The 57,671-nt window shown below is 34.9% G+C and carries 37 protein-coding genes (2 of these 37 running past the window's edge); 30 read left to right on the top strand and 7 right to left on the bottom strand.

Annotated features, from left to right (window positions below; genetic code table 11):
- Both LNP04_RS12410 and fabF read left to right on the top strand, forming a co-directional pair.
- Positions 1 to 359 carry the 3' portion of a PaaI family thioesterase gene (locus tag LNP04_RS12410; RefSeq protein WP_229983276.1) on the top strand. It extends 67 nt beyond the left edge of the window, so only the last 359 of its 426 coding nucleotides appear in the window; the start codon falls outside the window, past its left edge; it ends in the stop codon at positions 357 to 359.
- Positions 360 to 504: 145 nt separating this feature from the next.
- On the top strand, positions 505 to 1,746 hold the full coding sequence (gene fabF / locus LNP04_RS12405) for a beta-ketoacyl-ACP synthase II (protein ID WP_229983275.1): 1,242 nt from the start codon (positions 505 to 507) through the stop codon (positions 1,744 to 1,746).
- A gap of 63 nt (positions 1,747 to 1,809) precedes the next feature.
- Here fabF and LNP04_RS12400 read toward each other — a convergent pair whose 3' ends face one another.
- Together LNP04_RS12400 and msrB are read right to left on the bottom strand one after the other, a co-directional pair.
- Positions 1,810 to 2,568, bottom strand: coding sequence for a murein L,D-transpeptidase catalytic domain family protein (locus LNP04_RS12400; protein WP_229983274.1), 759 nt, complete (start codon positions 2,566 to 2,568; stop codon positions 1,810 to 1,812).
- A gap of 127 nt (positions 2,569 to 2,695) precedes the next feature.
- Positions 2,696 to 3,181: a peptide-methionine (R)-S-oxide reductase MsrB gene (msrB, locus tag LNP04_RS12395; protein ID WP_229986301.1), complete on the bottom strand. Its 486-nt coding sequence runs from the start codon at positions 3,179 to 3,181 to the stop codon at positions 2,696 to 2,698.
- A gap of 146 nt (positions 3,182 to 3,327) precedes the next feature.
- On the opposite strand from msrB, the gene LNP04_RS12390 reads away from it, so the two are divergent.
- Positions 3,328 to 4,572, top strand: a complete 1,245-nt coding sequence (locus LNP04_RS12390) for a DUF445 domain-containing protein (RefSeq protein ID WP_229983273.1) — start codon at positions 3,328 to 3,330, stop codon at positions 4,570 to 4,572.
- A gap of 70 nt (positions 4,573 to 4,642) precedes the next feature.
- On the opposite strand, the gene LNP04_RS12385 is transcribed toward LNP04_RS12390, so the two are convergent.
- Complete coding sequence (locus LNP04_RS12385) at positions 4,643 to 5,680, bottom strand: quinone-dependent dihydroorotate dehydrogenase (protein ID WP_229983272.1); 1,038 nt, start codon at positions 5,678 to 5,680, stop codon at positions 4,643 to 4,645.
- Positions 5,681 to 6,248: 568 nt separating this feature from the next.
- Here LNP04_RS12385 and LNP04_RS12380 point away from each other — a divergent pair.
- Entirely contained in the window at positions 6,249 to 7,226 is a 978-nt protein-coding gene (locus tag LNP04_RS12380; RefSeq protein ID WP_229983271.1) for an IS110 family transposase, read from the top strand.
- A 26-nt stretch (positions 7,227 to 7,252) separates the two neighbouring features.
- On the opposite strand, the gene LNP04_RS12375 is transcribed toward LNP04_RS12380, so the two are convergent.
- Together LNP04_RS12375 and LNP04_RS12370 are read right to left on the bottom strand one after the other, a co-directional pair.
- Positions 7,253 to 7,948, bottom strand: a complete 696-nt coding sequence (locus LNP04_RS12375; RefSeq protein WP_229983270.1) for a pseudouridine synthase — start codon at positions 7,946 to 7,948, stop codon at positions 7,253 to 7,255.
- 36 nt (positions 7,949 to 7,984) lie between these two features.
- The gene (locus LNP04_RS12370) at positions 7,985 to 8,179 is read right to left on the bottom strand and encodes a DUF4177 domain-containing protein (RefSeq protein ID WP_229983269.1); all 195 of its coding nucleotides are present in this window, start codon (positions 8,177 to 8,179) and stop codon (positions 7,985 to 7,987) included.
- Positions 8,180 to 8,432: 253 nt separating this feature from the next.
- Between LNP04_RS12370 and LNP04_RS12365 the strand changes: the two genes are divergently transcribed.
- The 3 genes from LNP04_RS12365 to LNP04_RS12355 all read left to right on the top strand — a co-directional run bounded on the left by LNP04_RS12365 (position 8,433) and on the right by LNP04_RS12355 (position 12,824).
- Positions 8,433 to 9,974 carry a glycine--tRNA ligase gene (locus LNP04_RS12365; RefSeq protein WP_229983268.1) on the top strand — a complete coding sequence of 514 codons (1,542 nt, stop codon included), beginning with the start codon at positions 8,433 to 8,435 and terminating at the stop codon, positions 9,972 to 9,974.
- Positions 9,975 to 10,076: 102 nt separating this feature from the next.
- Positions 10,077 to 11,207: a serine hydrolase gene (locus tag LNP04_RS12360; RefSeq protein WP_229983267.1), complete on the top strand. Its 1,131-nt coding sequence runs from the start codon at positions 10,077 to 10,079 to the stop codon at positions 11,205 to 11,207.
- Between the two features lie 87 nt (positions 11,208 to 11,294).
- Positions 11,295 to 12,824, top strand: a complete 1,530-nt coding sequence (locus LNP04_RS12355) for a hypothetical protein (protein WP_229983266.1) — start codon at positions 11,295 to 11,297, stop codon at positions 12,822 to 12,824.
- A gap of 19 nt (positions 12,825 to 12,843) precedes the next feature.
- Here the strand turns inward: LNP04_RS12355 and LNP04_RS12350 are convergent, their stop codons facing one another.
- Entirely contained in the window at positions 12,844 to 14,145 is a 1,302-nt protein-coding gene (locus LNP04_RS12350) for a M48 family metalloprotease (protein ID WP_229983265.1), read from the bottom strand.
- Between the two features lie 94 nt (positions 14,146 to 14,239).
- Between LNP04_RS12350 and LNP04_RS12345 the strand changes: the two genes are divergently transcribed.
- Positions 14,240 to 15,373 (top strand): serine hydrolase, encoded by a 1,134-nt coding sequence (locus LNP04_RS12345; RefSeq protein ID WP_229983264.1) that lies wholly within the window; start codon positions 14,240 to 14,242, stop codon positions 15,371 to 15,373.
- A gap of 188 nt (positions 15,374 to 15,561) precedes the next feature.
- Complete coding sequence (locus LNP04_RS12340; RefSeq protein ID WP_229983263.1) at positions 15,562 to 16,176, top strand: YdeI family protein; 615 nt, start codon at positions 15,562 to 15,564, stop codon at positions 16,174 to 16,176.
- A 73-nt stretch (positions 16,177 to 16,249) separates the two neighbouring features.
- On the opposite strand, the gene LNP04_RS12335 is transcribed toward LNP04_RS12340, so the two are convergent.
- A complete protein-coding gene (locus LNP04_RS12335; RefSeq protein WP_229983262.1) occupies positions 16,250 to 17,524 on the bottom strand; it encodes a Y-family DNA polymerase in 1,275 nt (424 codons plus the stop codon).
- A gap of 267 nt (positions 17,525 to 17,791) precedes the next feature.
- On the opposite strand from LNP04_RS12335, the gene LNP04_RS12330 reads away from it, so the two are divergent.
- The 21 genes from LNP04_RS12330 to LNP04_RS12230 all read left to right on the top strand — a co-directional run.
- The gene (locus LNP04_RS12330) at positions 17,792 to 18,298 is read left to right on the top strand and encodes a M15 family metallopeptidase (protein ID WP_229983261.1); all 507 of its coding nucleotides are present in this window, start codon (positions 17,792 to 17,794) and stop codon (positions 18,296 to 18,298) included.
- Positions 18,299 to 18,378: 80 nt separating this feature from the next.
- Positions 18,379 to 19,416: a patatin-like phospholipase family protein gene (locus LNP04_RS12325; RefSeq protein WP_229983260.1), complete on the top strand. Its 1,038-nt coding sequence runs from the start codon at positions 18,379 to 18,381 to the stop codon at positions 19,414 to 19,416.
- 231 nt (positions 19,417 to 19,647) lie between these two features.
- Complete coding sequence (locus LNP04_RS12320; protein ID WP_229983259.1) at positions 19,648 to 19,818, top strand: hypothetical protein; 171 nt, start codon at positions 19,648 to 19,650, stop codon at positions 19,816 to 19,818.
- A 528-nt stretch (positions 19,819 to 20,346) separates the two neighbouring features.
- Positions 20,347 to 21,801, top strand: a complete 1,455-nt coding sequence (locus LNP04_RS12315) for a hypothetical protein (protein WP_229983258.1) — start codon at positions 20,347 to 20,349, stop codon at positions 21,799 to 21,801.
- Between the two features lie 400 nt (positions 21,802 to 22,201).
- Positions 22,202 to 24,406, top strand: coding sequence for a hypothetical protein (locus tag LNP04_RS12310; protein WP_229983257.1), 2,205 nt, complete (start codon positions 22,202 to 22,204; stop codon positions 24,404 to 24,406).
- Positions 24,381 to 27,434, top strand: coding sequence for a hypothetical protein (locus LNP04_RS12305; protein WP_229983256.1), 3,054 nt, complete (start codon positions 24,381 to 24,383; stop codon positions 27,432 to 27,434). Before LNP04_RS12310 ends, LNP04_RS12305 begins: the two co-directional genes overlap by 26 nt.
- A gap of 4 nt (positions 27,435 to 27,438) precedes the next feature.
- A complete protein-coding gene (locus tag LNP04_RS12300; protein WP_229983255.1) occupies positions 27,439 to 28,089 on the top strand; it encodes a hypothetical protein in 651 nt (216 codons plus the stop codon).
- Positions 28,090 to 28,235: 146 nt separating this feature from the next.
- Positions 28,236 to 35,093, top strand: a complete 6,858-nt coding sequence (locus tag LNP04_RS12295) for a hypothetical protein (protein ID WP_229983254.1) — start codon at positions 28,236 to 28,238, stop codon at positions 35,091 to 35,093.
- Between the two features lie 15 nt (positions 35,094 to 35,108).
- Positions 35,109 to 41,336 (top strand): hypothetical protein, encoded by a 6,228-nt coding sequence (locus LNP04_RS12290; protein WP_229983253.1) that lies wholly within the window; start codon positions 35,109 to 35,111, stop codon positions 41,334 to 41,336.
- Positions 41,337 to 41,355: 19 nt separating this feature from the next.
- Entirely contained in the window at positions 41,356 to 42,912 is a 1,557-nt protein-coding gene (locus LNP04_RS12285) for a hypothetical protein (protein WP_229983252.1), read from the top strand.
- Positions 42,912 to 43,619: a hypothetical protein gene (locus tag LNP04_RS12280; RefSeq protein WP_229983251.1), complete on the top strand. Its 708-nt coding sequence runs from the start codon at positions 42,912 to 42,914 to the stop codon at positions 43,617 to 43,619. The genes LNP04_RS12285 and LNP04_RS12280 overlap by 1 nt, the downstream gene beginning before the upstream one ends.
- 680 nt (positions 43,620 to 44,299) lie before the next feature.
- Positions 44,300 to 45,958, top strand: a complete 1,659-nt coding sequence (locus tag LNP04_RS12275) for a hypothetical protein (RefSeq protein WP_229983250.1) — start codon at positions 44,300 to 44,302, stop codon at positions 45,956 to 45,958.
- Positions 45,959 to 46,163: 205 nt separating this feature from the next.
- Complete coding sequence (locus tag LNP04_RS12270; RefSeq protein WP_229983249.1) at positions 46,164 to 50,237, top strand: hypothetical protein; 4,074 nt, start codon at positions 46,164 to 46,166, stop codon at positions 50,235 to 50,237.
- A gap of 132 nt (positions 50,238 to 50,369) precedes the next feature.
- The gene (locus LNP04_RS12265) at positions 50,370 to 52,109 is read left to right on the top strand and encodes a hypothetical protein (RefSeq protein ID WP_229983248.1); all 1,740 of its coding nucleotides are present in this window, start codon (positions 50,370 to 50,372) and stop codon (positions 52,107 to 52,109) included.
- Positions 52,094 to 52,789: a hypothetical protein gene (locus LNP04_RS12260; RefSeq protein WP_229983247.1), complete on the top strand. Its 696-nt coding sequence runs from the start codon at positions 52,094 to 52,096 to the stop codon at positions 52,787 to 52,789. The genes LNP04_RS12265 and LNP04_RS12260 overlap by 16 nt, the downstream gene beginning before the upstream one ends.
- A gap of 3 nt (positions 52,790 to 52,792) precedes the next feature.
- Complete coding sequence (locus LNP04_RS12255) at positions 52,793 to 53,020, top strand: hypothetical protein (protein ID WP_229983246.1); 228 nt, start codon at positions 52,793 to 52,795, stop codon at positions 53,018 to 53,020.
- A gap of 355 nt (positions 53,021 to 53,375) precedes the next feature.
- The gene (locus LNP04_RS12250) at positions 53,376 to 54,578 is read left to right on the top strand and encodes an IS256 family transposase (RefSeq protein WP_229982814.1); all 1,203 of its coding nucleotides are present in this window, start codon (positions 53,376 to 53,378) and stop codon (positions 54,576 to 54,578) included.
- Positions 54,579 to 55,256: 678 nt separating this feature from the next.
- Positions 55,257 to 56,177, top strand: coding sequence for a YafY family protein (locus LNP04_RS12245; protein WP_229983245.1), 921 nt, complete (start codon positions 55,257 to 55,259; stop codon positions 56,175 to 56,177).
- Positions 56,178 to 56,294: 117 nt separating this feature from the next.
- Entirely contained in the window at positions 56,295 to 56,837 is a 543-nt protein-coding gene (locus LNP04_RS12240) for an energy transducer TonB (protein WP_229983244.1), read from the top strand.
- 55 nt (positions 56,838 to 56,892) lie between these two features.
- Positions 56,893 to 57,441, top strand: a complete 549-nt coding sequence (locus LNP04_RS12235) for a hypothetical protein (protein WP_229983243.1) — start codon at positions 56,893 to 56,895, stop codon at positions 57,439 to 57,441.
- Between the two features lie 53 nt (positions 57,442 to 57,494).
- Positions 57,495 to 57,671, top strand: the 5' portion of a protein-coding gene (locus LNP04_RS12230) for a nucleoside deaminase (RefSeq protein WP_229983242.1). Its footprint extends 255 nt past the window's final position; the window shows 177 of its 432 coding nt (coding positions 1–177); it begins with the start codon at positions 57,495 to 57,497; the stop codon falls past the right edge of the window.

Raw genomic sequence — 57,671 nt, 5'->3', positions numbered from 1 at the left:
TGCGTTGGCTAAATCCTATAGTGATTTCTGCAGAAGAAGGAAAAATAGAATTTCAATATACGGTAAGACCAGAATGGCTGAATCCTATGGGAAATATGCATGGTGGAGTAACTGCAGCAATCATGGATGATATTATTGGCGCCACAATGTTTTCGTTGAATGAAAAAAACTTTATCGTGACGGTAAATAATGCCATTGATTATTTTTCTACAGCGAAAGAAAATGATGAGATCGTTGCGGTATCATCAATTATTAAAAACGGAAAGCAGTTTGTAAATGCGCAGTGCGAAATTTGGAATGCAGACAAAACGCGCATGATTGCAAGAGGAACTTCTAATTTATTTAAAATCAATAATTAAACATAAAATCGTCAAAATATTTAGGCACAGTTTTGATGCTATTATTTGACCTTTAAAAAGAATACAATTTATTTATGAAGTCGGCACGAGTTTTAGGACCGAAAACTACTTCATAATTATTAAAAAACAACAGTAAAATCTACATATGAAAAGAGTTGTCATTACAGGATTGGGTGCAGTAACACCTTTGGGAAACAATGTCGAAGATTTTTGGCAAAACAGCATCAACGGAAAAAGTGGTGCAGATTTAATCAAACATTTTGATACAGAAAAATTCAAGGTACATTTTGCCTGTGAAGTGAAAAATTTTGACCCAAAAGTTCATCTTACTCATAATGAAATCAAAAGAAGTGACCTTTTTACTCAATATGCCATGTATTCATCTGCAGAAGCGATTCAGGATTCAGGTTTAGATTTTGAAAAGATGGATCCATTCGATACAGGAGTGATCTGGGGAACCGGACAAGGCGGAATGTGGACCTTCGAACACGAAGTAATGGAATATGCAAAAGGAGGAGAAAACCCACGTTTCAATCCTTTTTTCGTTCCTAAATTCATTGCAAACATGGCATCGGGAATGATTTCTATGAAGTTTGGTCTTCAGGGAATCAATTATACTACCGTTTCTGCGTGTGCCACCGGAAATACCGCAATTATGGATGCTTTCAACTATATCAGATTAGGAAAAGCTAAAGTAATCATTAGTGGTGGTTCTGAAGCGGCGATTACTCCAGCCTCAGTGGGTGGATTTTCTACGATGAAAGCCATGTCTACACAAAATGATGATTTCGCTACCGCAAGCCGACCGTATGATGCTGACAGAGATGGTTTTGTAATGGGTGAAGGTGCAGGTTCTTTGGTTCTTGAAGAGTACGAACACGCAAAAGCACGTGGCGCAAAAATATACGCTGAATTGGTTGGTGCAGCAATGACTGCCGATGCATATCATATGACAGCACCTCATCCTGAAGGAGCAGGAGCTATAAAAGCAATGCAACTAGCATTGGAAGAAGCAGGAGTGAATGCCGAAGACATCAATTATATCAATCCGCATGCAACCTCTACTCCACTTGGAGATTTGATTGAATTAAATGCAATTACTAAAGTTTTTAAAGGTAGTACCAATTTAGACATCAGTGCAACCAAATCGATGACCGGTCATTTATTGGGTGCTGCTGGAGCTGCCGAAGCTATTCTTTCTATTAAAGCAATTCAAAATGGGATCATCCCGCCAACGATTAATATGCACAATATTGATGAGAGAATTCCGAGAGATATCAATATCGTCTTTAATGAAGCGAAAGAAAAAGAAATCAATTATGCTTTGAGTAACGCCTTTGGTTTTGGTGGCCACAATGCAACTTTGATTTTTAAAAAATTTAAATAAAATTTAAAATAAAATAAAATAAACATAAAAAAGGCTGTTCAATAAAGAAACAGCCTTTTTTTGTTATGCTTTCAACCACTCCGAAGAGGAAAGATAATTTTCATCAGGATAATAAATGAAAAGACAATTTTTTCCTTTGATGGTATTGATGATTGGCTCCGTCAGACTTCTTGGAATTGCCGGGCAACCCCAACTTCTTCCGATTCTTTTGTGAGCAGCTGCGAATTCTTCACTTACATAATCTGCTCCGTGCATCACAACAGCCCTTTTATATGCTGCGTCATTAAAGCCTCTGTCCATTCCTAAAAGTTTTAGAGAATATCCGTTATCACCATTGTAGGTAGATTCTGTGATATAAAATCCCATGCTGCTTTGCAGTGAACTTTCTGTATTTGAAAAATTAGTTGCAAATTCTTCACCTGTATTCTTTCCGTGAGCTACCAATGAATTGAAAAGTACTTTTCTTTGTTCAGTATCAATTACCCAAAGTCTTTTGACATTTGAAGATAATGAGAAATCACAAATGGTTAAAAGATGAGCTTCTTCACTCAGTTTTCCGGCTTTTTTAAGATTTTCAAAACCTAGTAGTGCTTTTGCAAAAACATCAAACTGAAGTTTATTGGTATTTTCGAAGGAGATAGATTGATAAAGTTCTTCAGAAGAACTCACTTTGTTTGTATTTTTTAGAGATTTTGACTCAATTATAGTTTCGATTTTGTTTGTGCTTTTAGTAATTCTATCATTATCTGTCTTTTTTGGAGCTAGATAAAACGAGGTAGAAATCAAGTACACAATGCCTAATACGCTATAAAATCCTTTCATTAAATATTATGTTAATTAAAATTCGTCGGACAAAATTATATAAACATAACAAGATAACAGTTAAAAACCGTGAAAGTTTAACTGAATTTAAGAAAGTTTAACGTAATGATTACCTGATACTAAGCTCTTATTTTTGAGAATCAGGAACAAATTCTAAGCTTACAGAATTCATGCAATAACGAGTTCCCGTAGGAGCCGGGCCATCGTTGAAAACGTGACCTAGATGAGAATCGCAACGTTTGCAAACTACTTCGATTCTTTCCATCCCATGAGAAGAATCTCTGTTGTAAGACGTGCCTTCTTTATCAGCTTCAAAAAAACTTGGCCAACCACAACTTGATGAAAATTTAGAATCAGAGCGGAATAAATGATTTCCGCAAACTGCACAGTAATATTCTCCTAACTCGTCAAATTCATTGTATTTTCCGGTGAAAGGTCTTTCTGTAGCGGCTTCTCTTGCGATGGCATACAAATCCGGCAAAAGAATTTTCTTCCATTCGTCGTTCGAAACATGCAGTTTTGTACGGTCAGTTCTTGAGTAATATGGATTGTTTTTTGCTTTAGTATTTTCCATAGGAGTAATTTTGACGGGTTTTTGAGTCTGCGAACACATCTGCAGAAAGGTTAATAACAATATGGGAATCAAAAATTTCATGATTGATTTTAAAAACTTCAAGATCAATGCAAATTTTAATCCGCAATAATCTTCAATTTGATTTTATTCTGTTTTCCAATTCCAAATTTACTAAATTTGAGACTATGAATGATGAACTGAAAAGAAAACAACTCAATAAATACAAGGCTTTTGCCACAGGACTTTTTGTTTTGATGGCCGTCATCTTTGTGGTGACCACCATTCTTCAAAAAACTCACGACTCCCATTGGATTGGCTATGTTCGTGCTTTTTCTGAGGCCGCTATGGTCGGAGCTTTGGCAGATTGGTTTGCAGTAACCGCACTTTTCCGCTATCCCCTTGGGATTCCGATTCCACATACGAATCTTATTGAAAACAGTAAAGAAAAACTTGGTGATAATTTGGGAAGCTTTGTAGTGTCTAATTTCCTATCGCCTCAAACGATTCGCCCTTACATTCAGAAAATTAAAATATCCAACTTTGTTGGTGAATGGCTGACAAAAGAAAGAAATCAGGAGGCTTTAATTAAAAATCTTTCAGACATTATTTTAGATATCCTCAATAAACTCGATGATTCTGAAGTGAGCCATTTTATCAGCAAAAAAGTGAGCGAAATGACGGATGATATTCAGTTAAATAAAATTTTAGGCAACGGAATTATCTACCTTTTAGATAAAAATGACCATCAGAAAATAGTAACCAATCTTTCAAAACAAATCAAAGAATATTTGATAGAGAATGACGCAATGATTCAGGAAAGAGTAAAAAAAGGAAGTTATTCTTTTATTCCGTCGTTTGTAGATAATAAAATTGCGCAGAAAATTGCGAGCGGACTTTCAGACTTCTTCCGAGAAGTAGAAGAAGATACCAATCACGAAATCAGATCTTTAATCACAAAAAAAATCTACGACTTTTCTATTGATTTAAAAGAAGACCCGAAATGGATTGATGAGTTTAAAACCATCAAAAATGACTTTCTGAAGACCGATAAACTAGATGAATATTCAAATGACATCTGGCTTTCCATTAAAAAAACATTGGGTACAGAACTTCAGGAAGAAGATTCTTCATTAAAAAAATACATCACAAAAAACCTCAACGAGTTTTCTGAAAACCTGAAAACCGACGAAAATCTTCAAAATAAAATTGACAATTGGGTACGAGTGACGGCCTACAAATACATCCTTAAAAACACCCATCAAGCCGGAAATCTCATCAGTTCAACCGTTGGAAACTGGCAAGGGAAAGAGTTGAGCGAAAAGCTTGAATTAGAGGTAGGTAAAGACTTACAATTTATCCGTGTGAATGGAACTTTAGTTGGAGGATTGGTTGGTTTGATTATTTATACGATCTCACATTTTTTTCTTTAAATCTAAAATTTCAAGCATAAAAAAGCAAAGCCTTGATGACTTTGCTTTTTCAATATATTTTAATTAAAATTTATCTCGAAATTCTACTCGCTCTCGTTAAAAGTTCCTGATTAATATCATTGATAAGTTGTGGACCTTCATAAATAAATCCGGTGTACAACTGAACCAAAGTTGCACCTGCATTTAGCTTTTCAATCGCATCTTTTGCAGAATGAATTCCGCCAACTCCGATGATCGGGAAAGCTCTGTTGCTTTTATCTGAAAGATATTTGATCATTTTTGTACTGCGCTCACGAATAGGTTTTCCGCTTAAACCACCGTTTCCGATTTCTGCTAAAACTTCGGGTGAAGTTTTCAAACCTTCTCTGTTCACGGATGTATTTGAAACCACAATTCCATCGATTTTTGTATCGGCAATCAGTTCGATAATCTCATCAAGCTGTTGGTTGTTTAAATCCGGAGCAATTTTTAAAAGAATTGGTTTTTGAGTGGGCTTAGTCTGATTGATTTTTTTAACGGCAGTTATCAGCTCTCTAAGATATTCAACATCTTCCAGTTTTGCGTGGCTACCAACGTTGGGACAGCTTACATTCAAAACAAAATAATCTACATAAGGATGAAGACCTTCGAAACAATCAAGATAATCCTGTGTATAATTTTCCGGCGTTGTATTGGTATTTTTTCCAATGTTTCCACCGATGATAATCTTGCCTTTGTTGCCTTTCAGCTTTTCAATCGCAGCTTTTAATCCGTCATTGTTGAAACCCATTCTATTGATGATTCCTCCATCTTCGATCAGACGAAATAATCTTTTCTTAGGATTTCCAGTCTGTGCTTTTGGAGTTACCGTTCCGATTTCCACAAATCCGAATCCTAAATCGCCTAATTCGTTGAATAAAACCGCATTTTTATCGAAACCTGCCGCTAAACCAACTGGATTTTTAAATTTCAGTCCGAAAACTTCTCTTTCCAGACGTTTGTCTTCAATTGGTTTTGGTAGAAATAATTTGGTTAAGAATCCGAAATTTTTAAGCATCGAAAAAGTAAAGTGGTGAACTTCTTCGGGATCAAATTTGAAAAGAAAAGGGCGAATGAGCGATTTGTACATTGAAAAAAAGTTTTACAAAAATAATCATTTTCAAATTAATGAATTATTGATGTGTGATAATTTATGTAAATGTTGGTCATTGGTTTTTTTAAACACAAATGATACTAATTTTTCAATAATAATCACAAATAATAGAATGTAAAATCTGTTTAATTCGCTAAAATCCACTATAGCTTTTTAACGCAAATATTTATCCTAAATGTAGAATTTTAAGGAGCAAAGATAAATCAGCAATTTGACTTAATCATGATTACTTTTTAATTTCGTCAGTTCGAGTAGCGTAGCAAAGCGGAGTGTATAGAGAACTTCGTCCAAAGTTCTCTATACATTTTTCTTCATTTCATTACGAAAAACACTCCTTTAGATTTGTAAAAAGAAAATTGATACTTTTATTAAGAAGAGACAAGTGTTTAAGTAAACTAATAATCACTCCGAGCAAAACTCATAGTTCGATTAAGACTTAAACACTTTCTTATCAAAAAACTCAGATAGAAATTCGGGATTGGAGCCCATTATTAAGGAGTTGAGATGATGATAAGTTTCTCTTTCAATTAATCAAAACAAATTTATGGAAAAAGTTTTTATTGGAATTGACATTAGTAAACTAACTCTGGATGTTTTCGTTAAGGGAGGTTCTAAAACACAGCATTATCAAATTGAGAATAATTCGAAAGCTATCAAAAAGTTTTTCAAAAGTTTCTCCAATACTGCAGATACCGTTGTAGGAATGGAAAATACAGGAAGGTATAATTTTGAACTTTACGAAGTTCTAAGTAATATGGACCTTTTAGTTTTTGTTATAAATCCACTTCATTTAAAGAAAAGCATCGGTTTTTTAAGGGGTAAGAATGATAAACTCGACAGTCAGAGAATTTGTATTTTTTTGGAGAAAAACCACATGGATTTAGAGCCTTGGATTGCTAAATCTTCAGAGATTCAAAAGATAAGTTTACTCAATGCAGAACGTAGACACAGAGTAAAAATAAAAGCAGGTTTATTAAGACAGATGAAAGATTTAAGCTTTCTTAAAAATCATACAGATAAGGAAATTATAAAACTTAATAAACAATTGATTTTACTTTTAGACAAGCAGATTAAAACAGTTGAGAAAAAGATGGTAGAGATTATTGAATCGAATGTAGAATTGAAGGATCAATATAAAAGAATACAGACTGTCCCAGGTGTTGGAAAAGTATTGGCTACTATGCTAATTGTTAAAACTAATGGATTTACAGAGATTCAATCGGCAAGAAAGATGGCTTGTTATTCAGGGGTAGTTCCGTTTGATCATCGCTCAGGTTCATCAATCTATTACAAACCTCGAGTCTCTACGATGGCTGATAAGGAATTAAAAAAGATTTTACATTTAGCTGCGTTGAGCTCCATAAGATTGAAAAATGATCTCGCTTCATATTTTCAAAGAAAGGTTTTAGAGGGAAAGAATAAAATGTCTGTCTTAAATGCAATTAGAAATAAAATCATACACAGAGTTTATGCTCTGATAAAAAATAATTCTGTGTATAAAAATAATTTGCTTATGTCATAGAAATCGAACTGACGTTTTTTTTTCAACTAGAAATACGCACTTAAATCAAGTTTCAAAATATCTCCTACTCTTTTGAACTCATCATCTATAGTAGCGCTGACCGTAATTCTTTCGTTAGAAATAGGATGATTAAAAATCAATTGATAGGCGTGAAGCGTCATTTTGGAGATACCAAATGTTTGAAGCCACAATTTATTTTGTTTATTGCAACCATGTTTGCGACAGCCCAAAATGGGATGCAAAATATGTTTAAAATGTTTTCTCAACTGATGAAATCTTCCTGTTTTAGGAATTGCTTCTACCAAACAATATCTCGAAGTCTGATGCTTTAAAAAAGGTAAATCTATTTCCGAAGTCTGTAGACGATGATAATAAGTAACCGCATTTTGTTTCACTTCATTTTCATTCACTAAATCATAATCGATTGTTTCTTCTTCCTTCGTCCAGCCCCTTAGAATGGCGATGTATTTTTTTTCAACCTTTTTTTCCTCAAACTGAGTACTCATCATTCTCAGCGTATCTTTATCTAAAGTAAATAACAAAACGCCCGAAGTTTTTCGGTCAAGTCGATGCACTGGATACACTTTTTGCCCAATTTGCTTTCTCAGTTCCTGAATAGCATACGTATCTGCTTCTCCGGAATAGAAAGATTTGTGAACCAATAATCCGCTTGGTTTGTTGATTGCAATAAGATTTTCGTCTCGATAAAGAATTTCTAACATGAGGCAAAAGTAGGAAAACTATACTACAAGACCGAACTATTGTTCGCGCTTAAAAGTGTAGTGAAAGATATAGGTTCCCATGTATTCTCTGCTTTCCACACTTACCAATTCCCAACCTTCATTACCATATTGGTTTAATGTTTTATCTATTTCATTCGGATCATATTCTACAGTCCAAAAACTTACTTTAGGCTTTACCACAATCGTTTTATATTCAAATCTTTTCTTCATAACACATATTTTATTTACAATATATAATAAATTTTAAACATATACTTTCCTTTATGTCTGACTTAATTTTTTAAACGCACTTTTGTCAATAGCCCTGATTGCAGCGGCATCCTTTTGTGATGAGGAACGAAGAGCAAAAGATATAGCGAAAAGCAGGTTTCCGGCTCCTAATAATTTCAGAATTAAAAACTTGCGTTATCCCGCTTCCAACTTGCCACATTTTCACTATTTTTGCAGTCAAGACGAAAAATTTATGGCAAAGCAAGAAGATGTTTTCAAGAAAGTGATTTCTCACGCTAAAGAATATGGGTTTATTTTCCCTTCCAGTGAGATCTATGATGGTTTATCAGCTGTTTATGACTATGGACAGAACGGTGCAGAACTGAAAAATAATATCAAACAATACTGGTGGAAAGCGATGGTACAGCTAAACGAAAATATTGTGGGTATTGATTCGGCGATTCTGATGCACCCGACTACTTGGAAAGCTTCTGGCCACGTTGATGCTTTTAATGATCCTTTGATTGACAATAAAGATTCTAAAAAACGTTTCAGAGCAGATGTTTTGGTGGAAGACTATTGTGCAAAAATTGAAGATAAAGAGAACAAGGAAATTGAGAAAGCTGCCAAAAGATTTGGTGATTCTTTCGATAAAGATCAGTTTGTGGCAACGAATCCAAAAATTCTGGAATACAGAGCAAAAAGAGAAGCTATTCTTTCAAGATTGGCAAAATCTTTAGAAAATGAAGACCTTGCTGATGTAAAAGCTTTGATTGAAGAGTTGGAAATTGCTGATCCTGATACAGGCTCAAGAAACTGGACGGAAGTAAGACAATTTAACTTAATGTTCGGAACTAAATTGGGTGCTTCTGCAGATTCTGCGATGGATCTTTATTTGAGACCGGAAACTGCTCAGGGAATTTTCGTTAACTTCTTAAACGTTCAGAAAACTTCTCGTCACAGACTTCCGTTTGGTATTGCACAAATTGGAAAAGCATTTAGAAATGAGATTGTTGCGAGACAGTTTATCTTCAGAATGCGTGAATTTGAACAGATGGAAATGCAGTTTTTCGTTGCTCCGGGAACAGAACTTGAATTCTACGAACAATGGAAGCAAAAACGTCTGAACTGGCATTTAGCTCTTGGTTTAGGAAATGAGAATTACAGATTCCACGATCATGAGAAATTGGCACATTATGCGAATGCTGCGGCGGATATTGAGTTTAATTTCCCTTTCGGATTTAAAGAATTGGAAGGTATTCACTCGAGAACTGATTTCGATTTGAAAGCTCACGAAGAATTCTCCGGAAGAAAACTTCAGTTCTTCGATCCGGAAAGAAATGAAAACTACGTTCCTTATGTTGTGGAAACTTCTGTAGGTTTAGACAGATTATTCCTATCCATTTTCTCTCATTGTTTAAGAGACGAAGTACTAGAAGACGGCTCAGAAAGAACAGTTTTATCTTTACCTCCGGCTTTAGCACCAATTAAAGCAGCAATTCTTCCGTTAATGAAGAAAGACGGCTTAGCAGAATATGCGGAAAATATCTTCAACGATTTAAAATACGACTTCAACTTATTCTATGAAGAAAAAGATGCAATCGGAAAACGTTACAGAAGACAAGATGCGATTGGTACACCTTATTGTATTACAGTAGATCATGATTCACTTACAGATCATACCGTAACCATCAGAGACAGAGACACGATGCAACAGGAAAGAGTTCCGGTTTCTGAGTTGAGACGAATCATCGACGAGAAAACAAATTTCAGAAATTTACTTTCTAAAATATAAAACTTTTTAAATTAAATATTTAAATCCCGACACTTTAAGTTCGGGATTTTTTTATTTTTGTTGAATTGCCAAAAATAAAAAGCTCAAAATATTCCATTGCTCATGAAAAAATTATTATCTGCTGTTGTCGCAGGAACCTCAGCAATAGCTGCCGTAATTTATCTTTCAGGGTATGGATATATTTTTAAAGCGATCGGGATCAATTTGAAAAAAGGTCCCATAACTCCTTCTATTGATGATGAGGAAAAATTCCCTTCTCATCCCGTTCCGAATGTACACCCAAAATCATGGGAAAAAGATGAAAAATACAATACTAAAATACTTTCTGAAAACGTTTTAAAAAACCTAAAAAAAACACGTGCTTCATCATTAATCATAATCCATGACAGCAAACTTGTACATGAGCAATATTGGAAAGACCACAACTCATCTTCATTGATGAATTCTTTTTCAATAGCCAAGGGAATTCTTTCAATTTTGGTCGGCTGTGCTATTGATGATGGCTACCTGCAATCTGAAGATCAGCTTATCTCTTCCATATTTCCGCAGTATAAAAACAGCCGCTATGGGCAATTTCTGACCATTCGCCATCTTATGACAATGCAAGCCGGGTTAGATTGGGAAGAAGAATATCGCCATCCCTTTGCACCCAACTCTAAACAGTATTTTGTTGATGATCTTGCAGAACAAGCTTTCAAAATAGACTTGAAAGAAATGCCCGGAGAAAAATATGAATATCAAAGTGTTGCTCCACAACTTTTAGGTCTTGCTCTGAGAAAAGTAATTGGCAAGCAACTCTCAACCTATCTCTCCGAAAAGCTCTGGAAGCCTCTTAATATGGAATTTCCTGCTAAGTGGAGTACCGATGAAAAAGGAATGGAAAAGACTTTCTGCTGCATTCATGCAACTCCGAGAGATTTTGCAAAAATAGGGCAGCTTATCTTGCAGAATGGTAATTGGGAAGGAAAGCAACTGATCAGTAAAGAATATTGCGAAAAACTGCTTACTCCTACAAAAGCTAATGATGCATTTTGTTTTACCATATGGGCAGATGACGACAACAAGATCAAACATAGATTTTTTTATGGGTTTTTGGGTCAGTTTATCATTATGATTCCGGAAAAGAAAATGGTGATCGTGAAAACAGGTTTTTATAACCGACTTGAGGTTGATGAAAAACTAAGACCTCTTCAGGTAAAACTTCTTGTTGATGAGTTTACTAAAATGGTATAATTCATTTATTTTTAAGAAAACAAAAGCTTTCCTGTTTTTATTTAAAGATAATTCGGGTAATTTTCTATTTTTGTGAAAAGTTCATTAATGAAGAAAATTTATTTACTCCTTTTTGGTCTGGTACAAGCATTTGCCTATTCCCAAACACAGGATTTAGCCTCATTAGCTTCGGGAGAATACATCGGAATGAATGCTTTATTTGACGATAAAGATAATCTCTACGGCTACATCTCATTATATTCTTATGGTAAATCCGGAGAAAAAACCAAAAAATTTGAATATGTAATTCTTGATAAAAACCTCAACCCTGTTGCCAACAAGGAGTTTGAAGGTGATATCACTGCGGCATCTTATTTAGGGTATGTTGATTTTAAAGGTCAGATCATTCTGCGACCTTCACAGCTGGATTATTCACAAATAAAACTGCGTGATATTTTCACGCCCGTTTCGATGGTGATTGATCCTAAAACCAATACCATTAAAAGAAAAGTCTATTACGATTATCAAAACGGAGCTTTTAAAGAAATCAACCAGCCCAAAAACTGGAAAGAACAGAGAAAAGAAAACCGTGAAGAGAAAAAAGAAAAAGGCTATAACTATGTTTCTGCCGTTGGCGAAATTAAAGAAGGCGGATTGATTGCCATTGAATATAATGACTATGGAAAGTACGTCAACAACAATGCGATCATAAAATTTGATGATGATAAAAAAGAAATCTGGAGATATCAATACAATACCAACGGAGACAAAAAAGTATTCTCAGACCTGAGCATTCTGGATAAAGATGAAAAACATCTGTACGGAATTTTACGTAAGGTAAATGGAGATGACAAAACCTTTACACTTCTGGTACTTGACATGAAAACCGGAAAAGAATTATCAAACAACCCAATAACAGGACTTTCTCCCGAAACAATATACAATATTGATGTTTTCAATTCCGGAGGGATGAGGATTGATAATGACAAGACATTTGATGATAAAATAATTTTTACGGGCAGAAATTATTCCTCAACGATGAATCCTTTTGGATATGCAAGGCTGATGATTAACAAGTCAGATTTTAGTACAGATACAAAAGCCATCAACTACAAACCTGATTTCCTTAAATATATTCCCGGCATCAATGTTCATGGATATGTAGAAGCCGGTTACAGTTTGCAGACAAAAGACATGTACTTTATGAGTGATGGCAGCGTAGGCATTTTGGCAGAAAAATATAAGCCTTCTACAGATTATACCGCTTCTAAAACAACAGATCTGGTGTATGTTTCTACCGATAAAGATTTTAAAATAAAAGAACTGAAAGTTTTCGAAAAGGAAAAAACAAAATGGGCCAATAACGATTATCTTTTTTCTCAATATCTGAATAATGGCAAAGATGTCGTTTTCTTTTACAGAGACTATCAGAAAGACCAAGTCACCAAAGAAAAAAAATGGAATCTCTTTATAAACACTGTGATCGACGGTACATTTAAACAGGAAATTATTCCTATTTCTGAGAAAGACAATTACATCGTCACTCCTTATGTGGGAAAAGAAGGATATATTCTTTTGAGAGAGTTTAACGAAAAAGAAAAATTCAACAAAATACGTCTAGAAAGGCTGAATTATTAATGAAAAACTCCTGATTTGATCAGGAGTTTTTGTTTTGATAGTAATCGGAAATATTTTTTATTTCGTCCAAGCTCAGGTTCCACATAAAGTTGAGAAACTGTTGATAGCTTTCGCTCTGATTTTTCGGGTCTACCCGATCGAGATATCGATTTAGATTGTAATTTTTCCTTCCTTCATAGATTTTGGCAAAACATTTTCCCAGCCATTTTTCATAATATTTTTCTTCTTCCGCATCCTGCAAAAACTGCAGACTGGTGTAAATTCCCAATCCATAATCTTCTGCATGATAGAAATTGGGTAAGATTTCCATTCTTGCAATTTTTCCCAATGAAGTAAATGATTCGGATGCTTTTTCAGAAGATGAAGATGTTTTGAGCTCCGGAAATATCTTCTTAAGTTTTTCAATCCTTAGAGTAACTTCCGGGTGAGAAGCCAATGAATCTTTATCTAATTTTTCTTTAAAATGATTATAATTATAAAGTGAAAAATCTTCTTTCTTCAGCCATTTATCCTGAAAAGCCTGTTTAGGAAAATTAAAATATTTCTTATAGGTTTCAATTTTTAATTCTCTTGGTGAGATGGTATCAAAATCCTGAAGCCTTTTTAAAGCATTCACAAATTCTCCTTTTATAAAATCGCTGTTCTTAAAAACTGCATACCCTAAAGAATCTGCCTGCATTTCATCTTTTCTTTTCTCAACACCTTTTTTATACATTCTGCTTTTTAGAATATCAAAGGCTTTCTGATTTTTATTTCCGGCAGTCGCTTTTATATTTTGAACCGTAATCTTATCCTGCCGATCATCATTAATAAAGCTCATAAATGTTCTCAGAGAATGTTCCTCTATTTTATGTCCCAGCTCATGCGAAATTACGGAAGCGACCTGATCATCGTTATTGAGCCAGTTAAAAAGCCCCATATTTATCACAAAAGTTCCGTCTGCCATACAGTATGCGTTGGGCGTATTGTCTTTTGCAATAAGGATCTGAAGTTCTTTGGGAATCTGATGATTATTTTTCCTCAAACGCTCAATCAGAGACTTTACTTTTGAGTCAAATACTGATGTGAAAATGAAATCTTTTTCTTTCACTTTCTTTTCAAAATCTTTCTCAAATTCTTTATAAATCTTAGAGAGCTCATTTCCTGTTTTTCCGGAATATTTAAGCTTAAGATTTTTAATCAACAACTCATTATTTGCCGAAAATATTTTCAGGAATTCTTTTCTTTGAACATAATCTGCGGTATCAAGAGGTCTGTACGTCTGTGCGATACAGATTGCAGAAAACATAACCAGCAAAAAAACAGTCAATTTTTTGATCATATATTTTATCAATTAACACAAAAATAATTCATTTCAGAGTACATTTATTACTTTCTCTTCAAATTTATTTTAAATTTGTTACAGATCGTTTATTATGACAATTTTATTTTATTTCATCGTTTTTATTCTTGCTTTGGCGGCATTAATATATCTTTTAGGATACGCTTACCTTTTCAGCGGAATTTCTAAAACCTATCTTCGTGGGAAATCGAGTGCGAACATTGATGACGGGAAATTTTTTACGAAAAATATCATTCAAACCACAAATCCTGTTCTTTGGGATGAGCATCCTGATTACAACAAAAAAGAATTACCGAAAAACATAGTTGATGATTTGATTCATTCAAATACCGCTTCATTTTTAGTCATAAAAGATGGAAAATTACTGCACGAACAATATTGGAACGGATATCATGAACTTTCGAAAACGAATTCATTTTCTATGGCAAAAGCAGTTACCGTAATGCTTTACGGCAAGGCTTTAGAAGAGGGAAAAATTAAAAATATCGATCAGAATTTTTCCGAATTCTATGATGAGTTTAAATTGAAACCTTTTGGTAAAGATTTAAATTTAAAACATCTTGCCCAAATGGAATCTGGCTTAATTTGGGATGAAAATTACAAAAACCCTTTTCTGCCGAATGCCAGAGCGTATTATGGAAGAAGTCTCATCAAAGCTACATTTTCAAGAAAATTTAAAGAGAAACCAGGCGAAAGATTCGAATACCAAAGCGGTTCTACACAGCTTCTAGGGTTTGCAGTAAAAAAAGCAATTAACCAATCCTTATCAAGTTATTTATCGGAAAAATTCTGGATTCCTTTGGGAATGGAACAGAATGCCGATTGGAGTGTCGACGAAAGCGGAATGGAAAAAACCTACTGCTGTATTCATTCAAATTCGAGAGACTTTGCAAAACTCGGACAGTTGTTTATAAATGACGGAAAAGTAGGTGCCAATCAGATTCTGAATTTAGATTTCATTGAACAAATGAGAACTCCCACCAAAAAATCTGATGAAATTTACGGAATGGGTTTTTGGATTAATAACGATAATCCTATAAAACATTATTATTTCCTTGGACTTCAGGGACAATACATTATTATGATTCCGGAACATAAAATGGTCATCGTAAGAACAGGAAGCTATAATAATTTGCCTAAAACAGATCGGGGAAGACCGGATCAGGTGAAGTTTTTGGTGAATGAAACGGTAAAGCATTTTGCTTAAAGGTTGAAGCTAAGATTGAGGTTGAAAATATTTTTTTAACCATTAAGATTAATTAAATTGCTAAGGGAGATATTAAGGAAATATCTAAAGATAATTAAGCACATCGTTAAATTCAGATTTGTCTGAACCTTAAAAAAGCTTAAGAACCAAAAGACCTTCCTATTTAAATTTTATTTTTAAATTGAATTATGCAAAAGTACAATCCTTTAGTAGATGAATATATTGAGAAATCTCAAGATTTTGCAAAACCGATTCTACATTATATTCGTGAGATTGTGCATGAGTTTTGTCCAGATTTGGAAGAAGCTATCAAATGGAAGTTTCCGACATTTATGTATAAGGATAAAATTCTCTGCTCAATGGTTTCTTTTAAGCAGTATTGTAGCATGGGATTTTGGCTGCACGATGAAATGCAGACGATAAAAAATCTTGAAACGGATGTGGAAAAAACAAATATGTTCAGTCTCGGCAAGATTACCAAACTCGAAGATCTTCCTTCAAAACCCCAGCTTAAGAAAATTATTCTCGAAGCGATGGAACTGACCGACATGGGTGTGAAACTGAAAAAAGCACCACCTTCAAGCACAGTAATTGAAGTTCCCGAATATTTTAAAAATGCTTTAAACCAAAATAAAAAAGCGCTTGAAGTTTTTGAAAAAGCTTCTCCATCATTTAGAAAAGAATACATTAACTGGATTGTTGACGCCAAAACAGAAACCACCAGAAATAAAAGAACGGAACAAGCTCTGGAGTGGATTGCCGAAGGAAAAGGGCGGAATTGGAAATATGAAAAAAAGAAGTGATTTGGCTGGAAGTCAGATGATGGAAGCTGGATGTTTACAAGACTGAAGACAATTTTAATTGTAAACTAAACTCTTAGTGGAATCTGAAATTTGCTTCAGGAAGCGTATTATTTTTTAGAAAAGCCTCATATTCCGGTGATATTTGTGCACGTCCCCAAGTATTTTTTCCGCTCATACTTCCCAAACGAACTTTATCTTTTCCGTACTTTTTATTCATTGCATCCATCGCTTTCATCACAGGTAAATGTTGATTTTGAGTATCTTCTTCAAACAAATTAATCAATCTTTGATCTTCGGGCACAAAATCATTGACAATAACTCCGGCTTTTTTATAATGAAATCCTTCCTCAAAAATAGATTCAAATAATTCATTCACTACCCTACCAATAAGGATTGATGAATTGGTGGGATTAGGAAGAATCTGAGTTCTTGCATTTCTATATTCCGGTAAATCTTTTCTGAAACGATTGGTCTGCACGAAAACCGTAATCATTTTGCAGCAGGTATTTTGTTTTCTTAATCTTTCTGAACAATACATTCCAAAAGTTTCTACTCTTTCGCGCACGTCTTCTTTCTTAGTCAGCATTTGCATGAAACTTCTTGTAACGGCAATCGATTTTTTAGGTGAAGGAACATCTAATTCCAGCTGACGGATTCCTTTCAACTCATTAATCATTCTTACGCCATGAATTCCCATAACTTTTCGAACCCACATCTCGGGTTTTTGAAGTAAATCCCAGGCTTTATAAACACCGTTGTCATTCATTTTGGCGCTAAGTTTTCGACCTATTCCCCAAACATCGCCGATGTCGAGCCATTTTAAAGCTTTTTCAATTTTTTCGGGAGTGTCTAAAATATAAACGCCCTCATTGAACTTTTCGGGAAAATCTTTTACAATTCTGTTGGCAACTTTACATAAGGTTTTTGTGGGAGCAATGCCAATACTTACAGGAATATTGACTTCATTTTTAATTCTTTCACGAATTTCAAGACAATAATCATAAACACTAATATATTTAAAGCCTGTGAGGTTTAAAAATAACTCATCGATGCTGTAAGTTTCGTATTCTAAAACGTAAGAACTCGCAAGTTGAATCACTTGCTGGCTTTTAAAATTATACAATTCAAATTTTGCAGAGAAGCTTTTTACATCATGTTTTTTAAAAAGTTCTTTATACTTAAATGCTGGAGCCGCCATCGGAATTCCCAAATCTTTCGCTTCTTTACTTCGAGACACAACACATCCATCGTTGTTGGAAAGTACAACAACAGGTTTGTTTTCAAGTTCCGGATCGAGCGTTCTCTCACAGGAAACAAAGAAATTATTGCAATCTACTAAGGCGTACATGATATTAAAAATGACTGTTTGAAAGTACAAAGCTATAACTTTTAAAACAGAATACTATGTTTAATTAAACTTTTAACACCATAATTATTTAGCTAAAAATCAACCAGTTAAATACTTTAAAACACGTCATGTTTTGTCGCATTAATGTATTAATCAGTGTTTACAGAAAGTTTATTTTTTTATTCAAAATAACATTTTTTTCATTCTCAACACGTCAAGTTTTGACGTATTACATATCTACATTTGCTTTCCAAAGAAATTAAAATTATGGATAAAGTAACCTTACAAAGAATTGAAAAATTACATCCTTTTGTGAGAGAGGAGGTAAAACAAATTATTAAAGAATGTGATGAAGCTCTCACGGGAAAAGCAAAAATCAGAATCACTCAGGGACTGCGAAGTTTCGAGGAACAGGAAAGATTATATGCCATCGGAAGAATTACTTCAGGAAAGAAAGTAACCAACGCAAAAGCCGGGCAAAGCATTCATAATTATGGTTTAGCAGTGGATATGTGTTTAATTATTGACGGAAAAACAGCAAGCTGGGACACCGCAAAAGATTGGGACAATGATCAAGTTGCCGATTGGTATGAGTGTGTGAAAATTTTCGCAAAACACGGCTGGGATTGGGGTGGAAACTGGAAAACCTTCAAAGATCTTCCCCATTTTGAAAAGAAGAATATTTTAACTAAAAAAGGATTGGTGAAAACGAGCTGGAGAATGCTTTTGAAGATGAAAATGGATAAAGATGGATATGTGATATTTGAAAAATAATTTAACATAATTAATTTAACACGTCAAGTTCTGTCGCACTTCGCTTCTACCTTTGCTTTACCAAATAACAATAGGAAAAAATGAAAAAAACAACCATTTTATCTTTGGACGGTGGGGGAATAAGAGGCATTATTACCTGTATTATTTTACGCTATATAGAAGAGCAGTTACAGCATCACCATAAACCGGGTGCGAAGCTTGGAGATTATTTTGATCTGGTTGCCGGAAGCAGCACCGGAGCATTGATTGCTTCTATTATCCTCTGTCCTGATGAACACCGAAAAGCAAAATATTCGATCCAAAAAGGGTTAGAATTATATGCTGAAAAAGGTGGCGACATATTTCAGGTTTCTTTTTGGGAGAAGCTGGTTAATCCTTTCGGATTGCTCAATGAAAAAATCTCCCAGGAAGCCCTTGAGAAAAACCTGAATGATTTTTTTGGGAAACTCGAATTAAAAGAATTAATAAAACCTTGTTTAATCACAAGCTACGATATAGAAAACAGAAGAGCCAAATTATTTAATTCGTGTAAAGCCAACTTAAGTACAGATAATTTTTATGTAAAGGATGTTTGCAGAGCAACTTCAGCTGCACCTACCTATTTCAGTCCGGTTCAGATTAAGTCGATGTATGGGCAGATTTTCAGTTTAATTGATGGCGGAATGTTTGCCAACAACCCTGCACTTTGTGCCTATGCAGAAGCAAGGAGAACTCCTTTTGCCGAAGTTTTTAAAAACCATCAGAAAGCAAATCACCCTACCGTAAATGATATGATTATTGTGTCAATCGGCACCGGATTGGAATCTAAAAGCTATTCGTTCAGGAAAATGGAGAAAGCGGGAAAAATTGGTTGGGTAACTCCTATCATTGATATTTTGATGTCTGCCAATGCTGAGACTGTAGATTATCAGCTTTGCCAGATGTTTCAGACTTTGGGACAGCGAAATCAGAAAAATTATTACCGAATCAATCCGTCTTTAAAAAATGCATCTCCTGCGATGGATAATGTATCGAGATCAAATATTGAAAACCTGATACAGGCCGGACTAAGCTACATCGATGATAACAGAGAAACTTTAAATCAAATTGTACAAAAATTAATCAGAAACAAAATATAAGCTTTTTTACTTATATCTGGTCAATATAATCTAATTAGATTATATTTCAAATATTTAAATTTATTAAAACACACGTCATGTTTTGTCGCTTCTACCTAATAATTTTGAAGTAGAGATAAAGACAAAAAACAAAATCCCAAACTTTAAAAAACTTTTTTGAATTCAACATTTTCACATGATGAACAACCAGAAGTATGTTCCAATTTTAACCCATATTTAAAAACAAAAAACATGGAAACACCAAATCACAACACCTATACTATCTTTGATGAAGACCTTTACACCATCAACTGGAGCGATATTGAAAACACAGAAATAGACTACGACAACTATCTCGACGAGATTGAAAATTTCTTCAGAGAAGACTTTGAAAATGATATTCTGGAAGAAGATATCTTTTAAGCCCGTTGTACATTTTGAATTATTGTCTTGCCAAAATAAGTGGAACGGCTTTGTATAGCTTGATTTCGGTATTTTTTTACACTTCTTTGTATAACCTTGCGTTTTTTTATCGCTAGGAAAGACAAAGTTTTTATAATAAATGTTATTTTTTAAGATAAACAATGGCATTTCATTTAGCAAAGAAATACAAAGGCTTTAATTATCAGCTGCTTGACGGTATCTGCAAAATGCACAATGGGTATCTTTTAATTTATTTTTTACACGCTCAATTCTTACGCTGTCCATGAATGGAAACGTTTCACTAAAGTAACATCATCAGTAAAATTATTTCTGATAGAACAAAGAAGAGACTATCTCAAAAAAAGACAGTCTCTTTTTATTAATTCTATTGCATTAAACATTTTAACTTTCAAATTATTTTTCAATCTTAATAATCAGGAATTTATTATTTATAATCAATGAATATTTTAATATTATAAAGATAAATTCATAATTTTCGCACATTAATTATTTAGATTAAAATATATTATGAGATTACTTTTATTATTTTGCTTTATGCTTTCAGGTTTTGTTTTTTCTCAGAAAATTCAGCTTAAAAAAGATAAAATTCTTTACAACGAAAAAGAAGTTGCGATCATAAAATCTCCCTACAGAGATCATTATGAGTTTTACAATTTAAACAATCAGAAAGCTTTTGATCTTGATTTAAAAGGCGTTGCTTTAGCCGGAAAAGAATTTTTATACTATCTGGATATGAAATCTGCGGACGGAAAAACGACTCAGATTCCTTACGAAGTTTTGATCACTTCTTTTAAACCCGATCGTATCATTGCTCATCAATTGGCGGTAAAATATAATTTCTTTAATGAAAAAGGTCTGAACACAGCAGAGATTGAACAGTTTTTTAACGTTCAGAGAGAAAATTTAGCCGATAAATATCTTCAGGCAAAAGCCAACAGCATCGCCGGTGAAAACGATAGACAAAGCAGCCTGAGCAATATAAGATCTCTTTATAATCCAAGGATTGGCTCAAAAGGTGAAATTTTGATCAATAATGGAAATTATCCTGCAAAGATCATTGGATATTCTACTGCTTTTAATTGCGGTTTTGGAAGTGGAAGTCCTTGTCTTGAAGTGAGTGATCTTGACGGAATAAAAGTGGCAAGAATGTATGAAAGCAAACAAGGAATCAAAACGTATCTGGTTAAAACTTTTGACAATCATGAATTTACATTTGTAGCAACCAGACCTTATGCTCCTTCAGATTATGCTTTTGTGAATGAATTGATTGCCAATCTTTTCATAGAAGGTTACACACTCGAGCATCAGGCTTACTATAAAAACCAGGAGCTTCAGCATGCAAAAGTGAAAGATGCAATCGACAGAAGTATCAATCTCTATGACGTTCAAGGATATGTCGTAGAAAAATCCGGTAAAAAGACAGAAGGATTGATCACGATCTGGTTTGAAAAGCTAGATACCGAAAGAACAGGACAGAAATTACCCACCGACGGAGCAGATTTGTTTGGTCAAAGAGTGAGTCTCAAAACCAATTTACCGGGAGGAAGCGTGAGAACCAAAACATATAATGCCGACTCGGGAATATATTTTTGTGTGTCTTACAACGGAGGTGAAGATTGCTATTATGGCTTGGATGTAAAAGGCGAACTGATGAAAAAGCTTCAGAACTATGGAGACCTTCATGGTAATAATTCTTATTTCTACAGACTAATAGCCAAGGAAAATAAAATCATGCTTCTACAGGATCCTGTAGAGCTTCAAAAATATGTCGTGAAAACAGATATCCAGCAAAAAGGCCAGATGCTCGATAATCGATCCAGTGAAAAACTGTCTCTGAAACTGGCAGATTACCTTAAAGACTGTAAAACTCTTTCTGAAACGTTGAAGAAAGAAAGTTTAGACCTGAAAAATGAAGAAAACCTGATTCATATTATTTCTGAATACAGTACCTGTAAGAAATAATTTCTATCATTTTTTCATCTCAGGCTCGGGGATCAAATTTTTCAAATTTGATCCCCGAGCCTTTTTATTTCATTAAAGAATCTTTTTAAACTTTTTTAAAAGAAATAATAATGCGTCAAGTTTTGACGTCGGCCGCCGATACCTTTGTTTCAGAAATAACAACAGAATAAAAGCAACACACTATGTAAAAACAAGAACGTAAACGAAACTTATAGTTTAAATAAAAAAAGTCTAATAAATATTTACAAATCAACTGAGCTTGATTAAATATTAAAAAAAACAAAACTTAACAACATGAAATAAATACAATAATTATTATGAATTCTAATCACAGAATTTTTACACGAACAAGCTTTTTAAAAAGCTTATTAAAATTTTATATCACAAAAAATAACACCAAATGCCACAAAACACTATACAGAGCTCCACGCCTACTTCTTCTGATGGCAATGGCCTGAATGTAAGACCGGATCTTTTACCGGAATCTTATCTCTTTATTGAGAAAAAAGCTTTTACACAGGCACAGACTGATAAATTTGGTATGACAGGAGATACTACATTCAGGACAACCTCCCGAATTAGCTATACCGGTAAAATATTCACCATCTGTCAGGGACAGGTACTCATTCAGCCCAATTCGGATGATCCGACTAAAGTCAATCTTATTTTAAAGCCTTTCACGCAGCCTATTAAGGGACTTGCCATTAAATATTTTATTTACCGTGGGCTTAAAGCATCAGACTTTTTTGGTACTAACCAAACGATTAATCCTATTTCAAATGCTACAGGTTTTGTAAAACATATCAGGGATGATTTTCAGAAATTGTATAATATGCTGAACCTTACAGAACCTACACTGACAGCACAATACATTGGGTATCCGGGAACAGGGCCATATGAACAAGCTACAAACTTGCTTATCGATGATTTCTTCTTTAAAATCTCACAGGAAGATGCAGGAAGTGCTCCTGCGGATCAGAAAGCTTTCGAACTGCCAATGATTCCGAGAGGAACTCATCTGGGAACGATAGATCCAAATAACTCCTTCGGTATTGACATCGTTCTCAATGAAGGAGATTACACGATTGAAAATGATCCGAATCCGTTTAAACTGGACTTAAATTTTGCTCGTTTAAACAATCACATTTTAAATTCAACTTCGGGAGCCAATGCTTTTGAAAACAAACTGATCAGGGAATCTGCTACACAATTCATCGATATTGCTGCTTTCTACGGACTTCACACGCACGGAAAAGGAAAACTTCATGCAAGCAATAACGGACAGGACACCGTACTGCAGACCAATGATGAGATTTACAGCGCTATTGAAGGATTTGCTACTGCCAAAACGACTTATCTGTACATTCTGGGAAGCAGGCAGCGTTCTTATAATTTCTACAATAATCATCCTATTGGGACAACCACCAATGATTATAAAAAGGGAACCACAACTGCCAACCTTGTTGCAGGAAAATTTTCGGAATACTGGCCTTTGCAGGAATTTACGGATACCCCTTCTTTAGCTATTCAGCTTACGACAGATAGCAATGATGCAGCAGCATTATATGTAAAACAGGGGATTTTGAATGTAAATACTGCTAACGAAGATTACTTCATCCGAGGAGAGAATCTTTTGCAACAAGCAGATGCCAACAACACTGTCGATACCGAACTTACAAAACCCATTGTTTTTGATGTAAAGAAAACAAGCACTGGAACCAATATAGGGTCTTTTGTGCAGTTGATTTACGAGGGAAAAGCTCTTGAAATTACGAATGTAGTTCCGCCTTTAAGCTCAGGAGAATCATTATTTCTAAAGGATATTGATGATGTGTTTGGATTGATTAACGTAACACCTCATATTCAGCCTAAAAGCACAAATGAATTGAGGTATGTAATTGATCAGAATCTATTGTTGATTGATTTTGAGAATAAGACAGGAGGAAAAGACATTGCGACCGTTACGACAAAGAGAGTTGAGGATCAGATCATGAAAAATGATACTGAAAGTGTAAAAAGAGTGACCCATGAAACTTTGTTGAATAATATTAGACAAAGCGTTGGAGGTTTCTTTGAAAGCAGAAGTGCTTATCAAGATAATAGTAATAGTGGTTTCATCAATTATGATAATGAAAGAAACAATTTTTATCAACCTGAAAAACCATATTATTTTAAAACTATTTCCCTTACTAATATTTTAAATGAAACAATAACCGCTTTAACATTAGATAATGAGAAAGGAACAATAGCTAGTAAGAAAATACTCGGAATAACTGAAGAAGAAAATTTACAAATCCTTAATATTATTGATCAATACAACCTTAACAACCCTAAGTTTTATTTAAATGAGGAGATGTCAAACGGAAGTAATATTAAAGTTGCTCCGGAAAAAATATCTTATAAAATGTATTCATTATCGGTAATAGGTGAAAATATTACTGGAGAAATAAAAATAGTCATTCCATCTCAAAAAATATACATAATAACTATTGATGATTTGGTTTTCACCAGCAATGATTATGCTAAATGGAATCCCAGAATCTTTAATACTCAAAAATTAACTCCAAGTTTCTTTATCAATGAAAGCAGCGATTTTATACGGTAATTATGATGGCAAAGGAAATGCCCTTGTAATAAGAACAAACAATTTAGTTGATCCTTTGTATACTATTGGAGGATACTTAATAGGTTTTACAAAAAATCATATAGCATATTATCATTTTGTTAAATCTGATTTTAAAAATGATGATAAAAATAGTATTGATGCAGGCTATTATTCTGTTGATGATTGGCTGAGATATTGGGCAGATCAGATAAAAATTGAAGAAGTTAGAAAGTTTGAAAATGTGTTATTTGAACATGTAATGAATGGGGATCTTATTGTTATCCAAAAACATAAGATAGCACAGAATATGATCAACTATAATATTAATGAAGAATATGAATATGTCTGGAATTCTAATCAACATTTATTACCATTTACAGAAAAGATTTATATTCCTGCAGGCATAACTGCTGTACCACTTACATATAATCCACAACAGAATGCGACTAATTTTTTCAACAATACCAAACATTTAATTAATCAAGTATCTGGAGATAAAAAAGATGAATTATCAAAAGCTTTAGTATATTCGGCATATTGTATACACCATATAAATAATTCTATACTTACACTATTTGCAGAACCCGCGTATCTTGATCTTATTACTGAACAAAAAAATTTTTGGTCAAATCCTTTTACAGACACATCGGGTCTAAATGAGGATGAAATAATAAATCTCGTGCATAATTTTTATGTTGAAGTTCTTAATTTTTATAGCACAGGTTTTAGAAGTAAGAAAAAAATTGAATCTGCTTCACAAAATAAAAAGTTTTTCTATTTAACATTATTTATGGGCGTAAAAGCCCTCACATCATTAACATCAAAATTGAAACTTGAAATTCTCAAATCAGCAACAAATGAAATGAGCGAATATTTCGAAAGAGAAGCAGTAGAAAATTTAATTGTCAGAATAGCATGTTCTTTTGATGTAAATTCACTTAATAAAATTGATGAATTCTTAGAAGGATTAATAAAACAAGAAAACTTAATCAACAAAGAACAGGTAACATTATATCAGTATATTTATGATAGAATGAGCACTAGCTGGAATATGAAAAAAGGTATTATTCAGATAACCAATTGGATTGCGAAAACCAGTTTTCAACCAGTAAATACAAAAAGTGCATTTGTACAAGCACTCTACTCCTTATGGCAGTTTAGTAAATTCAACCCCTATAATGAAGATGGGGAATTAAAAACCGGTGTACTTTATATAAAATCTTTAGAACCCAATAAAAATAAACCCTCTACAGATGCCTTTTTCGTTGAAGATTCTTCTGTACCAGCACCCAATGTATTATATAATTATAGTTATGAAACAGCATATCAAGTTTCTATAGGAGTACATTCAGGTTGGCCTTACGCATATGCTGGCGATACAGAACATTTCTATAAAATTAAATATCCATCTGCAGCTCCAATTTCAATCCCTTATGAGTCAGAAAAGAGAATAGGAATATTTTTTGACAACTTTACTTTTGAATTCAATGGAACTAAAATACAAGCTACTCAAAATAAATTACCTTGGATTGACACTGATTCATATTTTTCTAAATATTCTGAAACAAGTCAACTGTATGGAACTTATGATATTTTTCAGCCTGTAAGTTTAATTAATAACAATATTGATTCTGCCGTTCCATTACTGACAATATATGGTGATAAAGTAAAAATAGGAAATGGAAATTTAACCATAAATTCTTTTGTCCCTGTTTTTGTTTTAAAAATGATTGATGATTTAGGAGATAAAAGTGATGCAGAAACTGTTTTAGGCTATGCTGTAGATGGTGTTCTTACTTTGTCAGGAGTTGGTAATCTAACTAAACTAAGACATCTTAAGTGGGCAGCATTAGGAATGCAAGAAACTGCACTAGTTTCAAAGACTGGGCTAAGGATTGTTCTTGGAGGAGTTGAATTTACAAGTGGAGTTTTAGGTTTTTTTGCAAATTTTGTTGAGTGCAGTCCTAATGATGATTTCTGCAAAAATGTTAAGAACTTTATCATGCTATTACAGTTGGCAACTTTATCTGTTTCTGCTGTTGATACAGTAAGTACGTTAGCTTTAAAAGCATCAGCAAGAAGAATTGCTAAAGCTGCTGGAGGTAATGATGCTATTACAATTAGACAAAATGTAGAAAATCGGCTTAGACAACTAAATCCTAGTGCAGATAACGCATCAATTCAACAAGCTGCATCAAGCATTTATTTATTTAGTGGAGTGGCACTAAGCCCCAAAGTAATCAAAGCTATATTAAAAAAAATCAGTAATGCCTTTAAAGGCAAAAGTTGGGGAATGGATGTAACTTATACAGATGCATTTCTAACAGACTATATTAAGCTCTGTAAGCAGGAGCTTGGGCTTACCGAAGATATTATCACAGATTTAGTTTATGTCGCCAATAGAAAAGAGCCTGCAAATAAATTTATAACTACTGACCAATTAATTTTACAGACGAAATTTTATGTCAATGAAGTGTTAAAAAGAGGATTTTCTGCAGGATTTAGTAATCTGAATGATTATAAACAATTTTGTAATACATTTAGAAACAAATTGAAACAAAATTTCTCTGAAATGCCCAAAAACTTATCTCATTATTTTGATGATGCTGAGTTTGTCGTCCAAGGATCTGGCACAAGAACATGGAAAATTGGTGATCCGGAACCACCCGCAGGACTTATAAAACCTACTAAGCAACCAGAAGATATTGATATTGGTGTAGTTCTACAACCTTGGCAATATGATGCTTTTCAACAAGAATTAATTAAATCCATTAATCAAATGATTGATACTGGTACTATCAATAAAAAACAAGGAGCTCTAATTGTTGATAGAATTAGATTCAGTAATGATAAGATTATGTATCGAAAGATTTTTGATGAACTTGAAATAAATAATAAAAACTTTTTAGAAGAACTAAGAGAAAGTTGCAAGGACTTCACTAATTTTGATGCAGAGGGTATAAATTTTGCGATCATAAAAAAATATGACCAAGCTGACCTTAAGCCAGCAATCGATTTTAAATATTAATATTATGAAACTATATAAAAACAGTAAAGGCAATTTAGTTACTGAGCAGCAAATTAATATAATGGATAGTTATAGCATAGAAACTATTGAGGACATTTCTGGAAAACTTAAAATAATAGAACATTACAGAGGTTTTAGTGGAGAGCCATTTAAATATTTTGAATATTTTCTTAGCCCGAATGAAAATAAGAATGATATCATTCAATATTATCAAAATCAATCTTTATCTTCAGGAATTATTATCTATTTAAATAAACAAACTTCTTTTGATTTTGAGATGTGGGATTGGGAAGATTACTCAAAAACAGGAACATTAATATCAAAGGGCAAGATTGTTTATGACAGTCAAAAGAGAGAAATTTTTTACTGCGTTATTGACCAGCAAACTAATGAAATTGCTTACAATCCAAAACCAAGAAAACATTATTATGGTAATTCTAATGATCCTAATAATTTAAAATTAGATTTTAAATATGAACTTGATTCTCAAACAAATCAAATTAAAGTGTCTATTGATGATGATAATGAAACATCCGGTGTAATACATACTATGAAACAAGATTATTTTATTGAAGTTTTTGGTCAAAATTTTTGGGATTCTCATTCATATTATCATTCATTATTACCATTACTTCCCATATCATCAGTCATTTAGCAGTAGGAGTAAAATATAATTTCTAATTAATAATGTTAGCAATTTAAGTTTATTCGATTAAAAAATTAAGTAGTCATTACTTAATATAGCTTTTGTTTGATTAAAAAAACAAAGCTTTACCACCCTCTAAACACAAAATAATTTTCATGCCAAATCAAACACCGGTAACACATAGGTATTACCCGAGGTTATCCTCTGTGGTTACACCAGACCAGATTCCAGACATTCTGGGATTTATAAAAGACGGAGTCGTTGGGCTCCTCGACAAGATCTATTACAAAGATTTGCAGTACAGTAAAGGCCCGAAAGGAGATTCGGCTTTCTATAGTTTATCTCTCGTATCAAAAAGATTAGACATCGAAATTCCGGGAACGGGTATTTCTTTGGTTCTCAATCCGGATATGACAGGAAACGATTCTCAGATCTCCTCCTTTCCGATTACAATCGAATATCAATGGAAAATCCTGGCGTATCTGCGCCAGTTCAGTTTAGGAAACTTTTCCTTTGAACCTCTGCAAATCTTTGAAGTCGCACTTCGAGTGCTGAATATTACGGAAGAACAGGCTATTGCACATATGGTCAATACTTTCGTAGAACCTGATAATCAGGACATCACCCCGCTGATGCAGTTTGTGCAGGAACTGAATACTGATCAGAATTTAGGATTAAATATTCCTACCGATGCAACAACGGTAACCGATGTCGTAAAAGACATCTATGCAAAAGCAGGCAAATATGCTTCTTTAGCAGCTTTTGCAACTTTTTTATTATCAACTGACATCCAGGAAACAGGGAAGAAAGTAAAAGAATTTTTCCAATCACTGATTCCTCAGGATATTGATGAATTCATCAAAGAAGTCATCATTCCAAAATTTAAGGCAACCTTAATGCTTTCGGCAGCAATCGAGTTCCCGAGAAACATTTTAACTCCGGCGTATCCTCGTGATCATGCCAATGCTTTAGACCCGATCCCCGAAAACACACAGGGATTCCGTGATAAGGTTTTACTGGAATTTGGAGAAGTTCTTTTCTATGCCGATACCGAAAGAGGCTTCGGATATAATATGGACTTAGCTTTAAGCACCAGTACTCCCGCACTGATCGGAAACACAGGCTTTGCAATCGACATTCATAATATGAAAATCGATTTAAGCAAGAAAGAAAATATCGCTGAAGCCGATGCCGACGGAAGACCAAAGGAGTTCATGGGAGTGTATATGGAATACACTGAGATTTTCCTGCCGAAAAAATGGTTTAAAAAACAGCAGACTGGGCAGACCATCGGAATTTCTGCCAATCATTTGCTGATCGGAACCGGCGGATTATCCGGAAATATTGCCATCCGTCCTACTTACAGCACTGTAGCAAACGCGACGACCGGCGGTACTGATGTAGTCGATTATTTCGGAGATTTCTTTGATCTGGATTACAGCAATCTACAGGTAAAATCTATGGACGGAACTACTGTTCAGCCAATTGCTGGGAAAACCCAGTTGCTAAGCTATATCAATGGCTTGGGTTCTCCGTCACAATTAAAATTTGTTTATCCGTTCGGGTTGACCACTAAAGATGGTGAACAGAGAACATTTAAAAAAGAAGACGAATATTACCAATTTATCAGCAGCTTAAATATTGAAGAACTTGCTGATATCGAAAAGCGTACTCTGTGGTTCGACTTAGGAAAAGATCCTGAGAAAGCATGGAAGCTTGGGTTTAGCCATTTCGATATTGATTTCCACCAGGGGCAGGTCGTACATTCTTCGCTACGTGCAGGATTAAAAATCAAGAAATTTAAAGGTGAAGACAGTGGAGATCTTCTCATCGATGTTGTCGGAGAATGGGAAAGTAAGGAAAACTTTAAGCTTTCTGCAGCATTTCATCCAAGTCTTACAATGAACCTTTTTGATATTCTTAATTTCAAATTACAGAGTATCGAGATCGGAAAAAAAGAAGACAACTTCTATATTGAAGCTGACACGAAAATTACTTTCCCTAAAGACTCTTTCGGCGCAGAACTATTAGGAGAAGAAGGAATCGACCTACCGGCAATTCGTTATTACGCTAACGGAAAATTCGAGATTGCAGGAGGAAATTCAGTCATCCCGATTAATATCAACCTTAATATCGGTCCGGTTACGATGGGCGTTACGGCTATTCACATGGGTACCATCCAGAGATTGAAGGATGGGGTCATGAGAAGCTATAACTATATCGGATTCGATGGAGGGATCAATGTCAATCCTTTAGGACTTGACGTAAGAGGTAACGGTGTAAAATATTACTACACCAATGATAATGATGAATTTGACGGAGATGGAGACGACTATTTCCATATCTCAACTTTAGAAGTTGATTTAGTTATTCCTGGATCGGCAAGCCCGGAATCCGCAATGGCTATTATCAATGGTTCATTAACGATTCCTGAACCGGGAGTTTCTACAGAATATAGAGGTAAAGTAGCGATCCAGTTGCCAAAAATGAAAATTTATGGTTCAGCAGAGATGGCATTCGATCCGAAATATCCGGGATTCTTTATTGATGCTCAGGTAGAATTTCCTTTCGTGATTCCGCTGGGGTCATTCGGGATCTTTGGATTTCGAGGGCTTTTAGGATATCGCTACGTGGCACACAAGAGTGCTATTGACATGGATACGGATGACAGCTGGTACGATTATTATGTCTATCCGGAACGTGGAATCCGTTTACCTAAATTTATAGGTCCACAGCATACGCAACAGTATGATTTCCCATTCTCGATCGGTGCAGGAGCTTCCTTAGCAACATTAGACGGCCGTTTGGCTTCGCTTCGTGCGATGGTTTTATTATCCGTACCAAGTATGTTTGCGATTGATGCCGGTTTAACGATTATCAGTGAAAGATTGGGCTTAACGGAAGACGACCCTAGAGTTCCGCCATTCTATGCCTTTGTGATTGTAGGAGATAACTCTCTGGAAATCGGAGCGGGAGGTAACTTCCAGCTCAACAGAACCAATGGTTCATTCATCGATATCAAAGCTGAGGTTCAGATGGGATTCTTCTTCAAGAACCAAAAACCATGGTACGTCAACTTCGGAACCAAAGACAAACCGATTACCGCTGCGCTGTTTAAAGATTCAATGAATATTAAAGCTCAGGCTTATCTGATGATTGCCGCAAAAGGTATAGAAGCCGGCGCAAGAATTGACTTTAACCTGAATTTAATTATCCTGAAAGTATGGGCAGCCATAGAAGTGGGTGGTAAAGTAAGTTTTGAACGGCCACAGACAGGAGGATACATTTACGTAGAAGGCGGCGCAGAGCTCAATTTATTTATTGTAAAAGTTTCACTATTCATTTCTATCTATTTCAGGGTTGAACTTGTAAAACCTTTCCTCATCTTGGCTGAATTCAAGCTTGAATTAAAGGTAAAACTGTTTATCATTAAGCTTACCCTAAAAGTACACTTAACCATCAAATGGGAGAAAGAGAAAGAAACAGATACATCGCCAATTGCACCAATCACTTATCAATCTGATTCGCCAGCTATCGATTATCCAAAAGAAAGCCGTGTTGAAGATGCCGTGAAAGGGGTTAATATGTTGACAAACGAAGAATTTATGCTTAAAAATCTTCCGATGAATACGATACCTTCTCCAATCAGTGTAAAAAATAATATTGAAGTTCCTATTATTCCTTTAGATACTTATTTAGATATCAAAATTGAAAAAGGAATGATTCCGACGGCTCAATCTGATAAAAAAATCGGAGGACATACGACCGGAGCCAACGGATTCTTAGACCTTGTACCACCAGAAAAAGTACAGCCGGGAGGTCACGTGATCCGTCAGGTAAAACATAAATACTCTGTTGAAGATGTGATCATCAATATTATGGATGACAGTGGTAATTGGAAAGAATACAACCCTTACAGAGCTGTTCTAAGTGATGCGCAGGCTTCAAATATTTCCGGAATTGATGATTTTAAAATTGGGTTCTGGCAAAAAACCAACGAAAAGTATGATACGATAAGGATTTTAGGAACAACTCCTTTCTCATTCCTTGATGGAGGTCAGCCGGGATGGTTTATTCCTGAACAGTACGGTATCACAGCTTCTACCCTATTCTGTACAAATTATACAGAAGAATGGCATTACTCTAATGTGTTGGATAAAGCAGTCGGTACAGTCTATTACCAGCCTACGATGTATCCGAATGAATTCATCAACGGCGCTTATTACAACCTGCTAGGAAATGTGACAAGCAATGATTACATGAGTGTGTCTAATGCATCGAATCCTCACGGATATCCAAAATCATTAAAGATTACCAACGGGAACACAATGGTTGTGATTTTACCTGAAACTTCAGGAAGGGTAAATCTAACACTTTCAACGTTGGCTAGCGATGTAACGATTAAATATTACAAAGATGTTTATTCAAATTCTATGTATCAGACCTATGATTTGATTACGGAAGTTACAAAAACTAAAAATGAGCTTGCAGCCGGAGAAATCACATATGTAGCTTCAGACTACAACAATCAGTTTGTAAGTAAAATTGAAATTATTCCGCATCACCCGAATCAGGCTCAGATCGATGCTATTAACGCTCAGATCGATCAAATTTGGGCAAATGCCATCGCACAGACGACAGGAGAAGTTTCACAAGTAGTGCTTTCGCCTTCGGAACTGGCTTTACACGACAGTTTATTGTCACAACTGGATGGATTAAAGAGCCAAAGCTGTACAACATCACAATGTAATGAGCTTGATTTTGATGTTCTTCATACAGTAGATCATTATAATGGAGTAATGGGATCGGGAATCGTAGATTTCAACCACTCGCAAGTCGTCAATAATTGGGCTGAGTATGAACTGACCTACCTTCAGGTGACAGGGAATACACCACCGCCATTTATAGACTTTAATCTTCATTCTGTTATCTTCTTGTATTTACCGGATAATATTTTCAGTCCGTTTGTGAAGCACAATACACTGATTACAAAGGTTTCAGAAACATTATCCGGAATTGACATCTGCTACTCAAATGAGTATCCTAAGGAACCAATGAATAAAGCAGTTGTCATTAAAGTCAATAAAACAACGAATAAACCATTAAACTTAAAGTTCACTCCGGAATGCGGATGCGATTCATCTCTGCCACCTTGCCACAAAGACGATCTGTTATGCCAGTTTTTGAGTAACATTATGTATGATCTGAACAATTGTCTTTCAGCTAGCCCTACAGGTACATTGCATGACAACTGGAAGTGTTTTGAGATTTTGATTGATCAGTTAGTAGATTTTGATAAGCAAAATCCACAATATGAATTGATGAACGGCCACGCCTACATTAAGGAGTATGTGAAAAAACTTCAAGAACTGCATGCTAACGATGGTACTTTGTATGAAGCATTACAAATCGTTCAGATCATTTTTGAGATCATATACGAGCTTGGAGATTGCGGTTGCAATGGTGATGACACTATCACCAACTGCTTTACCCTTCTTCAGCAGGTACGCTGGATTACTGCTAATGATTATGAATATCAGCAGACAATTCCGAGTTTTGATGCCGTACAGCAGGATACCCAGAATATGATTGCAGCTATCAACAAGGTTGTTCAGCCGGTTTGGAGACCAAACAGCGTTTACTGTCTGAATCTTAAGTTAAAAGACGAGGTAAATGACAGTACTCCTACAGTTTATGATTATTACTATGCATTTAAAACAGCAGGACCTATCGGACATTTTGAGAAAAGAAGGGAAGATTATATAGATTATAGAAGAGATCAGGATGGGGAAATTATTCAGCCGCCAAAGAAGAAAAATCCGGAGGAATATCCTATCACATCATTGAAATCTTATATTGATATGAAGAGATCTTATCCTAATGCCAATGGAGATCTTTTGATGGCAAAACCAATTTTCTACGGTAATCAACAATGTAAAATCAAGCTCTTCTTTACGAAGCCATACGTTTACAACATGCTGAAAGCCTGGGAAGCCGTTCCTGGAAGCAATCTTAAAAAAATTGACGGAGCCATGAATATCGTTATCAAAGATCCTGTGACGGATATCATCGTCCCATATCCTTTACCAATAGACTGGACAGAACATGAAACGGTTCCAGGACAATTAGATATCAGTTGGGATGACGATAACGCACCCGCTTTACCTTTAGGAATGCAGCAGATGATCAATTTTGTGAATCAGGCCAATCAGAGCTCAGGATCTATGCAATGTACTATTCATTTGGGAGATCCAATTGCACCAAAAGCTTACAGCTATTCAGTAGATCTCACCAATTTAAAACCTGAAAAACTGTATACTGCAATAGTCTACAATGCCTTCGATGAAAATGAAGATGGTACACTTGCTCCACAGACAGCGGGTAGAACCATTATTTATGAAGAGAATCAGAAAGTTCATGAGTTTGTATTCAAAACTTCGAGATACATCAACTTCGAGGAACAGGTGAACAGTTATCAATTAAAAGAATACGATGACAACAATGTATTGATCAATCAGAAAGATGCAATGTATCAAGTAAATGTAAACCTTAAGCAACAGCAAATTGATGATGCATACACATTAGTTTCAAAAGGTACGGAAAATAACTTCCTGAAAAGCTTGGTAAATACTTATTCCGAAGTCTTTGACAGAGCTTTTGAAGGAGTATTGGGAATCCAACCATTAAATCCGCCTACCAATACAGAATTTGTAAAAATTGTAAACAATAATCAGGATGTAATTGCATTGCTTGTAAGAAATCCGGAACCATTCAATGATCCTAAGACTCCTTTATCTGAAATGGATGAATGCTTCAAAATCTTAAGCGGATCAGGAAATGTAAATGATGACTTTGATGTTCTTTATTCAAAAGATTATTCCCAAATGTTGGTGATGCACAAAAGCAAGAGAATAGCCAATAAAAACATCAGATTCAGATTCATGTACAAAAACTGGGACGGATCAGCTTACACAGAAGAATCTACAGTTACAACAAGCGAAATACAACTTTAAACAACCAAATCTAAAATGAGTTTTTTTAAATATCATAATTATAACAATTCAGAAGCTATTATTAATAATTCTTGTAAAAGCTCTGTAAATGAAAGCATCATCCATGTCGGTAATCAAAATGGTTCCGGATTGGTGAATGTGGTGGACGAATACGGAAATCAGGTGTGGAGCAAGATCTATACAACAGATGCCAATGTTGAGTTCAGAAAAGTAATGAGTTTTCAGGAAGGTTATATCATTTTAGGAGTAGAAAACGGGGAATCCCCGTTTCTGCTTCGAATGACAGAATCCGGAAGCGTTCTTTGGCATAAAAGTTTTCACGATATCTCCGTGAAAGAAAATATTTTCTTAGCGAATTTCTATGATCAGTACTTTCATTTTGCATTTCACAATGCCAGATTAAATGAAAGTGGCGTTATGTTCATCTCAGAAAAAGGTGAGCTTATGTTTCAGCATATTATTTTGAACAGCCAGGGAAAAAGAGATTTAAAAATCACAGGTCTGGCGACTTATGGAGAAATGATTTATTTATCAGGAGTAGAAATCGTTAAAGATAGCGAACAAGGAGTCTTCATCACCACTCAGGTGGGATTCGGATCGATAGAAGCCAAGTTTACCTCCTGGTATGACGGCACACCTGTTGTTTTAGACGGAGTTTATTGCCGGGATGCGGACGGAACTATATTGATTTCGGGAGTGGCTAATGATTTTCCTTGTTTTTTAAAACCTCAAGAGGGTTATGGAGTTTATTATCAGCAATTTAGAGGAAAAAACACTCGTTACGCTCTGGGAGATGATTATTTCTATGCTTACACTGATAAAAATGAGATTGTACATTCAGACTATAATTATACGCATGAATGGGTAAAAAGAATTAATATAGAACAACTTACAATTGATCAAGTTTCAAATAATTCTCCTGTATTTCATGGGCTTCATGAGTCTACCAACCATTCCGGTTTTGTTTCTGCTGATTTTAATACTTGTAAAACAGTTCCAGAGGAGTTCTTCAGACCTATTTTTATTGAATTCCAATCAAACCAAGTGAATTATGGTTATGAAGGTCAGGATTTTGACTATCACCAGCATGTATTTGATATTAATGATTTGCCTTATGAGCTTTCAGATGTATGTGAAGTAGGAAATGTGATCGATTTTAATGATTTTTCAGGACTTCAGACCCCAAATTTCTATCTGCAGGCTGCAGGATCAAAAGGTGAAGACAGTACAAAAGGGATTCATCTGAGATGGAGTTTAGGTGGTAAGTTGGGTGAAAACCATTTGCCGAAAGGTAATTTGGCTACAACCAATGTTAACTATAACAAACCAAACGACTTTGTAAAAATTTACAGAGCACCGTATACAAAATCTATATTCAATCTTAACTTCAGCGAACCACCACAACTAGTTGATGATTCTCAGAAACTTTGGGTGTATAAATTTAATAATGACCAAAGGATTTTCTACGTTTATTTCAAAAACAAAAACGTTTACAACCATGTAAGACAACATGTTAACCCTCTTACAGAACCGTTAAAATTTATTGAAAGTTATGGTAACGAAATTATCGAAGTGCTATGTAAGACAGACCTGTTTTTTGCATCAGAAGTTAGAATTGAAAACGTAGATTCTCAGTCTGTTTTAGATCTGGAAGGGCTTTCTGTAAGTGATGTAAACAGTGCTTCACAGCAATCTCTTACGTATAGAAAACAAAAATATGGCTATGATGTTGTTCAAAATCATTTCACTGCCGAAAACGGAAAAACAATACGGTTCAGAGCCGGAAACTCTTTTGTTTCATCTATTGATTTTGAATTTTATTCAGATTTCATTATCGCAAGAAACGAAGAGCAGGCTTGGAAGCACATCGGAAATTTTGCATTAACAACCGATACAGAAACTTCTCATAAACGACTTGATCCTCTTCCTGAAACCAATCCGGTACATGGTAAATGGCTAAGATATAACGACAACGCTTATGTCAACACAGAAAATTATAAAACAAAATGGGAACATCCTTCTACAGGACCGTTAGATAAAGATATTCAAACTGTTGTAACAAACTATCTTTCGTTGAGTGATGCACAGCCAAATCCTAAAGCATACGAAACCATTAATTTTAATTTCGCTCCCACCGATTCAGACCCATTTGTAAATATATCTACAGATCCTGTTCAGGATGGTGCGACGCAGATTTCTAATTTAGATATTCTAAATATTGCCTCATTAGACTATCACGTTGCAAGAATGTTGGGATTAGGACATCTTGATATTAAAAATGACGCTTTCGATCAGGAATTTATTTATATCGCAGAATATTTCACGAATAAGAACCTGGATATGAATACTTCTGATAAATCATATCAACTGTTGTCGATGTCACTTCCGGTTTCTACTGAAATTGAAAGACTGAGCTTACCCGTTGATCTGATGAAGCTGACAAAAGGTAGGGAACCAGCAAGCCAGAATTCTTCAAATCTATACAATAGTGAAGGATATTCGCATGATGGGAAATACCGTTACATCAGTCTTTATAATTATCAGGTACCTGAAAATGAGCTCAACCCTTCGTTTTTCTCAACCTCAATGCCGTATGATGCATCACAGTTTACCACACCCGTCTATGCAGGTCTGGAACACAGATTGGTAGAACCGGGACAAACTGATAATTATACCTGGAAAAAGCCTGAGCTTTGTCATGACACCCAGTATTTTAATCTCGATTCTACTGTCGGTACGCAGGTAGAAAAGCAGGAAACCTTGCCGATTCAGATTCCGGATACGTATGCTCCTCTTTATATGCACAAGCAGGATAAAACGGGAACTTATTTCTACAAAGGATATGGAATCAACTGGTTCTCAAGAGCGCAACACGGCCAGAGCGAGCTGTCTATTGTAACCGAAATTAAACCTTTCAATAAATTGCTGCCTCCTTCAGGAGCTACGGCTTTTAATATTCAGAAAGAATTTCCACTGACGTTTACGACTCAAGACGAGCAGGGACGCTTGAACGCCATTGCAGATACCGACAAAACATTGGCCCGACTTACATTCGACTATCATATTTATCAGGATCAGGTGGGATATTCCATTCCTTTTGATTCGGTGATTTCTAATACTGAATACATTACTGATCCGAATTCTCTTTTCCCTGATAATAAGGAAGTGTTTGCAGACGAGGTAGAAATTTTCTATAGAAACTATACCCCAAAAATCATTTCGGCAAGAGCGTATGATGTGATTCAGCACCCTACCAATCAGCTATTGGCTATTATTAAAACCAAAGATCTGCCATTGGTAAGTACAGGAGCCAATCCGAATCCGAATGCCAACCCGAATACAAACCCTAACCCAAATCCAAATCAGCAAAATTCAGGCACGTCGACGGTATTGTACTCAGAATTTCCTGCAGGAACTACGGCAAGTGATTTTATCGGAGGTATATTCCTGATGAATTCTGACAGCTACATCATTCATGAAATCGTTGAAGAATCTTTGGGTCTTACATTTACGGTATTTAAAAAAGCTGCAAGTGACGCAATAATTGCAGGTACAACACCTTTGATTAACCAATCCAGCTTAACACTTCCTGTGATTGATCCAGGAACAGAAGGTTTATTCAATGTGACCGAAAATATGCAAAATACACCGACTTGGGGAGTAAAAAATCCTAATTCACTAAAAGTACAGATTGGAAGCAGTGATTGGACAGTCAACAGAGAGATCATCAATATGCCGCAATCAAGCGGAGTTCCGCAAAGATATCTGGAAAAAAGCCGAGGAATCTGGAAAAATACTCTTGTAGAGAAGTTTTATGAGAAAATTGAGAAATATCAAAACAGTCAGGGAACTGTCATTGATTTTCCAGATAATTATCCTAAAGTACACCAAGGAGTTTACAAAATAACATTCCGAGGCTTCAAAATGGCACAGCATCCACAGTTTTCTAACAATTCACATTCTGTAGAATGGTTTAATGGGATTGTGAGGCTTTTCACAGTAGGAAATTATAATGGTGGAAACCCGATTGATTCAAGATCTATTTTTAAGGTAGTACGAACCGAAAATATAGGAAGTACGACGGATGATTTGGTAGTATATTTCTATGACGAAAATTTCACCATCCGTGAAGACGTAAACTTTGAACCTATTCTAGATACCGGAACAGGATTATTTCCTGCAAGCCTTACAGACCCATATATTTCTCTTCTAAAAACTAAGGTAAATTATTATCCTTCTTACAAAGTGTATCTGCATAAAAATGAACCAAGTGGCTTTACTGAGGACGTCGTTTTACCACCTGTAGGAGAAGATGTAAGATATTCTATCTTCGGATTCAAGAGTGTGGACAATAATAATTTTGATCCGCAGGGAAATAAATATAAGTCTAAATTTAGTGTTCCGACTGTGATGTTTGCTCAGAGAATCATCAAACCGGAACAGCCTAAAAAGCCTACAGGATCGAAATATGCAACAAGACCTGATAAATTCGGTAAATCGACCTATAGCATTTTAACTGAATACATTCATAAACCTTATTCTGTACAGTTTTTCAGAGCGAATAACAGTTTGCTTTTGGCATCGCTATATGAACCTGAAACTATTTTGGAAATTAAGGCTGCCCTTAATGAACTAGGAGGAAATGAAGAAGAATACTTCAATGACCGATGGATGAACTTCGTAGATTTTGAATTTATTTTAAATTCACCAGAATTTCTTGGCTTTCCGTTAACATCAGATACACCGTATGCATTACCACTTCCGGACAGCGCACATTTATTCAGTGTTATCAATGAATTTATTGAAGAGCATAATACCTATTATGAGCTTTCACCTAGTAATCTAAATTACAGTCAACCATTGACTATTGCTGATAGAGGAAATATTAAATTCAATGAGCTTGTAATCAAAGCTGTCCCAAATGTTTCCGGTTCTTTAAACTTCGGAAGTTTTGTCAAAGAAAGATTATCAAATTGCTTCTTACCGCTTACGGAAGTTCCGGTGATCTACCAGCACATTAAGCCTCTAAACGTTTCAACGGTTACGGGACACCGACCTAAAAACAAAAAGCAAAACATCAGAGATACAAATGGTTATTTGTTACCTCCTACACACGCAGATTTTGATATGGCTCCGATGGCTGCAATATACAGTCAGACTCCTCACACAACATTGTTTACGGATTTTACCCTTGACGGAGCTTCAGACAACTTCTATTTCTATGGAGTAAGAGAACTTGGAAACCAGATGCAGATGGGAGAATTCAGTGAGTTCGCAGGGCCAATTAAACTGGTCAATACTCATCCGGCAGAACCACCAAAGATCATGAGCCTTTTACCTGTGGTAGATAACGCAACATTGGGAATTACTGCTAAAGTGAAGGTGGAAGTCAATCCTTATCCTGAAGTACAGCAGGTTACCAAAGTTTCGCTTTACAGAGCGACCAATAAATTGGATGCTGATTCCATTTTAAGTATGAATCATGTTAAAACTGTTGATATTTCCGATGTACAAACAGATGAAGGAAACGGAACCTGGGTTTTATATGACGAGTTTGAAGATCTGGAAGACAAACCTTATGGCGACCTCCTCTTCTATCGAATCGTTGTTACCAGAAAAGTAGAATATTCTACGACTGATTATGATGTATCACCTCCTGCGACAAAAGTAGTTGTAGAAGAAGCTCCGTCGATGCCTTCAAAGGTTGTGGTAAGTACACTGATAGAAAACTATAATCCGCCAACTCCTGAACTAAAATATCACTCTGAGCCGGTAGCTGTAGATTCGGATACTATCAATTGGGTGATCTTATCTTGGGATCAGGTTTGTTATAAAGGGAAATACCAATTGTACAAATTAAGCAACCAAGGAAACTGGAAGGAAATTGCAAAAATCAACACAGACCCTAAAGACGTTTCTAAAGCGCATTTGTCTCTGCTTGAAACCAATTCAACAAGCAACACCGAGGAATGGGTGGTACAGGAAACATTTGATTTGACAGCTAATAAATTCTACTTACCGTTGGAAAAAATGAATCTGGATCCGATGCAGATTAAAGATGCTGATGGAAATATATTATACCATCATTTCAAGCTCGTTTCCCAAAATACATCCAATATGTATAGCACACAGGAAAAAATTCTTACCATTTATAAAGAAGAAACCTGGTCAGACATCGGAGGTATCTCATCAGACGGAATTGATGGAATGATCACTCAGGGAACATTTATCATCAGACCTTAACTATTTTAAATTTAAAATCATGGCAAAAAGAACAAAATCAGAACTAAAGAATTATTTCGAGGCCGGAAAAAGGCCTACAGAAAGTCAGTTTGAAGATTTTATTGACAGCTACGCACATTTAGACGATACCAGAATCCGTGAATTACATAATTCAGAATATACTGTTAATTTACAGTTTCCTGCCGACTATCAGGTTGGAGATTATGTGGAATTTGTAGGATTTTATCCTGAAATGTCCTTAGCAAGCGGTTTTTATGAAATTTCAGTAGCATACACCAGAGGCAATATTGCCTCTGCTGCTACCCATATCGCCTCGGTTTCACACGCAAACTCTAATATTTGGCGAGAATGTGGCAGAATTAATACAAACAATTACGTAGGTTATGCTAATGGAGATTGTTTTACAATTGATGCTCATGGTTCCTTATACAGATTCCGCATAAGGGCAACAAGAGTACTTGGAGATCCTTCTAGTAATATGTCTGTTGTAATCAAGGTAAGATCCATTAATAAAAATTTATCGTGGAATGAAATGGACAACAGAGGAAATGACAGTTCCACTATTCCGCTTCAGCCAATGACAGATCAATGGGAAATCTTAACCGGAAGTGCTTTTTCAACCGCACCAGCTAAAGTTGCTTTAAAAGCCGACATGAATGGGAATGTAGGAATTGGAACACGAACACCAGAAGTACAATTGCATGTTTTTAAACAGAATTCGAGCAATCAAAACCTTGTGACCGCCAAATTTGTAAGTAATGGAGAAACAGGAGGAAGTAATATTATCCGTCTTTCATATCATAACAGCGTAAATCTCGAATTGAATTCAGGATATAGTTCAAATGGTTTCAGATATGGAAGTCATTTTGACTTTAATATTCAAAATGATAATTATGGTAATATAGGTCATGGAGCTATCAATTTCATCACGAGCAACAAAATCCAGATGAGCATAAAACCTAATGGAAATGTTGGAGTTGGCACCTCTAATCCAAGTCAAAAATTATCTATAGTAGGAAATCAGGGTTTAAATGAAGGTGCTCCGACAAACGGACAAAACTCAAGTGCTTTATTACGAGTACAATCAAATGGCACAGGCAATGGAGAAGTAATGGATTTTGGAATGAATGTGCAGCCATCATACGGATGGATTCAGCCACAAGATTTGAACAACTCTAATGCATTTTATAATCTGTTACTTAATCCTAAAGGAGGAAACGTAGGAATCGGAACCCAAAATCCCGACCATAAACTGACTGTGAAAGGAAAGATTCATGCCGAAGATGTTATCGTTGATATGAACGTTCCGGCAGATTATGTTTTTCAGAAATACTACGACAATCATTCGTCGATCAGAGAAGATTATTCGATGATGAATTTGAATGAGCTTGAAGCATTTATCAAAGAAAACAAACACTTACCAGAAATTCCTTCAGGAGAAAAAATGACTCAAGATGGAGTAACATTGGGAGATTTCCAGATGAAATTACTTCAGAAAATAGAAGAGCTCACCCTATATGCAATTTCCCAAAATAAAGAAATTGAGCAATTAAAATCACAAATAAATAAACAGTAATGCCAAAAAGATTAATCACAGAATTAAAAGAATACTTCAAAGCCGGAAAAAGACCTACACAAAGCCAGTTTGCAGACTTTTTAGAAAGTTATGCGCATCTCGACGGTCCTCAGCTTGCCAGAATCACTGATAACATCAATACAGAAAACGGCTACCTAAGATTGAGAGGGATGGATAATGCTGTTGTTGCACAAATCTCTCTTCAGGATATCCGAAACAATATGGGGATTCCCAATAGTTTGGTGCAGAGCGTCAATGGGCAAACCGGAAACGTTACATTAGATCTTGAAGGGCCTACCGATGTAGGAAGTACAAGGGAAGGGATTGCCAAATATTTCACAGCAAATCATAGTGCAACAGATATTTTTCACATCAAACTTCCTTACAGAGTCACAACAGACCGTGCAATGTATCATATCAAGGCTTCAGGGTATGCGTATGGGGCTGCTGATATCATTGATGTCACCTGGGTAGGATATTGTTATGCAGAAATATCAAATATTACTAATAATAAAACAGGAATTTTAAACTCTACAGCGATTACAGCGGGACAATATGTCGGCTCAGACTCTCACGTTTATCTCTGGTTTAAATTACCCAGTATCTATTTTTCAAGCTTTAAGTTAGATTCTATGCGCGTTGGCAACGGAGGTCTTATCACAAGTAGTGATGTACAGATCCTAGTGAGCAGCCAAACTCAGTTATAATAAATTCTTTTTAAACAAAAGAGGCTGTCTTTCCGGACAGCCTCTTTCTTTTTCCTGAACACTAAATCAAATACAAAGCTCCTCGTTTCCATAAGTTTTTTGTACAATATTTTATTTTTAAACCAGTTAAAAAAATTATTATCAATTATAAATACGTCAAGTTTTGACGCTTTTGTCTGCTATATTTGAAACATAAAGAGAGAAAAAGATTAAAAAATAACCTCATCAATAAAAACACAATCTTATGGAAAACCCAATAACAATTCTGAAAAAACGCAAAACTTGATCACGAAAATCACCTCTCTGACATTGCAAATTTCTTCAGGGAAGGTTTTTGAAAATGACATTTTAGAAAAAGGTATCTTTTAAAATCTTTTTTTAATACGTCAAGCTCTGTCATGTCCTGTTCCTACCTTTAGAGTATCATAAAAACACAGAAAACTATCATTTAAATTTTCGTAAAAGCCTTTGAATTCACCATTCACAAAATGTTGGACAGCTAAAAGTATGTTCAAAAACCAAACAGTAAAAACACAATATCATGAACTTCCCTATTAGAGTCTAAGGTGGATATCTTTCGCCAGAAACCACCCTAAAAAACAAGGCTGAAAAACCTGAAGTGAGCTCTAATAAAAAGAGGCTTCAAAATTTTAATCTTAAAAATCTTAACAAAATAAAATATGGAAAAAAAGGAAAAATTTGATTCTGATTTTAATAAAAAAGACATCACCACATCCACATGGTTTTGGAATTACATGGAAGATTATTGGCATAACAACCGGGAATTTCCTGAAAGTGTAGAAAACCACCTCAACAGAAAAGCTGATTTGGTCAATGGAAAAGTACCTTCATCGCAACTTCCCAGTTATCTACCACTTACAGGAGGTATTATCACTGGAAATACGTTTATAAAGCCAAGATTAGCCATACAAAGAACAACCGACAACTCTGATTTTATTTCTATTAACGCAGGCACTAACAAAGCAGTGGTGAAAAACCCCGACAATCCTTTGGAAGAAAATGTTTTCATAGGATGGCTTAAATCTAGTGATATACCGACAATAGGAAATGCCCCCTATTGCCAATTAAGTCAGAGTACTGCAAGAATGGCACTAAGGACAGGTATTGAAACGAGGCCAGATTGCACACTAACAGTTTATGGTAGAGGATATATTGACAATATTGTAACTAATACCAATGGAACATCTCAAGATTGGAAACAAGCTTATAATTGGGGAAACCATGATTCAGCAGGATATTTAAAAGCTAGAGGAGCACATCAAGATGCTTATGCAGCAAATGTAGATTACCCAATCTCTATAACTGATTATGCAGGTGGGTCAGGGTTCCATAGCACTTATGGGAATTCATTACATATTAAGGGAATTAACACTTGGCATTCAAGATTGGATATTCCCACAGATGGTGATAGAATAGAATTGTGGCAGGGGATTAATACTACCACAATGAGCAAAAGAGGATATTTACCCGTTATTGAAGATGGTCAAATTGTAGCAACTCAGAATTGGGTTTCAAATAATTTCGCAAACCAAACTTTATCAGTTAGTAACGAGAGTAATGGTGGTCAACAATTAACATTATCAAACGGTAACTCTGTACAAATAACAAATAATTTTGTTGCATGTAGAGACGGTTCACGGAACCCTAATGATATCAAACCTAACGAAAACGGACAAAGAGTTAGATATGACTTTGCAAATGCAAATACTGTGGGGGGTGCCGGTAATTATGCCGGTGTAATGACATATTCACCTTATGATGGAACAACTGCATCAACTGGTGACTCTTCCTACCAATTAGCTTTTGCAAACCAAACAGGTATTAACGGTTCTGGCTTACCAATGCTCAAAATAAGAAAGGGCATTGATGATACGTGGTCAAACACATGGTATAAGATTTGGAGTGAAGGTGATTTTTCAAAAACCGACATTGATAATTGGAACAATTTAGCAAACACTGCTACAACCCAATCATGGGTAGAGTCACAGGATTATGCAACTCATTCATTTGTCGAAGAAAGCCTGAACAAAATAGCGTCAGAGCATATAGATCCCGATTATTCGATATCTGCTAGAAGTAATATTAATACAATTATCCTTACAGATCAATTTCCTGTACAATTTCTGGAGCTTGAAAGTGAATTGATACCAGGAAAACAGATGACAATAATCAATACAGCTCCTTTTGATATAGAAGTTCATAAAGATGGCAACGCTGTTGACATAGTACGTTCTGAAGAAACAAACGAGTATTATATTACCCATCAACAGAGATTGGTCAAAAAAGGATTTTATCGCAATGCTAAGATTTTAAGCTAATCTAATTCTAAGTTTACCTGGCAAGTTTTGCCGCAACTTAATTCTAATATTTTAATTCAAGATTTTCATCAACACTTCACTGATTAACAATCAGAGTGGATATTCTGTAGCCTAAAACCACCCTAAAAAACAAAGCTATACTAAAGAAAACTCTACTAAAAAGAGCTTTCTAAATTTTAATCTTAAAAACCAAAACAATTTTAAAATGTCAACAAATTTAAACACAAACAACTCTTCGCAGACGCTATTCAGATTTGCGGCAATGAGAAACCCGGAATTATCTAATCCGGAAAATTTAGAAAGAAGATTCGCCTTCAGAAAAGAAACCCAAAAAGGAGTTTTTGATGAGCATCTTCCAACAGATAAAACATTACAGGCTATTAGCAGAAGAATTGATGAGCAACAGCTTATTTCAATCTACTCAGAAGATGATTTAAAGTTAAATAGCACCGATTTTTATGATCTTGCAGTATGGGTAGCGAGAAATAAATCCACTATCTTAAAATCTGAATTTGATGCCAAAATCAATGCTTATAAAGCTTCAAACACCACTCCTTACATTGCAGATATAAAACTTATCTGGGATAACTTAATTTATCAGGTTGTTACCCAAAAAGATTTTTATGCAAAAGAAACACTCATGCAGTTTCTTCACCTCAATCATATTCTTGAAAATTATGATGGAACTGAAGAATGTTTTGAAGATTTAAAAAAAGCAAAAGTAGTTCTCCCAAAAGAATTATTTAAAGTTTCTCAAACCGATTTTAATAGCACAGGTTCTTCAATAGCCCAGAGGACTACTTACGATAATAAATCGATGAAATTTGCGGAAGCAACTCTTAACCTGAAAGAAAATCAGGATTTAAAAGACTCTCTTTCAAAATTAGAAAAAACTTTTAAAAAGCAATATGATGAAGCTTACAAAGAAGCATATAACGAATATCAGCAAACTGTAAAACCACTTTTAAGGAGTTCACAAAGAGAATCATCTGAAGCTGACAGAAAAAAACAAATTTTAGAAAACAGAATCAATTATCTCACTCAGCTTAGCGTAGCTGACCCTGAAAAGTTTTATGCCAATAGTGAACTGGATATGGAGCTTCACCGCATCAAGGAAGAAATCATGCAGATTACCACTCCTGAAGTAGAAATTCCTGAATTTGATTTCAGATTTGAAACACCGGAAATCAATATTGAGACAATTAACGGAAGCCTCAATGTAAATGAACAAAATACTTTGCTCAGATTATTGGGTGCATCTAGCCTTGAGGAAGCATTATCAGATATTTCTTCATTTGATGAACTGAACCAAAATATTACTCAAAACACTCAGTCTCTGCAACAAACCGTTTTAAACAATACGGTTCTTAATCAACAGGTTTCTACAAATGTTGGAGGCGTCGTTATTCCTGTGAATAATAATTCTTCTACTAGCTATATTCCTTACAGCGTCAAAACCTATGCTCGCAGTGCAACCGAATGGAGTTTACTTTTATCTTTAGACAGCAATCTGCAAATAGTATCTGCAAACTACAATATAGAATTAAACGGTGCAAATCTCTCATCAACAAGCTTATCCCCGTTAGGTGGAGGTTCTTATTTATTGTTTGACTCGCCTAAGATTCCTACATCCGAAACTTACAGAGTGGAACTATTTATTTTAAAAGGAGAAATAAAACTAAGTGATGGCAATATTTACAATATAAATGTCACATTAGAGATAGACCCGAATGATTTGGATAGAATGACTAAACAATATCATTTCAGAGGTGCTAATGGATGTATGCCTGTAGACCCACCAAAACCAGGAACACCGGAGAATCCGGGAACACCCGAAACGCCAATACAAAACCCTGAAACATCTTCTTTCATCCCTTCAGGATTTGGCATGAAAAACATAGGGATTGCAGATTATCTAAAAGTAGAACAAAGTACCTATTGCTATGTAGAAGGAGATGTTGCCCACATCGAAAACATCATGGCCCGCGAATATAAAGAGCGTTCTACAAGAAGATTAAAAAGAAGCGAGTCTCAAACTACAAAATCTTCAGAATCTGAAAAGGAAAAACTGACCGATACCACTTCTACCGAAAGACATGAGATGCAGAGTGAGATTTCTAAAATCTTACAGGAATCTAAAGATTTTGCAGCCAATGCTGGAGTCACAGCAAGTTGGGATATTACTGGTGGTGGACAGATAGGAATGAGTGCCAATGCTAGTTATGCCACTCATAACTCTAAGGAAGAAAGTAACCGACAAGCAGTTACAGAAGCCAAAGATATTACAGCAAGAGCTTTAGACAGAATTGTAACCAAAGTAAAAGAAGAACGTATTGACAAAGTTTTAGAAGAATACGAAGAAAACAACAAGCATGGTTTCGATAATACCAAAGGAAGCAATCATGTCGTAGGAGTTTACAGATGGGTAGATAAGGTGGTAAAAAACCAAATCTACAATTACGGTAAACGCATGATGTTTGAGTTCATGATTCCTGAGCCTGCTAAGCTACATACTTTAGGAGTAAAAATGATTGACAGTTCTCAGCAATTGGTAAAACCTATTGACCCAAGAAGTCTTGATGCAGCTCACATGCAAATGAAAGATTTTACAGCACTAAATAATGATGTCACATTAAATTTTTGGTTAAGTAAATTGAATGTAGAAGTAGATGAAAAATTAACACCTATAATTTCAATAGGAAAATCTTTTGACTTTTATTCACAGGATAAAGAAAGGGGTTGTTCAAAGTCAGCCGATATAACAATACCTGCTGGATACGAAACGTACTTTACAAAGGTTAACTTCAACGGCATGGTAGCTATAGGTGGTTGGGATAGTAAAATTTTAGTGGGAGTAGGAAATAAATCATTTATCTCTAATCCAAGTAGGATTGATGATTCAAGTCAGTCTGCTTATATAGATAATTACAAAGAAATGATTCCCGTTTCATTTGCCGTTACTAATTTTCATACAGGAAATGCAGTAATAGATATTCAATGTAGACAGACTTTAGAATCTAAAAACGCTTGGTTACAAAAAACTTTCAACAAAATCATCGAAGCATACGAAATTGAATTAGAAAAATACAACCAAACCCTATCAGAAGCAAAAGCATTAGGTGTACAAATCAAAGGTTCAAACCCTGGTTTTTACAGAAAAATTGAAAATACAGTATTAAGAAAAAACTGTATTTCATACATGATTGATCAGAATCCTGGAGCTGCGTTGACGTTTGGTAAAAACAAATATTATCAGACCGATAATGCAACTGAAAACTTTACTAATACAGAAATTAAATTAGATTCAGGTTTAGATCAATACGCCGCATTTGTAAAGTTCATGGAGCAGGCATTTGAATGGGATATTATGAGCTACTATTTCTATCCTTATTACTGGGGTAAAAGAGACAGATGGTCAGACATGTATCAGTTTGATGACAACGACCCTACAGTCAGAGCGTTTATGCAGTCTGGTATGGCGAGAGTAATTGTTACTGTCAGACCCGGATTTGAAGAAGCAGTAAGACACTTCCTGGCAACCGGACAAATCTGGAACGGCGGTGAAGTTCCTGTAATTGACGACCCAATGTTCTTATCCATTGTAGACGAAATGCGTTCTGCGTTAGGTAAAAAACAAGGCGAACCGTGGAGAGAAAAAATCCCTACAGCTTTAACCATTCTTCAGGCAGATTCTATCGGCCTAAGAGTAGAAAAAGCTTTGCCTTGTAACTGCGAGCCAGGAGTGAAGTTTGACGATCAGTTAGGCGAAATGTGCGGAAGCAATTTTGAATTGAATAACAACCAGATTGGCCAATCAGCTGACAAATGGGTACAAATCAGTTTTAATGAGATGCATGATAATTCATTCAAAACAATTCTTGATTATGTTAAAGTGGATTACTTTCCTAAAACATATACCTGTCTGGGGAATTCATTTGAAATAGAAAAAGAATTTGATGAATCGGAACCTTCAATAAAGCTTTACAAACGTATTGCAGAAGAAGTTTCACAAATTGAAGGTGTAGAAGCTTACCCTACAGGAAAAAACGATATTACATTTAAAGTAAATGCAAGACTTATTAAAAATTTCGATTTTGCTGAAGTGGGTGCAAATCCTGCTGAAAAAATGCTTGCTTTTACTACAGATGCAGATACTTATGTGAAAGTAACTTCCCCTCATCTTGATTTTGGACTTTCAAAAATCTTAGATAAAAATGGGCAGACACTTTCTTACGACGAGTATAAAAATCAGGCTCCATTATCTAAATTTTTAGTGTAATCTTTTAAAATTTTCAAATTATTTATCGGGTAAAAACCGAGGCTATTGGGCAGCACTTTATTGTGCTGCCTTATATCCTAATGCATTTGAAAAGATTAATGAAAATGTTTAACAACTAAAAAACAAAGAAAAATGGAAAATAATATAAACCGCCCTTCATTTAATAAATTTTCAAAAAATAAATGGAAGGAATTATCCAAAAATCAAGAAGAAAATATCTTCACTACTTATTCTGAGAGAGAATTAGCTAATAAATTTTATGGTGGGGTTCCAGATATTTCTACAAATAATTATAATGTTTACACTGACGATGAAACCCTACAGATTGATGAAAAAAAAATTGATCCTGTTTTTATTCCAAACTATAAATCTAAGTTCGATGACATTGTAGTAAATATTTATATGGCTAAAAATGGTTTACAACTTCTTAGTATGTACAACTCGTTTGTTCCTACAGAAGAATCTGTAAATATTTTTCTGGAAATTCATAGTGACTCTAATGTAAATACCATAATGCGGGTAAAAGTTTCGCCCCAAATTAAAGATGTATCTAAAATTCCTATTGTTAAGCTACAGTACCTTGTCAATATGCACAATGTAAGAATTACCACAGAAAATTTTAAAGATCTTATTGAAAAAGAGGCATTGGCAAATAGAGAATCATTTTTAAGCTGGTTATTACAAGTGAAAGATTCTACCTTTAAAAGTATAGTCGAATTTTTTCAAGATGTACTATTCGATGGTTTAGGAGACTTTTTTGAGGAGGGAATAGCTAAAAACATTCAAAAATTAAGACTTGAAGAAGTCGACTGGAATCCTGCAGTCGAAAATTACAAACCATTTATTGTTCCTCCTGTAGTTTGGGACAATCTAAAACCTTTCTATAATCATTCTGTTTATGATGAACCTCAAAAAAACTTTAATGCCGGTGAAAATATTATAAAAGGCGTATTCGATAAATTCTTTGAGATTGTAGATACTAAAAAGGCAGAGTTTACGAAAGTTATTTCCACAATAAATGGTAAACTTCCTGAAAGCTTTTCCACTACGCTTCATAAAATTTCACAAAGCTTTCTTAATGGATTGGATTCTCTAAAAGGACAGCTTCAACAGTACACTCCTTATCTGCAATTTTTAGCTGCCAAATCAATTAGCTGTGTAAATGCATTGCTATGTGGAGTTTATAATAGCTTGATAGATATTATTGCAGGGATTTTTTCAATTATAGCTTTACTTTTTAAAGGTTTAGCTACTTTACAAGACATTCAGAAAGACCCATCAATAGTGGCAGATTATGTATTAGAATTTTTTGAACAGTTTTCTGAAGCAATGGAAAAATTTGAGATCGATAAATTTCTGTTTGAGTGGATAAGTTTTCAGATAACTACAGCTCAAAAAATATATCAGTGGCTCAAAGCACAGGCTCCAAATATCTCTCTTGAGCAAGTATTTTATTATGTGGGATATATTATAGGTTTAATTATAGATATTATCCTTGAAACCTTACTTACCGGAGGTACTGCAGCGGCCGTTAGAATAATCGATAAAACACTTGATTTTATGAGAAGTCCCTTGAAAAAAATGCAGGAAGCAATGTTTGCGGGAATCAGTTTTACCGGAGGATTATTGGTTTCTTTTATTGATTTTGTAAGTGAGATTTTTACCAAATTGAAAAAAGGAGCTAAAGCCTTATTTGATGAATTAAAAATCTGGATAGAAGAAATCTTTAATGTAGGAATGAAACTGAGAGATTTCCTTAAGGAAGCATACGAAGATTTCTTTGGTCAAAAGTCGCGAGACTTGTTTGAGAAAATAGGACTTCGACCTACCAAATATGAAAACGGTGTATTTAATATGTGTCCAATAAAATAAATGAAGCTATGGGAAATATGTGGAATTGTATTATATTAGACACCAAAGTAAAAGATGGTAAGAAGGTCTGTTCTATTAAAAATAAGGACGGAAATATTACTTATTTTGATGATATACCAGAAGAAAGTTTAGATGACTTTATCAGAGATATTGAGATAAAAGCGAAAAAACAAGGGAAAACAGCGAATGAATATTTAGATGAATTAACTCATAGCTCTTTTGATGATGAAATCAACGCAAAAGATTTTAAATTTAGAAAATTGGGGTATAAATTTGCTCATGACTTTGTTATTGCAAAAGATGGTGTAAAAGAAATTACACATTATTTAATAAATCGTAACGGAGAAAAGTTGTGGCAAGGAATGTCTACAATAACTAAAGATGGTGTTTTGTTTAATATGTTTGATGTATCAATACAGCAGCAAGAAGTGTCTACTGCAATGTATAAATTGCTTGACAAAATAAAGTTTGAAAAAATTGAAGCAAGCTATGGGTCAGGAGCTTTAGGTACAAATTATGCTGAGTTCATGAATGTCTATCAAATATCGAAAAACCCAATAGAAGCAGCTCTTGCTACACCAGCTGGAAAAGCTCTAAATAAGGCTTTAGAGGGTAAATTTAAACCTGTAGATATTGTAATTACTGAGCATAAAGTGAAATTATTTTGGATAAAAAAGTAGATTATGGGAAATAAAATTAGAATTAAAAGAGAAAATAATCAAGGAATTGTTATATTGAAGGTTTTGTCATTATTTCGAGATAAGAATTTAATTAAATCGCTTCAAGAAGTAAGTGAATTTATGAAGAAATATGAAAAAGAAGATGAGGTTACTATCAATTGTGATTCTCAAAATATTGATGAAATAAAAAGCAGTCTTGAAGAAGAAAATATTAAGTATATTATTTTATAAATAAAGAATATATTTTAACTAACGTAACGGCAACCATAAGTTGCCGTATTTTTTTAATTCTAATTAAAGTATACCTATTTGATGATATACCAGAGGAAAGTTTAGATGACTTTGTCAAAGATATTGAAGCCAAAACAAAAAAAAGAGGGAAAAACAGCGAATGAGTATTTAGATAATGTATACAGAAAGTCTTCTTTAAAAGAATTTATTAAAGAATTCGGCAAAGAATTCATGGAGAAGGGTAGTATCTCACTAACTGTGTAAGTTAAAAAGTTATTCTGTAAAATTTTGAGCCCTTATAGCTCAAAAAATTTTACGGAAATAACTTTTTATTATTTTTAACCATTACATAGTTATGATCGACAAAGAAGATTTACTAAACAATAAGGATTTCTACAAATCCTTTAAGAACGGGGAAGATTTAACCTCATTCTTTAAAGAGCTGCACAAAAAAGCAGTAGAACATATGTTGGATGCTGAACTTGACAGCCATCTGGATAATTCAAAACACGAAAAAACCATTAATGGAAACTATCGGAACGGACACGCAACCAAGAGGATAAAGTCCTCATTCGGCGAATCAGAAATAAAAGTTCCCAGAGATAGGGAAGGCAGTTTTGAACCAGCATTAGTTCCAAAGAGACACAATATCATCGATGGTTTGGAGAACATTATCATCTCATTTTATGCTAAAGGGATGAGTGTAAGTGATATTGAAGAGCAAATCAAAGAAATGTATGATTTTGACGTTTCGACTTCCACCATCTCACGAATCACCAATGCTGTTGCCAGCGAAGTGGTTGCCTGGCAGAACCGACCATTGGATGAAGTATATCTGATTGTCTGGATGGACGGGATTGTTTTCAAGGTTCGTGAAAACTCCAAGGTCATCAACAAAACCATTTATTTAGCCGTAGGACTCAATCGTGAAGGTAAAAAAGAAGTTCTCGGGATGTGGCTCGGAAAGAACGAAAGCTCCAGCTTTTGGATGAATGTTCTGACCGATTTAAAAGCTCGTGGCGTAGAAGATATTCTCATCACTGCTACCGATAATCTGAATGGATTTACCCAGACCATTCGCTCGGTTTTTCCGCAATCTCAAACCCAAATCTGCGTAGTTCACCAAATTAGAAATGCATGTAAATATGTTGTCTGGAAAGATAGGAAAGAATTTTCTGCAGATATGAAACACATTTATACTGCCCCCACAAAAGAAGCGGCAAAAGCAGCTTTGGACGACTTTGCAACCAAATGGGAAAGTAAATATCTCTATGCAATACAATCCTGGAGAACTCATTGGGACGAATTAACCGTCTTTTTTGAGTTTCCAATCGAGATTAGAAAAATAATTTACACGACCAATTTAATTGAAAATCTAAACGGGAAAATCCGAAAATACACCAAAAACAAAATGTCTTTCCCTACAGATGATGCAGTTATAAAATCTGTTTATTTAGCATTGAAAGAAGCAACTAAAAAATGGACCATGCCCATCCAAAATTGGGGATTGATTTTAAACCAATTTATGCTTATTTTTGAAAATAGGCTCAGATTATAAATCTAAGCCCTAACTTTTTAATTTACACACTTAATGGGACAGTGTCTGGAGAAGCTAAGAGCCTGTTTAAATTTCATCAAAATTAATTTCTCCGACCCTAAAGGGAGTTAATTTTGATGAAATTTTCAAGGCATTTTTCCACCCTTTAGGATTGGGAAAAAGAAAAATGACTTGAAAATTTGTTTTTTAATCATTTTTAAACAGGCTCCCGCTGCCGCACGAATCCTTTAGTGTGGCTTTTATTTTCAAAAATTTCTCAAAAAATTTCTATCTTTAGTTAAAACATACATTGATGAGTAGAAATTACAAATCACCCGCTGCCGCACGATTGTATCGTGTGGCTTTTTCTTTTAAACTTCATTCTCTAAAATTGTATTATTTTTATCTTTATAAAACATATAATGATGAGTAGAAATTACAAATTCCACAATTCCGAAGGATTATACTTCATAAGTTTTGCAGTTGTAGGCTGGCTGGACGTTTTTATCCGAAATGAATACAAAGAAATTCTTTTAGAAAGTTTAAGAATATATTCCAAAAACTTATCCACAAAAATAAAACACGACACCTTTTGTCGCATTAACCGCATATATTTGTTTTAGAAAATTAAACCATGAAGCGCTTGCGTTCCATTCAACAAAAACAAAACAGCAAAGCTAAAAACATAAAAATACCCGAATGAAAAAAGACTTCTACCTCACAAGATATGCCTTAATCATTAAGAAATTAGAAAGCGCTCCGTCTACTTATTCACAGCTGGAGGATTATCTTCTCAATTCTTTTGAATTTCAGGATGCAGATATAAAAAGTTACTCTATCCGTACTTTACAGAGGGATATCCGTGAGATTTCAGGGCTTTTTAATCTTTCTATTCACAACAAAAAGAAAGGCGACAACCGTTATTATATTGAGAGCCGGCCGATTATGGAAGTTGATGAGTACAACCAGAAATTATTAGAATCTTTTCAGGTAAGTAATGCATTAAATGTACACCCGGATTTTGCAGATTTTATCTTTTTTGAAAGCAGAAAACCTACCGGTGTCGAGCATTTTTATGATCTTTTCTTTGCCATTCGCAATAAAAGAGTCGTGACTTTTGAACACTATAATTACAAAAATAAGCTGATGACTTCACGAAAAGTTCATCCTTTGGCATTGAAAGAATCTAAAGACCGTTGGTATCTTATTGCGATTGACACCAAAGACAAAGCTTTGAAATCATTTGGTTTAGACCGAATTAATTATTTGGATGTCAATGCGATAAAATTCAGAGAAAAATATAAATACAACTTCAGAGAACATTTTAAAAATGCTTTCGGAGTGATGAATCTTACCGAACAAAATCCTCAGAAAATTGTTCTGAAATGCAGCAGACATCAAGGAGAATATATTCGTAGTTTTGCACTTCATCAGTCTCAGAAGGAAATCAAAGAAACTCCGGAAGAAATCATTTTTGAGTTTTTCCTCCACCCTACTTATGACTTTATGCAGGAGATTTTATCATATGGAAAAGAAGTAAAAGTTCTTGAACCTAAAGCTTTAGTTGAAGATATTAAAAAACATTTACAAGAATCGCTCAACAGTTATTTTGAAGATTAAATGTTTTGCATCTTTTTTGATTACATTTACATAAACAATCATCTTTTGAAAGCTTTACATCTCTTTTTTATGTTTCTCTCAACATTTTGCTTTTCTCAACAGGTCGAGGAATTCAAGATGGTAAAAAACTATTACAATCAGCATAGAAGCATGCTTAATCAGGAATTCAAGAAAAAATTTGATGCCGAAAAAAATACGGTCATAAAAACATCTATCAAACAGGATTTTCTCTTTTTCATGAAAAAGATGGACAGCATTGAGAATGTGGCACTCATCGGAGCTTTGCTTAAAGTAAAAAACCTTGAAGATCTTAGTAAGATTAATACCAAATCAACACCTGCATTACCTGCTGTTTCTAAAACGATAGACCAGACTGCCAATTATCCCGGCGGCATGAATAACTTGAGAAAACAGGTTGCAGATCTCTTCTACGGAGATGGTGTTTATTCTGAAACAGGAAACAGCAAAGCTGTAGTCGCTTTTGTTGTAGAACAAGATGGCACCATCAGCAATGTGCAGGCAGAAGGTGATAATTTTACGTTTAACCGTCAGGCCGAGATTGCATTATACTCGGTTCCGGATAAATTTTCTCCTGCTTCTGTTAACGGAAACCCTGTAAGATATCGCTTCAGACTGCCTTTAGCGATGAACCTTGAGTAATTACTAAATTTTTCTTTGTCGTTTCATTATTAATACTACTTTTGAGAAAAAATCTATGAAAAGACTTTTACTCTCATTCTCTCTATTTTTCGGATTATTTTCTGCACAAGCTCAGGAAACAGAAAAACAAAGAAAAAACGACGTTCTTGCAGATCCTATTTTATTAATTGCCGTCCCGATGGCTAATGTTTCTTATGAAAGACTTTTGTCTGAAAATAAAGGACTGGGTATTAATGCATTGATCAAATTAGATCCTGAAGATGGCAGATTTTCGCAATTCTCAGCTTTTTACAGAATGTATTTTGGTAAAAAATATGCCTCCGGATTTTTTCTGGAAGGCTTCATACCCGTAACTACAGAATCTAATGACATTTATTCATATAATTATGACGACATCAACGGATATTATTACACCTCATCTGTCACCAAGGGCAATTTTACAACCGTAGGAGTCGGTTTTGGAGTCGGAGGAAAATGGGTAATGAAAAACAATTTAGTTATTGAAGCCAGTGGTGGTATTGCCAGAAGATTCGGAGATAGAGACAAGCATTATTTTGATGAAGTAACCGGAAAAATAATGGGTGGTATCGGATATCGATTCTAAATTCTTAAAAATATTTAATGAAAAGCTTAGTTTTGCACTAAGCTTTTATTTTTATGTTTACCGACGAATATTTTATGAAAATGGCTTTTCAGGAAGCCGAAATTGCCTTCGAAAAAGATGAGGTTCCTATCGGATGTGTAGTGGTTTCAAATAATCGTGTGATTGCACGAGCACACAATCTTACCGAAACCTTAAACGATGTTACCGCCCACGCCGAAATGCAGGCCATC

Origin of the sequence: Chryseobacterium sp. C-71, from assembly GCF_020911865.1 — a bacterium.
GTDB lineage: Bacteria > Bacteroidota > Bacteroidia > Flavobacteriales > Weeksellaceae > Chryseobacterium.
The sequence above is the reverse complement of the archived record's forward strand: the minus strand, read 5'-3'. Positions and strand labels throughout refer to the sequence as shown.

Bases quoted from the DNA above. Each gene is read 5' to 3' on its own strand.
- LNP04_RS12330 (WP_229983261.1), top strand. From the start codon at position 17,792: ATGGATAAAGTAACCTTACAAAGAATTGAAAAATTACATCCTTTTGTG.
- LNP04_RS12350 (WP_229983265.1), bottom strand. From the start codon at position 14,145: ATGATCAAAAAATTGACTGTTTTTTTGCTGGTTATGTTTTCTGCAATC.
- LNP04_RS12240 (WP_229983244.1), top strand. From the start codon at position 56,295: ATGGTAAAAAACTATTACAATCAGCATAGAAGCATGCTTAATCAGGAA.
- LNP04_RS12390 (WP_229983273.1), top strand. From the start codon at position 3,328: ATGAATGATGAACTGAAAAGAAAACAACTCAATAAATACAAGGCTTTT.
- LNP04_RS12335 (WP_229983262.1), bottom strand. From the start codon at position 17,524: ATGTACGCCTTAGTAGATTGCAATAATTTCTTTGTTTCCTGTGAGAGA.
- LNP04_RS12380 (WP_229983271.1), top strand. From the start codon at position 6,249: ATGGAAAAAGTTTTTATTGGAATTGACATTAGTAAACTAACTCTGGAT.
- fabF (WP_229983275.1), top strand. From the start codon at position 505: ATGAAAAGAGTTGTCATTACAGGATTGGGTGCAGTAACACCTTTGGGA.
- LNP04_RS12365 (WP_229983268.1), top strand. From the start codon at position 8,433: ATGGCAAAGCAAGAAGATGTTTTCAAGAAAGTGATTTCTCACGCTAAA.
- LNP04_RS12375 (WP_229983270.1), bottom strand. From the start codon at position 7,948: ATGTTAGAAATTCTTTATCGAGACGAAAATCTTATTGCAATCAACAAA.
- LNP04_RS12310 (WP_229983257.1), top strand. From the start codon at position 22,202: ATGCCACAAAACACTATACAGAGCTCCACGCCTACTTCTTCTGATGGC.
- LNP04_RS12325 (WP_229983260.1), top strand. From the start codon at position 18,379: ATGAAAAAAACAACCATTTTATCTTTGGACGGTGGGGGAATAAGAGGC.
- LNP04_RS12305 (WP_229983256.1), top strand. From the start codon at position 24,381: ATGAAAGCAGCGATTTTATACGGTAATTATGATGGCAAAGGAAATGCC.
- LNP04_RS12275 (WP_229983250.1), top strand. From the start codon at position 44,300: ATGGAAAAAAAGGAAAAATTTGATTCTGATTTTAATAAAAAAGACATC.
- LNP04_RS12285 (WP_229983252.1), top strand. From the start codon at position 41,356: ATGGCAAAAAGAACAAAATCAGAACTAAAGAATTATTTCGAGGCCGGA.
- LNP04_RS12245 (WP_229983245.1), top strand. From the start codon at position 55,257: ATGAAAAAAGACTTCTACCTCACAAGATATGCCTTAATCATTAAGAAA.
- msrB (WP_229986301.1), bottom strand. From the start codon at position 3,181: ATGTGTTCGCAGACTCAAAAACCCGTCAAAATTACTCCTATGGAAAAT.
- LNP04_RS12235 (WP_229983243.1), top strand. From the start codon at position 56,893: ATGAAAAGACTTTTACTCTCATTCTCTCTATTTTTCGGATTATTTTCT.
- LNP04_RS12345 (WP_229983264.1), top strand. From the start codon at position 14,240: ATGACAATTTTATTTTATTTCATCGTTTTTATTCTTGCTTTGGCGGCA.
- LNP04_RS12295 (WP_229983254.1), top strand. From the start codon at position 28,236: ATGCCAAATCAAACACCGGTAACACATAGGTATTACCCGAGGTTATCC.
- LNP04_RS12385 (WP_229983272.1), bottom strand. From the start codon at position 5,680: ATGTACAAATCGCTCATTCGCCCTTTTCTTTTCAAATTTGATCCCGAA.
- LNP04_RS12290 (WP_229983253.1), top strand. From the start codon at position 35,109: ATGAGTTTTTTTAAATATCATAATTATAACAATTCAGAAGCTATTATT.
- LNP04_RS12315 (WP_229983258.1), top strand. From the start codon at position 20,347: ATGAGATTACTTTTATTATTTTGCTTTATGCTTTCAGGTTTTGTTTTT.
- LNP04_RS12360 (WP_229983267.1), top strand. From the start codon at position 10,077: ATGAAAAAATTATTATCTGCTGTTGTCGCAGGAACCTCAGCAATAGCT.
- LNP04_RS12280 (WP_229983251.1), top strand. From the start codon at position 42,912: ATGCCAAAAAGATTAATCACAGAATTAAAAGAATACTTCAAAGCCGGA.
- LNP04_RS12300 (WP_229983255.1), top strand. From the start codon at position 27,439: ATGAAACTATATAAAAACAGTAAAGGCAATTTAGTTACTGAGCAGCAA.
- LNP04_RS12340 (WP_229983263.1), top strand. From the start codon at position 15,562: ATGCAAAAGTACAATCCTTTAGTAGATGAATATATTGAGAAATCTCAA.
- LNP04_RS12255 (WP_229983246.1), top strand. From the start codon at position 52,793: ATGGGAAATAAAATTAGAATTAAAAGAGAAAATAATCAAGGAATTGTT.
- LNP04_RS12370 (WP_229983269.1), bottom strand. From the start codon at position 8,179: ATGAAGAAAAGATTTGAATATAAAACGATTGTGGTAAAGCCTAAAGTA.
- LNP04_RS12400 (WP_229983274.1), bottom strand. From the start codon at position 2,568: ATGAAAGGATTTTATAGCGTATTAGGCATTGTGTACTTGATTTCTACC.
- LNP04_RS12320 (WP_229983259.1), top strand. From the start codon at position 19,648: ATGGAAACACCAAATCACAACACCTATACTATCTTTGATGAAGACCTT.
- LNP04_RS12270 (WP_229983249.1), top strand. From the start codon at position 46,164: ATGTCAACAAATTTAAACACAAACAACTCTTCGCAGACGCTATTCAGA.
- LNP04_RS12355 (WP_229983266.1), top strand. From the start codon at position 11,295: ATGAAGAAAATTTATTTACTCCTTTTTGGTCTGGTACAAGCATTTGCC.
- LNP04_RS12250 (WP_229982814.1), top strand. From the start codon at position 53,376: ATGATCGACAAAGAAGATTTACTAAACAATAAGGATTTCTACAAATCC.
- LNP04_RS12265 (WP_229983248.1), top strand. From the start codon at position 50,370: ATGGAAAATAATATAAACCGCCCTTCATTTAATAAATTTTCAAAAAAT.